The sequence below is a fragment of the Soonwooa purpurea genome (assembly GCF_053891095.1).
In genome coordinates this window covers 1-57,671 of the sequence record NZ_JBSSMA010000003.1, presented here as the reverse complement: position 1 = coordinate 57,671, position 57,671 = coordinate 1, and the positions used below count along the sequence as shown (strand labels likewise).

At 32.9% G+C, this 57,671-nt stretch carries 62 protein-coding genes (1 of these 62 running past the window's edge); 27 read left to right on the top strand and 35 right to left on the bottom strand.

Annotation, left to right across the window (positions count from 1 at the left end; translation table 11 throughout):
- Positions 1-689: the final stretch of a cation-translocating P-type ATPase gene (locus ACVFVN_RS03770; protein ID WP_456234247.1), read on the top strand. The gene continues 1,819 nt to the left of window position 1, outside the view; 689 of the gene's 2,508 nt are visible here — the last part of the coding sequence; the start codon falls outside the window, past its left edge; it ends in the stop codon at positions 687-689.
- Positions 690-762: 73 nt separating this feature from the next.
- On the opposite strand, the gene ACVFVN_RS03765 is transcribed toward ACVFVN_RS03770, so the two are convergent.
- From ACVFVN_RS03765 to ACVFVN_RS03755, 3 genes are all read right to left on the bottom strand, one after another.
- Positions 763-1,263, bottom strand: a complete 501-nt coding sequence (locus tag ACVFVN_RS03765) for an FKBP-type peptidyl-prolyl cis-trans isomerase (protein ID WP_456234246.1) — start codon at positions 1,261-1,263, stop codon at positions 763-765.
- 630 nt (positions 1,264-1,893) lie between these two features.
- A complete protein-coding gene (locus ACVFVN_RS03760) occupies positions 1,894-2,520 on the bottom strand; it encodes a hypothetical protein (protein ID WP_456234245.1) in 627 nt (208 codons plus the stop codon).
- A 116-nt stretch (positions 2,521-2,636) separates the two neighbouring features.
- A complete protein-coding gene (locus ACVFVN_RS03755; RefSeq protein WP_456234244.1) occupies positions 2,637-3,848 on the bottom strand; it encodes an outer membrane beta-barrel protein in 1,212 nt (403 codons plus the stop codon).
- Between the two features lie 122 nt (positions 3,849-3,970).
- Here ACVFVN_RS03755 and ACVFVN_RS03750 point away from each other — a divergent pair, with 122 nt between their 5' ends.
- From ACVFVN_RS03750 to ACVFVN_RS03720, 7 genes are read left to right on the top strand one after another with little or no spacing between them, the layout of a single operon-like run.
- Positions 3,971-5,440: an ATP-binding protein gene (locus ACVFVN_RS03750; RefSeq protein ID WP_456234243.1), complete on the top strand. Its 1,470-nt coding sequence runs from the start codon at positions 3,971-3,973 to the stop codon at positions 5,438-5,440.
- A gap of 3 nt (positions 5,441-5,443) precedes the next feature.
- The gene (locus ACVFVN_RS03745) at positions 5,444-9,052 is read left to right on the top strand and encodes a response regulator (RefSeq protein WP_456234242.1); all 3,609 of its coding nucleotides are present in this window, start codon (positions 5,444-5,446) and stop codon (positions 9,050-9,052) included.
- A 16-nt stretch (positions 9,053-9,068) separates the two neighbouring features.
- On the top strand, positions 9,069-9,434 hold the full coding sequence (locus ACVFVN_RS03740) for a response regulator (protein WP_456234241.1): 366 nt from the start codon (positions 9,069-9,071) through the stop codon (positions 9,432-9,434).
- Positions 9,434-10,264 carry a CheR family methyltransferase gene (locus tag ACVFVN_RS03735; RefSeq protein WP_456234240.1) on the top strand — a complete coding sequence of 277 codons (831 nt, stop codon included), beginning with the start codon at positions 9,434-9,436 and terminating at the stop codon, positions 10,262-10,264. Before ACVFVN_RS03740 ends, ACVFVN_RS03735 begins: the two co-directional genes overlap by 1 nt.
- Positions 10,265-10,271: 7 nt before the next feature.
- On the top strand, positions 10,272-10,850 hold the full coding sequence (locus tag ACVFVN_RS03730; RefSeq protein WP_456234239.1) for a chemotaxis protein CheB: 579 nt from the start codon (positions 10,272-10,274) through the stop codon (positions 10,848-10,850).
- Positions 10,851-10,906: 56 nt separating this feature from the next.
- Positions 10,907-11,269 carry a response regulator gene (locus ACVFVN_RS03725; protein ID WP_165131573.1) on the top strand — a complete coding sequence of 121 codons (363 nt, stop codon included), beginning with the start codon at positions 10,907-10,909 and terminating at the stop codon, positions 11,267-11,269.
- 11 nt (positions 11,270-11,280) lie between these two features.
- On the top strand, positions 11,281-11,778 hold the full coding sequence (locus ACVFVN_RS03720) for a GNAT family N-acetyltransferase (protein ID WP_456234238.1): 498 nt from the start codon (positions 11,281-11,283) through the stop codon (positions 11,776-11,778).
- A 67-nt stretch (positions 11,779-11,845) separates the two neighbouring features.
- On the opposite strand, the gene ACVFVN_RS03715 is transcribed toward ACVFVN_RS03720, so the two are convergent.
- The 6 genes from ACVFVN_RS03715 to ACVFVN_RS03690 form a co-directional block, all read right to left on the bottom strand.
- Positions 11,846-12,574 carry a DsbA family oxidoreductase gene (locus tag ACVFVN_RS03715; RefSeq protein ID WP_456234237.1) on the bottom strand — a complete coding sequence of 243 codons (729 nt, stop codon included), beginning with the start codon at positions 12,572-12,574 and terminating at the stop codon, positions 11,846-11,848.
- Between the two features lie 60 nt (positions 12,575-12,634).
- Positions 12,635-13,243 carry an HAD family hydrolase gene (locus ACVFVN_RS03710; protein ID WP_456234236.1) on the bottom strand — a complete coding sequence of 203 codons (609 nt, stop codon included), beginning with the start codon at positions 13,241-13,243 and terminating at the stop codon, positions 12,635-12,637.
- Positions 13,244-13,303: 60 nt separating this feature from the next.
- On the bottom strand, positions 13,304-13,552 hold the full coding sequence (locus ACVFVN_RS03705; protein ID WP_165131561.1) for a DUF6952 family protein: 249 nt from the start codon (positions 13,550-13,552) through the stop codon (positions 13,304-13,306).
- Between the two features lie 29 nt (positions 13,553-13,581).
- A complete protein-coding gene (locus ACVFVN_RS03700; protein WP_165131558.1) occupies positions 13,582-13,893 on the bottom strand; it encodes a thioredoxin family protein in 312 nt (103 codons plus the stop codon).
- Positions 13,894-13,994: 101 nt separating this feature from the next.
- Positions 13,995-14,627: a peroxiredoxin gene (locus ACVFVN_RS03695; RefSeq protein WP_165131555.1), complete on the bottom strand. Its 633-nt coding sequence runs from the start codon at positions 14,625-14,627 to the stop codon at positions 13,995-13,997.
- Between the two features lie 351 nt (positions 14,628-14,978).
- Positions 14,979-16,169, bottom strand: coding sequence for a pyridoxal phosphate-dependent aminotransferase (locus tag ACVFVN_RS03690; RefSeq protein WP_456234235.1), 1,191 nt, complete (start codon positions 16,167-16,169; stop codon positions 14,979-14,981).
- Positions 16,170-16,537: 368 nt separating this feature from the next.
- Between ACVFVN_RS03690 and ACVFVN_RS03685 the strand changes: the two genes are divergently transcribed.
- Genes ACVFVN_RS03685 through ACVFVN_RS03670 form a run of 4 tightly spaced genes read left to right on the top strand, consistent with a single transcriptional unit; the run spans position 16,538 to position 23,433 of the window.
- On the top strand, positions 16,538-19,588 hold the full coding sequence (locus tag ACVFVN_RS03685; protein ID WP_456234234.1) for a T9SS type A sorting domain-containing protein: 3,051 nt from the start codon (positions 16,538-16,540) through the stop codon (positions 19,586-19,588).
- A gap of 42 nt (positions 19,589-19,630) precedes the next feature.
- Positions 19,631-20,263: a 16S rRNA (guanine(527)-N(7))-methyltransferase RsmG gene (gene rsmG, locus ACVFVN_RS03680; RefSeq protein ID WP_456234233.1), complete on the top strand. Its 633-nt coding sequence runs from the start codon at positions 19,631-19,633 to the stop codon at positions 20,261-20,263.
- Between the two features lie 12 nt (positions 20,264-20,275).
- A complete protein-coding gene (locus ACVFVN_RS03675; protein ID WP_165131543.1) occupies positions 20,276-20,686 on the top strand; it encodes a hypothetical protein in 411 nt (136 codons plus the stop codon).
- Between the two features lie 53 nt (positions 20,687-20,739).
- Entirely contained in the window at positions 20,740-23,433 is a 2,694-nt protein-coding gene (locus tag ACVFVN_RS03670) for a PD-(D/E)XK nuclease family protein (RefSeq protein WP_456234232.1), read from the top strand.
- A gap of 35 nt (positions 23,434-23,468) precedes the next feature.
- On the opposite strand, the gene ACVFVN_RS03665 is transcribed toward ACVFVN_RS03670, so the two are convergent.
- From ACVFVN_RS03665 to ACVFVN_RS03650, 4 genes are all read right to left on the bottom strand, one after another.
- Positions 23,469-24,551, bottom strand: coding sequence for a T9SS type A sorting domain-containing protein (locus ACVFVN_RS03665; RefSeq protein ID WP_456234231.1), 1,083 nt, complete (start codon positions 24,549-24,551; stop codon positions 23,469-23,471).
- 327 nt (positions 24,552-24,878) lie between these two features.
- A complete protein-coding gene (locus ACVFVN_RS03660) occupies positions 24,879-26,057 on the bottom strand; it encodes an acyl-CoA dehydrogenase family protein (RefSeq protein WP_456234230.1) in 1,179 nt (392 codons plus the stop codon).
- A gap of 595 nt (positions 26,058-26,652) precedes the next feature.
- The gene (locus tag ACVFVN_RS03655; RefSeq protein ID WP_456234229.1) at positions 26,653-26,877 is read right to left on the bottom strand and encodes a hypothetical protein; all 225 of its coding nucleotides are present in this window, start codon (positions 26,875-26,877) and stop codon (positions 26,653-26,655) included.
- Positions 26,878-27,020: 143 nt separating this feature from the next.
- Entirely contained in the window at positions 27,021-27,698 is a 678-nt protein-coding gene (locus tag ACVFVN_RS03650; protein WP_456234228.1) for a hypothetical protein, read from the bottom strand.
- Between the two features lie 106 nt (positions 27,699-27,804).
- On the opposite strand from ACVFVN_RS03650, the gene ACVFVN_RS03645 reads away from it, so the two are divergent.
- Positions 27,805-28,188, top strand: a complete 384-nt coding sequence (locus ACVFVN_RS03645) for a hypothetical protein (protein WP_456234227.1) — start codon at positions 27,805-27,807, stop codon at positions 28,186-28,188.
- A gap of 12 nt (positions 28,189-28,200) precedes the next feature.
- Here ACVFVN_RS03645 and ACVFVN_RS03640 read toward each other — a convergent pair whose 3' ends face one another.
- From ACVFVN_RS03640 to ACVFVN_RS03595, 10 genes are all read right to left on the bottom strand, one after another.
- Complete coding sequence (locus ACVFVN_RS03640; RefSeq protein WP_456234226.1) at positions 28,201-28,944, bottom strand: hypothetical protein; 744 nt, start codon at positions 28,942-28,944, stop codon at positions 28,201-28,203.
- A gap of 69 nt (positions 28,945-29,013) precedes the next feature.
- Positions 29,014-29,172: a hypothetical protein gene (locus tag ACVFVN_RS03635; RefSeq protein WP_456234225.1), complete on the bottom strand. Its 159-nt coding sequence runs from the start codon at positions 29,170-29,172 to the stop codon at positions 29,014-29,016.
- Positions 29,173-29,186: 14 nt separating this feature from the next.
- Positions 29,187-29,654 (bottom strand): hypothetical protein, encoded by a 468-nt coding sequence (locus tag ACVFVN_RS03630; RefSeq protein WP_456234224.1) that lies wholly within the window; start codon positions 29,652-29,654, stop codon positions 29,187-29,189.
- A gap of 1 nt (position 29,655) precedes the next feature.
- The gene (locus tag ACVFVN_RS03625; protein WP_456234223.1) at positions 29,656-29,952 is read right to left on the bottom strand and encodes a hypothetical protein; all 297 of its coding nucleotides are present in this window, start codon (positions 29,950-29,952) and stop codon (positions 29,656-29,658) included.
- A 53-nt stretch (positions 29,953-30,005) separates the two neighbouring features.
- Positions 30,006-30,143 carry a hypothetical protein gene (locus ACVFVN_RS03620; protein ID WP_456234222.1) on the bottom strand — a complete coding sequence of 46 codons (138 nt, stop codon included), beginning with the start codon at positions 30,141-30,143 and terminating at the stop codon, positions 30,006-30,008.
- The gene (locus ACVFVN_RS03615; protein WP_456234221.1) at positions 30,143-31,114 is read right to left on the bottom strand and encodes a hypothetical protein; all 972 of its coding nucleotides are present in this window, start codon (positions 31,112-31,114) and stop codon (positions 30,143-30,145) included. Before ACVFVN_RS03615 ends, ACVFVN_RS03620 begins: the two co-directional genes overlap by 1 nt.
- Before the next feature lie 24 nt (positions 31,115-31,138).
- Positions 31,139-31,816: a hypothetical protein gene (locus ACVFVN_RS03610; RefSeq protein ID WP_456234220.1), complete on the bottom strand. Its 678-nt coding sequence runs from the start codon at positions 31,814-31,816 to the stop codon at positions 31,139-31,141.
- Between the two features lie 274 nt (positions 31,817-32,090).
- Positions 32,091-33,215, bottom strand: a complete 1,125-nt coding sequence (locus ACVFVN_RS03605; protein ID WP_456234219.1) for a rolling circle replication-associated protein — start codon at positions 33,213-33,215, stop codon at positions 32,091-32,093.
- A gap of 183 nt (positions 33,216-33,398) precedes the next feature.
- The gene (locus ACVFVN_RS03600; RefSeq protein WP_456234218.1) at positions 33,399-33,617 is read right to left on the bottom strand and encodes a hypothetical protein; all 219 of its coding nucleotides are present in this window, start codon (positions 33,615-33,617) and stop codon (positions 33,399-33,401) included.
- Positions 33,618-34,005: 388 nt separating this feature from the next.
- Positions 34,006-34,566, bottom strand: coding sequence for a hypothetical protein (locus ACVFVN_RS03595; protein WP_456234217.1), 561 nt, complete (start codon positions 34,564-34,566; stop codon positions 34,006-34,008).
- 749 nt (positions 34,567-35,315) lie between these two features.
- Between ACVFVN_RS03595 and ACVFVN_RS03590 the strand changes: the two genes are divergently transcribed.
- From ACVFVN_RS03590 to ACVFVN_RS03575, 4 genes are all read left to right on the top strand, one after another.
- Positions 35,316-35,765, top strand: coding sequence for a hypothetical protein (locus tag ACVFVN_RS03590; protein ID WP_456234216.1), 450 nt, complete (start codon positions 35,316-35,318; stop codon positions 35,763-35,765).
- Positions 35,766-35,776: 11 nt separating this feature from the next.
- Positions 35,777-36,067 carry a cupin domain-containing protein gene (locus ACVFVN_RS03585; RefSeq protein WP_456234215.1) on the top strand — a complete coding sequence of 97 codons (291 nt, stop codon included), beginning with the start codon at positions 35,777-35,779 and terminating at the stop codon, positions 36,065-36,067.
- Positions 36,068-36,069: 2 nt separating this feature from the next.
- A complete protein-coding gene (locus ACVFVN_RS03580) occupies positions 36,070-36,309 on the top strand; it encodes a hypothetical protein (protein ID WP_456234214.1) in 240 nt (79 codons plus the stop codon).
- 234 nt (positions 36,310-36,543) lie between these two features.
- Entirely contained in the window at positions 36,544-37,185 is a 642-nt protein-coding gene (locus ACVFVN_RS03575; RefSeq protein ID WP_456234213.1) for a T9SS type A sorting domain-containing protein, read from the top strand.
- A 148-nt stretch (positions 37,186-37,333) separates the two neighbouring features.
- On the opposite strand, the gene ACVFVN_RS03570 is transcribed toward ACVFVN_RS03575, so the two are convergent.
- From ACVFVN_RS03570 to ACVFVN_RS03520, 11 genes are all read right to left on the bottom strand, one after another.
- A complete protein-coding gene (locus ACVFVN_RS03570; protein ID WP_456234212.1) occupies positions 37,334-38,365 on the bottom strand; it encodes a hypothetical protein in 1,032 nt (343 codons plus the stop codon).
- A gap of 47 nt (positions 38,366-38,412) precedes the next feature.
- Complete coding sequence (locus ACVFVN_RS03565; RefSeq protein ID WP_456234211.1) at positions 38,413-39,258, bottom strand: hypothetical protein; 846 nt, start codon at positions 39,256-39,258, stop codon at positions 38,413-38,415.
- A gap of 3 nt (positions 39,259-39,261) precedes the next feature.
- The gene (locus tag ACVFVN_RS03560) at positions 39,262-39,801 is read right to left on the bottom strand and encodes a hypothetical protein (protein ID WP_456234210.1); all 540 of its coding nucleotides are present in this window, start codon (positions 39,799-39,801) and stop codon (positions 39,262-39,264) included.
- Positions 39,802-39,820: 19 nt separating this feature from the next.
- The gene (locus ACVFVN_RS03555; protein WP_456234209.1) at positions 39,821-41,224 is read right to left on the bottom strand and encodes a hypothetical protein; all 1,404 of its coding nucleotides are present in this window, start codon (positions 41,222-41,224) and stop codon (positions 39,821-39,823) included.
- Entirely contained in the window at positions 41,221-41,598 is a 378-nt protein-coding gene (locus ACVFVN_RS03550; protein ID WP_456234208.1) for a hypothetical protein, read from the bottom strand. The genes ACVFVN_RS03555 and ACVFVN_RS03550 overlap by 4 nt, the downstream gene beginning before the upstream one ends.
- 22 nt (positions 41,599-41,620) lie before the next feature.
- Positions 41,621-42,550, bottom strand: coding sequence for a hypothetical protein (locus ACVFVN_RS03545; RefSeq protein ID WP_456234207.1), 930 nt, complete (start codon positions 42,548-42,550; stop codon positions 41,621-41,623).
- A gap of 14 nt (positions 42,551-42,564) precedes the next feature.
- Positions 42,565-43,671 carry a hypothetical protein gene (locus ACVFVN_RS03540; RefSeq protein WP_456234206.1) on the bottom strand — a complete coding sequence of 369 codons (1,107 nt, stop codon included), beginning with the start codon at positions 43,669-43,671 and terminating at the stop codon, positions 42,565-42,567.
- Positions 43,672-43,704: 33 nt separating this feature from the next.
- Positions 43,705-43,995 carry a hypothetical protein gene (locus ACVFVN_RS03535; RefSeq protein WP_456234205.1) on the bottom strand — a complete coding sequence of 97 codons (291 nt, stop codon included), beginning with the start codon at positions 43,993-43,995 and terminating at the stop codon, positions 43,705-43,707.
- A 12-nt stretch (positions 43,996-44,007) separates the two neighbouring features.
- The gene (locus ACVFVN_RS03530; RefSeq protein WP_456234204.1) at positions 44,008-44,451 is read right to left on the bottom strand and encodes a hypothetical protein; all 444 of its coding nucleotides are present in this window, start codon (positions 44,449-44,451) and stop codon (positions 44,008-44,010) included.
- 156 nt (positions 44,452-44,607) lie between these two features.
- Positions 44,608-45,156, bottom strand: a complete 549-nt coding sequence (locus ACVFVN_RS03525) for a hypothetical protein (RefSeq protein ID WP_456234203.1) — start codon at positions 45,154-45,156, stop codon at positions 44,608-44,610.
- 111 nt (positions 45,157-45,267) lie between these two features.
- Complete coding sequence (locus ACVFVN_RS03520; protein ID WP_456234202.1) at positions 45,268-46,089, bottom strand: helix-turn-helix domain-containing protein; 822 nt, start codon at positions 46,087-46,089, stop codon at positions 45,268-45,270.
- A gap of 748 nt (positions 46,090-46,837) precedes the next feature.
- Here ACVFVN_RS03520 and ACVFVN_RS03515 point away from each other — a divergent pair.
- The 8 genes from ACVFVN_RS03515 to ACVFVN_RS03480 all read left to right on the top strand — a co-directional run bounded on the left by ACVFVN_RS03515 (position 46,838) and on the right by ACVFVN_RS03480 (position 53,675).
- A complete protein-coding gene (locus ACVFVN_RS03515) occupies positions 46,838-48,109 on the top strand; it encodes a site-specific integrase (RefSeq protein ID WP_456234201.1) in 1,272 nt (423 codons plus the stop codon).
- Positions 48,106-49,005 (top strand): hypothetical protein, encoded by a 900-nt coding sequence (locus tag ACVFVN_RS03510; RefSeq protein WP_456234200.1) that lies wholly within the window; start codon positions 48,106-48,108, stop codon positions 49,003-49,005. The genes ACVFVN_RS03515 and ACVFVN_RS03510 overlap by 4 nt, the downstream gene beginning before the upstream one ends.
- 176 nt (positions 49,006-49,181) lie before the next feature.
- Entirely contained in the window at positions 49,182-49,481 is a 300-nt protein-coding gene (locus ACVFVN_RS03505; RefSeq protein ID WP_456234199.1) for a DUF3853 family protein, read from the top strand.
- Between the two features lie 94 nt (positions 49,482-49,575).
- Positions 49,576-50,811, top strand: coding sequence for a DUF5906 domain-containing protein (locus tag ACVFVN_RS03500; protein WP_456234198.1), 1,236 nt, complete (start codon positions 49,576-49,578; stop codon positions 50,809-50,811).
- 218 nt (positions 50,812-51,029) lie between these two features.
- A complete protein-coding gene (locus ACVFVN_RS03495) occupies positions 51,030-51,908 on the top strand; it encodes a toprim domain-containing protein (protein WP_456234197.1) in 879 nt (292 codons plus the stop codon).
- Positions 51,909-52,026: 118 nt separating this feature from the next.
- On the top strand, positions 52,027-52,326 hold the full coding sequence (locus ACVFVN_RS03490) for a plasmid mobilization protein (RefSeq protein ID WP_456234196.1): 300 nt from the start codon (positions 52,027-52,029) through the stop codon (positions 52,324-52,326).
- A gap of 5 nt (positions 52,327-52,331) precedes the next feature.
- Entirely contained in the window at positions 52,332-53,177 is an 846-nt protein-coding gene (locus ACVFVN_RS03485) for a relaxase/mobilization nuclease domain-containing protein (RefSeq protein WP_456234195.1), read from the top strand.
- A 3-nt stretch (positions 53,178-53,180) separates the two neighbouring features.
- A complete protein-coding gene (locus ACVFVN_RS03480) occupies positions 53,181-53,675 on the top strand; it encodes a hypothetical protein (protein ID WP_456234194.1) in 495 nt (164 codons plus the stop codon).
- Between the two features lie 250 nt (positions 53,676-53,925).
- Here ACVFVN_RS03480 and ACVFVN_RS03475 read toward each other — a convergent pair whose 3' ends face one another.
- Positions 53,926-54,225 carry a primase C-terminal domain-containing protein gene (locus ACVFVN_RS03475; protein WP_456234193.1) on the bottom strand — a complete coding sequence of 100 codons (300 nt, stop codon included), beginning with the start codon at positions 54,223-54,225 and terminating at the stop codon, positions 53,926-53,928.
- 711 nt (positions 54,226-54,936) lie between these two features.
- On the opposite strand from ACVFVN_RS03475, the gene ACVFVN_RS03470 reads away from it, so the two are divergent.
- Together ACVFVN_RS03470 and ACVFVN_RS03465 are read left to right on the top strand one after the other, a co-directional pair.
- Positions 54,937-55,509 (top strand): hypothetical protein, encoded by a 573-nt coding sequence (locus tag ACVFVN_RS03470; RefSeq protein ID WP_456234192.1) that lies wholly within the window; start codon positions 54,937-54,939, stop codon positions 55,507-55,509.
- 215 nt (positions 55,510-55,724) lie between these two features.
- Entirely contained in the window at positions 55,725-57,377 is a 1,653-nt protein-coding gene (locus ACVFVN_RS03465; RefSeq protein WP_456234191.1) for a S41 family peptidase, read from the top strand.
- Positions 57,378-57,671 lie beyond the last annotated feature (294 nt).

Genomic DNA, 57,671 nt, shown 5'->3' with positions numbered 1-57,671 from the left:
ATGACGATCTTTCAAAATTAATTATTGGTATTGCCGCTGGAAGACGTATTTATTCGAACATCAAAAAAGCCATTCAGTATATTATTTCTATCCATATTCCTATTATTTTAACGGTGTCGTTGCCATTATTTTTAGGTTGGGCTTTTCCTCAAATTTTCACGCCTGTACATGTTATTTTCTTAGAGTTGGTGATGGGACCAACTTGTTCCATTGTTTATGAAAATGAACCGATGGAGAAAAATGCCATGCAAAAACCACCAAGGAAAATGACGGAAACCTTCCTGAATTGGAAAGAATTGAGCATTAGCATTGTTCAAGGTTTGGTGATTACTTTAGGAATTTTGTTTGTTTATCAATGGACTTTTCAGAATGGCGGAACCGAAGAGAAAACTAGAGCAATGGTCTTTAGTACCCTTATTTTTGCGAATGTCTTTTTAAGCTTCGTCAATAGATCTTTTTACTACAGTGTTTTCCAAAGCTTTAGAAATAGAAATCCTCTGCTAGTGGGAATTTCAATGGCGGTTTTAGCTTTGCTGATGCTTATTTTATATGTACAACCCATTTCAAACTTCTTTCAACTCACGTCACTTTCTTTTAATGATTTGTTATTGGCGTTTGGAGTTGCTATAATTTCTGTCCTATGGTTTGAAATTTACAAATACTTCTTACGATTGAAATCTAAACGATAATTTTTTGGAAATTTAATGAAAAAATAGGCTGTTTCAAAAGTGAGACAGCCTATTTTTATATATTTTAAAAGGATTAGTGACCTTCTGTACCGTCGATACCGTGTGCATGACCGTGAGAAAGTTCTTCCTCAGTTGCAGGACGCGCTTGTAAAACTTCAACTTCGAAGTTAAGTGTTTTCCCCGCCATTGGGTGGTTAAGATCAGCAACCACAACGTCAGACGTTACTTCTTTAACAATCGCATTGAAGTGATTACCTTGGTTATCTTGCAAAGGAAGAATTGCGTCAACTGGCGGCACACCAGACTCTTTGAACATATCGATAGGAAGTTGCGCAATGGCATCTTCTGTACGTTGTCCATAAGCATCTTCAGGAGTTAAGATAAAAGATTTTGTATCACCAGCATTAAGACCTTCTACTTCTGATTCGAATTTTGGAAGCATCATTCCCACACCATGCAAATAGGTAAGTGGTTGCTCTGCAGTGGTAGATTCTACTAATAATTTTTCGCCGTTTTCTTCAACTGAATAAAGCGTGTAAGTCAAGGCTACGACGTTGTTTTTTTCTACTGCCATGTTGTTTGTTTTAAGGAATCAAATAGACTCCGTTGATTATTTTAAAAAGATGAAACTAAGCGTTTTTTGCTTAATTTTTATTAAAGGCAAAGTTAAGTTTTTTCAGATAATAAGCGAAAGATTTTTAGGAATTAAATTAAAAATCGATTGATAAAATATATTAAAGACTCAGAAATTCGATGGTGAGAATAGGACAAAGTTTTGAAATATTTCTTATTGAATTTACAATTAACATCCTCTTATTTATATAATTGATTATTAATTTTTTAAAAGGATTATTTAAAGTTTTTATTTTGCAGTTTGGTTTTGTAATTGCTTTAAATGCTTTATGAAATTTGATAGACATTTCTTATAAAAATCGCTGTTTTTTAAAGTGATCTAAAAACAAAAAAGTGTATAACTTTAATAAAAAATCCTTTTCAAAAATAAAATAAAAAAGGCTTTTACTATCAATTGGTAGAAGCCTTTTTACAATACAATATAAAGTTTGGTTATAAGTTTCAAAAACTTATTTTTCAAAACTAAAAAAAAATTGTTATTCTAAAATACGGTAAACCGTAAAATGGAATTTGTTTTACAATTAAGGAAAATATGATTTTGATTCTTGTAAAGATATTTTATTGCGAAATTTTAATTTGTTTTTAGATCTAATGAAACGGGATTAATTGTTTTCAATTTATAATTGCAGAGGAGTTTACCATTTTTAACAATCGCCTTTTCTACAATCGCCTTATCGTTTATGTCAATATTGGTTGCTTGCTCATAGGGATGGAGTGCTATGAAACGAAATGCGAAAAATAAGTTTTTATCATAAGTTAGTGTAGAAAAAGTTACTTCTCTGTCAATTCTTTTTTTGTGTTTTGAAGTATAAATAACAATTTTTTTATTATTCTCATTAGACAAATCTTCAATAGAATTTTTTTCTTTTTTTATTGTAGAACTAGCAGATAAGTTAGTGGTCTTGTTAAAATGAAAATCATAATAATTTTCTCCTTTTTTTGGATTTTTGCTAAGATTAAAAATATGAATTTGTTTATTTTTCCAATCGAAAATTTTTGCTGTGGAACCTGCTATTCCTGAATAAACTCTTAAGAAATAAGAATCGTCATCCGAATTTATGAAAATAGAAGTATCTGTTTTTTTGGCTAAAGCCTCAAAAGTGTAAATAATTTCTTTGTCAAACGTGTAGAATTTTGTCTTCTGAGCAGAGAAAAACGATAGCATTAAAAGCAATGTTATAGAGATTGTTTTTTTCATTATTTTGTGTTAATATTTTTATTAAAAGTATAATAATTATTAATAAATAACCAATTTTTGAAAATTAATTTAAAGTTACCTTAAAAGAAACATTGCATTTAACAAGGTTTTTTATTTTAAAAAATATTATAACCTAAGATAATTGAGAAAAGGTCATAGGTGCCAGTCCAAGAGTTGGTATCTGTTTTTATTTTTTTTGTGCTATATCTTGCCTCAGCTGTATATTTATTTTTGAAAGTATAGCCAGCTCCAAATCCAAAGGCTGGGTTGACTTCTAATTTTATATCGTAATAATGTTGTCCATCTCTACCGTAATTTGCTTTAGAATCCATAGGAATATTAAAAGAATAGTTAACGTTTAAAAATAATTTCGAATCAGAATTCAAAAATATGTAATGTCTCACACCTATCGGAATTTCGATGGATTTGAAATCTGCTTTTGTATGTTTCGTACGATTTTCCTGATATGGCACAGTCAACGTAGCATCACCTTTGTATTGTTGATAATTTGGCTCAAGAGTTAGTGCCCATTTTCCACGATTGAACGGCATTATAAATTCAAACTCAACACCTCCGCTAATAGACATTGCATTTCCAAGGCTATAAGACTCAGAGTCAAATGCATTGGAAAGCTTCATAGAAGCCGAATTAATTCTTGGTCTTATAGATAAATTAAAATCAAATTTTGTTTGTTCTTTTATTTCTTGTTTAAAATTAGGATTGATACAAGTATTATAGTTGGTGAAAATTCTTTTCAAATCAAACAACCTATACTTTGCATTTTCTATATTTGAGGAACTGATGCTGGCACAATTCAGATCTTTTTTTAATTGGATTTTGTAGTCGTTGTTATAACCAACTTGATCATTCGCATAATCGAAAGCTTTATGTGTTAACTGTACAGGCTTGTTATCGTCTAATCTGTAGAAATAACGTTCTAGCGTACCATCTACATATTGATAAAGATCCGCTTTGCCATCAACAATTTCTTTCAAAAACAATTCTTCCTCAATATATACTGGCTCGCGCTGAGGGCTTAGCGAATTGAGGTTTGATGAAGATTGGTCTATTTGGACTTTTTCCGAAACAAATTTTGCTTTGTTATAAATCTCAAACATGCTTACATCCGATATTTTTCCGTATTTCACAGGATCATTTTCAGATAATTTGTATTCAAAACTCGTAGGGTTGGATCGCCAGTCATAATCTTTAATCAAACATTCTACACGTTTTCCAGATTTATTAATAAAATAAGCTTTTTCAAATGTTATTTGTGCAGACATCATTATTGTTACAAGAAATGATGCTAAAACAGTAATTTTTTTCATATAAATTTATAGTTTAGTAAAAAAGCAAATATAATATCTCCAAATCACTCATCTTAATAATTTTCTAATTATTTTTGAATATTAATATCGGTAAAAACCGAAAAATCACTAAGCTTATTTTTATGATTTTAATTGTAGACGATAATCAGTCCAATATATTTTCCTTAAAAAAATTACTACAATCTCAGAATTTCCCCGTAGATACAGCAAATTCTGGTGAACAAGCCTTGTCAAAAGCTTTGAGAAATAATTATGCTTTGATTATTCTTGATGTGCAAATGCCAGATATGGACGGTTTCGAAGTGGCCGAAACGCTTGCAGATTACAGTAAAACCAAAGATATTCCCATCATCTTTTTATCGGCTGTTAATACTGAGAAACGCTTTATTACAAAGGGTTACGCGTCTGGCGGAATCGACTATGTTACCAAACCTATCGATCCAGATATTTTGTTGTTGAAAGTGGAAACCTATTACAATATTCAGGAACAAAACCGCAAACTGAAAAAATCGCAACAAAATTTAGAACTAGAAGTTAAAGGTCGCCGCGAAACACAAGTAGTCATGAAGTCGCAGTTGGATCATTTTCAACAAATGCTGGAAGCGCTGCCGCAAATCGCTTTTACACTTAATAAAGTAGGCGAAATAGAATTCGTAAATGGCCGTTGGTTTCAATATTCTAAGTCCGAAAAACATTTCCCAGACATTCATCCAGATGATAGTGTTTTGGTAGAAGAATACCGCAAACAAAAAGATAATCTTGAAATTATCGCCTTAGAAGTTAGAATTAAAAATGTTGAAACAGGCGAATTTCGTTACCATCTTTTGAGAATGTCACCAATTTTATTAAATAAGAAAATCAAAAATTGGGTAGGGACTTTTACAGATATCAACGATCAGAAAAGAGTAGAACAGGAAAAAGACGAATTTCTTAGTATTGCCAGCCACGAGTTGAAAACACCACTCACAAGTATCAAAGCTTATGTTCAGCTTTTAGAACGGAAACTGAAACTCGATAAATCTAGTCCAGAAGCAGGCTATGTTGCAAAAGTTCAACATCAAATCGATAAGTTGAATAATCTCATCACCGATTTGTTAGATATTTCAAAAATTGAACATGGAAAGCTAAAAATGAACCTACAAACCAACAATTTGGAAGAAGTCATCCAAAATGCTTTGGAAACCATTCTGCATACCCATGATGAAAATAGTATTAAAATAGAAAGACACGGACAAAAACCTGATTTTCTCATGCAATTCGATAGCATAAGAGTAGAGCAGGTTTTAATTAATTTTCTTACAAATGCGATAAAATATTCCCCAGAAAACAACAAGGTTATTGTGACCACTTCTGTTGATGAGCAAGATGTTAAAGTAAGCGTTACTGACTTCGGAATCGGAATTCCAGAATACAAACAAGCTTCTGTTTTTGATAAGTTTTATCGTGTTGAAGAATCATCATTACAGTTTCAAGGCATGGGAATTGGACTTTACATCTGTGCAGAAATTATTGTTCAGCATGGCGGAAGCATAGGTTTATCTAGCGTTATTAATGAAGGATCTACATTTTATTTCACCTTACCAAGAGTATAATATATGGCAAAAAAAATTATAAGAAATCTACAATTTGGAATCGGTATGTCATTATTCGTGCTGTTTGCGAGCTTAATAATTTCGTATTTCAGCATTCAAAAACAAGTCGAATTCCGCGAAAACAGATCCCAATCTCGACGGTCTATTACTGCGGCAAAAGATGTTTTGTTTGCACTTTTGGATGCTGAAACAGGGAACAGAGGCTTCCAACTTTCGGGACAAGAAGCTTATCTGGAGCCTTTTGAGAGAGGGATGGCAGAATATCCAAAAGCTATTGCCAATCTTAAAAATTTAAGTTTTGAAAATAAAATTCAAAAAGAGAGAGCTAACGAGCTTGAAAAATTGGTTAACGAGAGAAGCGCAGTTTTAGAATATTTGATCGATAAAAAAAGAAAAGGCGAAGATATCTCCCAATCCGAAATGCTGAAAAGCAAAACTTCGATGGATAAAACCAGAAAATTGGTTGATGATTTTGTGAATTTTGAGGAAAATCAACTGGATTTAAAAAACGCAGAGCTCAAAAAATCGTCAGAAATTACAAACTTTTTTCTTTTATTTTCCGGGCTTGCCGCTATTGTCATCACCTCATATTTATATTTTAGATTGCGGAACGACATTCGTAGGAGAGATATTTTGGAAAGAAAACTTTTGGCTAAAGATAAGATGATGACCAATCGTGTTAATGCCATTCAGCAAGTTGCAAACCGCGTAGCAAAAGGTGATTACAGCCAACGTGCCATTGCGGAGGAAGAGGATGATTTGGGCGTTTTGGTAGAATCGCTGAATCATATGACAGAATCTTTACAAAAGTCTTTTAATAAAATCAACAAAAGCGATTGGAATCAAAAAGGCTTGGCGAGTTTGAATGAATTTTTAGTTGGAAACAAATCCATCAAGGAGCTTTCTCATTCCGCTTTAAATCATCTTGTAGAATATGGAAACTGCGCGAGTGGCGCTCTTTATTTATTAGACGACAATGCTTTGAAATTGTTTAGCTCTTATGGACTTGAAAATAATGTGAAAACTGTTTTTGAGCCTGGACAAGGTATTTTAGGCCAGTCATTTTTACAAAAAAGAATCAAAGCATACAATAATATTAAAGAAGAAGATGTTGTGGCAAGTTTTGTAAGCGCACAACTAAGAATTAATGGAATTTTGCACGTTCCGATTATGTTGGGAAACCAGGCGATTGGAATTATTGAACTAAATTCTGGTGAAAATTTTAATGACGATTTGGTGAATTTTTATGTTGAGTCTTGCCGAATTATTGGTATAGCGATCAATGCCGCCCAAGGTCGCGAAAAAGAGCAGCGACTTTTGGAAGAAACGCAAGCACAGTCGGAAGAATTGCAAGTACAGCATTCCGAACTGGAAAATTTGAATACCGAACTTGAAGCGCAAACGCAAAAGCTTCAAGCTTCTGAAGAAGAATTGCGCGTACAACAAGAAGAATTGATGCAAACCAATGCCGAACTGGAAGAACGCTCAAAACTGCTTGAAGAAAAAAATCATTTGATTGCCGATCGCAATATCGAAATTCAAAAAAAGGCCGAAGAATTGGCTTTGAGCACCAAGTATAAATCGGAATTCCTGGCGAATATGTCGCACGAATTGCGTACACCGCTTAATTCTATATTGTTGCTTTCGCGACTGATGGCGGAAAATCCTGACGAAAATCTTAACGAAGATCAAATAGAATCTGCAAAAGTAATTTTAAGTTCTGGGAGCAGTTTGCTGACGCTTATTGATGAGATTTTGGATTTGGCTAAAATTGAATCTGGAAAAATGAGTTTGGATTACCAAAAAGTTTTTATACAAGATGTTGTAAGAGATTTGCAAAAGCTTTTCAATCCTTTGATGCAGGAAAAAAACATTGATTTCATTATCAATATCGATCCAGAACTTCAGACAAGCATCGAAACGGATCGTTTGAGATTGGACCAAGTGTTGAGAAATCTAATGTCTAATGCACTCAAATTCACTGCGCAAGGAAATATTAGGCTTAATATTAGAAAAGATCCAGCTCAACAAGATTTTGTAATTTTCTCGGTAAAAGATACAGGAATCGGAATTCCAGAAGATAAACAACGTATTATTTTTGAGGCTTTTCAACAAGCTGATGGATCAACAAGACGAAAATTTGGAGGCACTGGTTTGGGACTTTCTATCAGTCGAGAAATTGCAAAATTGTTGGGTGGCGAATTGCTACTTCAGTCCAAAGTTAATGAAGGTTCAGAGTTTAGTTTAGTTATTCCCATTTCATCAAATTTAAAAACAGAATACGTTAATAGAGATCAAGATTTAATAGAAACCATTCAGGAGGATATTCAGGAGATTAAAGAAATCATCGCTTATGACGATGTTGAGCTGCCTGTGCCCGTTGATATTTTACGAATTCCAGAGGATATTCCCGATGATAGAGATCGCATTCTTAAAGATGATAAAGTAATTCTTATTGTTGAAGATGACGTTAATTTTGCGAAAGCTTTGGTGAAATATGCGCATACCCAAAATTATAAAGCCGTTGCGATCGTGCGTGGGGACTATGCACTTCCAGCAGCGCTTAACTATCATCCTTTGGCGATTTTGTTAGATGTGCAACTTCCTGTAAAAGATGGTTGGCAAGTCATGGACGAACTGAAAGCAAACCTCCAGACCAAGCATATTCCTGTGCATATGATGTCATCTCTGCACGTAAAACAAGAAAGTTTGATGAAAGGCGCTATTGATTTTATTAATAAACCAATAGCTCTTGAGCAAATGGCTGATGTTTTCAAAAAGATTGAAGATGCTTTGAGTAAGTCTTTGCAAAAAGTTTTAATTGTTGAAGAAAATGCCAGACATGCTACTGCATTATCTTATTTTCTGAGCAATTTTAATATCTCTTCTTCGGTGGAAGATACAGCGGAGAATTGCGTGAAGGCTTTCACTCAACAAAATCTTGACTGCGTTATCCTGAATGTTGAACATTCACGGGGCGAAGAATATGCAATTATAGAATCCATCAAAAGTCATGAAGGTTTGGAAAATCTTCCGATTATCATTTTTATCGATAGAAATTTATCAAAATCTGAAGAATTGAAAATTAAACAATATGCAGATTCTATTGTTGTAAAAACGGCACATTCTTATCAAAGAATTTTGGATGAAGTTGGTTTGTTCTTACATTTGGTGGAAGAAAAAAACAATCATGAGGAAACCAGAAGTACAACTTTGGGTTCTTTAACAGAGGTTTTGAGTGGTAAAAAAATATTGATTACCGATGACGATGTTCGCAATATTTTCTCTTTGACCAAAGTTTTAGAAAAATACAAAGTGGAAGTGGTTTTGGCGATGGACGGAAAGCAAGCTTTGCATCAAATTAAAGAACATCCAGATATCGATGTTATTTTGATGGATATGATGATGCCCGAAATGGACGGCTACGAAACGATTCGAGAAATTCGCAAACAACCCACGTTGGCGCGACTTCCTATTATTGCCATTACTGCAAAGTCTATGATTGGCGAACGCGAAAAATGCATCGAAGCAGGCGCTTCAGATTACATTTCAAAACCTGTAGATACCGATCAGTTGTTGTCTTTGCTTCGTGTTTGGATGTACGAAAGTTAATTTACATCACAAGATTATGAATAAAAAAATTCTCATCGTAGACGATGATACACGCAATATATTTGCTTTAAAATTGACATTGAAAGCACGAGGTTATCAATTAGAAAGTGCAAGCTCAGCGCGGGAAGCTATTGAAATTTTAAAATCTCAAAACGATTTCAATCTTGTGCTTATGGATATGATGATGCCAGAAATGGACGGTTACCAAGCAACCAAATTGATAAGAAATATTGAAGAAATAAAACACCTTCCGATAATCGCAGTTACCGCGCAAGCCATGTCCGAAGATCGACAGAAATGTTTGGAAGCAGGTGCTCAGGACTATGTGTCAAAGCCGATAGATGTGGATGTTTTGATAAAAGCAATGGAAAAATTATTATAATGTTGGAACCAAGTATTGTAAAGGACGAGGATGTAGAATTTCTTATAAAAGATATTCATGAGTTGTATGGTTACGACTTTTCACAATACAGCAGAGCTTCCTTCAAACGCCGTATTAACCGCATTTGTTTAATCGATAAATTCACAAGTTATGCAGAATTGCGCTATACAATTGTTAACGATCCAGAGTATTTCAAACGTTTCGTAGAGGAAATTACAGTTAATGTCACAGAGATGTTTCGTGATTCATCATTTTTCAAAACTTTGCGGGAGCATATTTTACCACAATTGGATACCTATCCATTGATTCGGATTTGGGTCGCGGGGTGTTCCACAGGTGAAGAAGCTTATTCTATCGCTATTTTATTGAAAGAGGCTAATTTGTATCATAAATCTTTGATATACGGAACAGACATTAATCCATCGGTCTTGGAAAAGGCTAGGGCAGGTATTTTTCCGCTTCAACAAATGAAATTATACACCGAAAATTATATTCAATCTGGAGGGCAAAAAGATTTTTCAGATTATTATACTGCCAATTATGACAGTGTGAAATTTGATAAAAGCCTACAAGAAAAACTCATTTTATCCACTCATAATTTAGTTTCAGACAGTTCATTTAACAGTTTTCAATTGATAATTTGTAGAAATGTTCTCATTTATTTTGAAAAAATATTACAGGAAAGGGTTTTTCAATTGTTTGACGAGAGTCTGGAAAATTTAGGATATTTGGCTTTGGGTTCTAAAGAAACCTTGAGATTTTCAAAACTTAATAATAATTTTCATCAAATTGATAATCAGAAGATTTGGAAAAAATTAGAACATCATTAAATAATTTATGAACGAAGCAAATACAGAATTGGTAATTATTGGAGGTTCCGCGGGAAGTTTACAAGTCATCTTGGAAATGATTAAAAAACTGGATATTGATTTGGATTTTCCAATGGTATTAGTAGTTCACAGAAAAGCCCAATCTACAAGTCTTTTGCCTATTTTGATGACACAAATTTCAGCATTAAAAGTGAAAGAAGTTGAGGACAAAACAGAACTCGATAAAAAATGTATTTACATTGCACCAGCGGATTATCACTTGCTTTTTGAATCGAAAAATAAAGTATCTTTAGATGCTTCGGAAAAAGTAAATTACTCAAGACCTTCGATTGATGTAAGTTTCAAATCCGCGGCAGAAACCTTCGGGAAAAATGTGGTGGCAATTTTATTATCTGGCGCCAATGCCGATGGTACCGAAGGATTAGAATATATTAAAAAAAATAAAGGAAAAGTCTGGATACAAAATCCTGACACTGCAGAAGTCGATTATATGCCAAAACAGGCGATACGAAATGTAGAATTTGATTGTATTTTTGAGGCCGAAGATTTGGCTCAGAAAATTAATCGTTTGAAATATATTCATTAAAATACTATTCCAAAAAACAAGAAATTTTAAATTAAAGGAATTAAAAAAAGATAAAAATGAGTAAGAAAAGAGTTTTAATTTTTGATGACGACGCAGTAATTTTGGAAGTTGTGGGAATTATTTTTGAAGATGCAGGTTATGAAGTGGAAATTTCTGAAACTTCTCATGATATTATAGAAAAAGTTGCAGACTTCCAACCGAATGTGATTTTGATGGATAATTGGATCCCAAATATTGGTGGCGTAGAAGCTACAAAACTTTTGAAATCGCATGACGAATTCAAAAATATTCCAGTGATTTATACCACAGCAAATAACGATATTGTTGCTCTGGCCAAAGAAGCACAGGCAGATGATTTTATTGAAAAACCATTTGATTTGGAAGATTTGGAAAAAAAAGTAGAAAATTTTTTACAATAAATTTTTAGAAAATGATTTTTAGGAAAGCCCATTTTGAAGAAGTGGATGAGATATGGAGTATTTTGCAATTTGCAATTAAGAGTCGAAAAAATGATGGCAGCAATCAATGGCAAGATGGTTATCCTAACCGGAATTCAATACTTCAAGATTTAGAAAATGATTGTGCTTATGTTTTAGCTGACGAACGCGGTGTTTTAGCTTACGGCGCTGTGATTTTTGATGAAGAACCTGCCTATAACGACATCGTTGGGAAATGGCTTTCCGATGGCGATTATGTTGTGGTGCATCGTGTAGCGGCAGCAGAGCGCTCGAAAGGAATGGGCATTGCAACTCGGTTTTTTAATGAAGTTGAAAATTTTGCAACGTCCAAAAATGTCCATAGTGTGAAAGTGGATACCAATTTTGATAATCTTGCAATGTTGAGAATTTTAGACAAACTGAATTATCAATATTGCGGAGAAGTATATTTCCGAGGCAGCGCCCGAAAAGCCTTTGAAAAGTTGGTTTAAAATATAAATGCCAAAACCGAGCTTTGTGAACCCGGTTTTTATGTTTAATGGATTTTTAAATTTAATTTCAATCACATTTTCCGTCAACATCGCAACTTGAAGCATTATTAGAATCCAATGTTTTAAAACCAGATTCTTTACTATAATCCGCATAAGATTGTTTCAAAGCATCTAAGAAATGATGTGCTGGCTGTGCGCCTTTAACAGCAAATTTTCTATTGAATACAAAAAACGGAACCGAATCAATGCCTAAATCTTGTGCTTCGGCAATGTCGTCTTTGGCGTATTTCAAAAATTCATCTTGCGATAAGGCATTGTTGATGTCGTCTTGTGAAAGCCCAATATTAGAACTTAATTCTAACAAAGTTGTATCATCCGCCAAATCTTTTCCTTCGGTAAAATATGCTTTGAAGAAAACTTCCTCGGCCTGATCTCCCAAGTTTTTTTCTTTAGCAAACTGAATAATTCTGTGCGCTTTAATAGAATTCGCCAATAACTGAATATCAAAATCGAAATCCAATCCCGCATCTTTTGCCATAGAAACGACATTCTCGAACATGGCTTGGACATCGTCAACGTTCATGCCTTTTCGGTTGGCCATATAGTCGGTCATTGTTGTTCGGATTTTCACTTCTTCGGGAATTGTGGGATCCAGTTGGAAAGATTTCCATTCGATTTCCACATCCTTTTTGTAATCAAAATGTTCTAGAGCCGCTTCGAAGTGGCGTTTTCCAATATAGCAGAAAGGACACATGATGTCGCTCCAGATTTCTACTTTCATTTTATTTTGATTCATATTTTTTATAGGTTGTTAAATTGCTTTAATGTAAGTTGTAAAATCGTAAAGATTTTATATTTAAAACTCGAAGCCTAAGTTACGAAGTTCTTGCCCGAGATCTGTCTCTTGTTTCACATGAATTGTTGCGAATCCCAAATCTTTTGCTGTTTCAATATTTTGGATATTATCGTCAATAAAAACAGATTCTTCAGCTTTCAGATTGTAACGTTTTAATAAAACTTGATAAATTTTAGGATCAGGTTTAATGAGTTTTTCGTCCCCTGACACTACAATTTTGCCATTAAAAATTTTAAAAAAATCATAGTTTTCTAAAGCATAAGGAAAAGTTTCCGAAGACCAATTGGTCAAACCATACAATGGATATTTGCCGTCTAATTGTCTAAGAACTGCAACATTTTGAGGAATGTCACCACGCAACATTGTTGTCCAGTTATCGTAATAAGCACGGATATCTTTTTCGAAAAGAGGATGCTCTCTCACAAGTTTTTCTGTGCCACGATCCAGACTTCTTCCGCGATCTTGCTCCATGTTCCAGGTATTGGTTGCGATATTATTAAGAAAAAAATCCATCTCGCTTTGGGTTTCAAAATGGTTTTTAAAATAATATCTAGGGTCCCAATCCATTAAAACGCCTCCAAAATCAAATATAATATTTTTAAGTTTCATGTATGCAAAATATAAAAAAGACCGCTAAAAAACGGTCTTTTCAACTAAAAAAATAAACAACTATTTATCAATAGAACCCATTACTTTTTGTGCAAAAGCATTCAGGGCATCTTTTTCTGACAAACCGTTTTTAACTTCGTTGTGTACTTCTAGCGCGCCACAGATATTGGTAATCATTTCGCCAACAACATCTAGTTCTTCTTCTTTCACGCTACGAAATTCACAGTAATTTTCTAAAACCTCCAAAGCGGTGTTAAGTTGCTCTGGTGTTTGGTTTTGATAAAATTGTCTTATAATTGGTAATTTCATATTTCGTATAATTTAAAATTGAAAAAAACTTAGGCTTTCAATTCGTTGAACAAATTGTTCAAACTTTCTGCTTGATTGGTTTGCACTTGATTTTTCAAAGCACCATTTTCAAAAGCTGCAAAAGTTGGAAGGTTGTCCACGTTCGCCATTTTTCTACTTTCTGGAAGTTTTTCTGCATCTACATAATAGAACGGAATATCTTCGTTTTCTGAAGCTAATTTTTTGAATTTTGGCTTCATAATTCTACAATTGCCACACCAAGATGCACCATATTGCACCATAACTTTTGGGTTGTCAGCAAGGATTTGTTGTAGGTTATCTTCTGTTAATTCTAAAAACATTTTTGTTGATTTTTGGGTATTAAAAATGTGATAATTTGTAAATAATCATCTTCAGTCTCCATCAGCATTACAAATTATCACATTAGATTATTTCACAATAATTAGTGTTTTGCTAAGTATTCTGCTGTAGAGTTTCTGTCTGCTTTCATAGCGTCTTTACCTTCTTCCCAGTTAGCTGGACAAACTTCACCATGCTTTTGTACGTGCGTATAGGCATCGATAAGTCTCAGGAATTCTGCAACATTTCTACCAAGTGGCATATCGTTAACCGCTTCGTGGAAGATTTTTCCAGTCTCGTCGATTAGATAAGTTGCTCTGTAAGTTACGTTAGATCCTGTAAAGATTTCGTTTCCTTCATCATCAAAATCGATATCTTGATCAACAATTCCTAAAAGGTTAGCAAGATGTCTGTGTGTGTCCGCTAGGATAGGGTAAGTTACCCCTTCGATACCACCATTATCTTTTGGCGTGTTCAACCATGCAAAGTGTACTTCGTTGGTATCGCAAGACGCACCGATTACGATAGTGTTTCTTTTTTTGAATTCCTCCAAAGCTTCTTGGAAAGCGTGCAATTCTGTAGGACATACAAAAGTGAAATCTTTTGGATACCAGAACAACAAAACTTTTTGTTGGTTGTTAACCGCTTCTTCTAGGATGTTAATTCTTAAGTTATCACCCATTTCGCTCATCGCGTCAATTGCTACATTTGGAAATTGTCTTCCTACTAATGACATAATTTTTATATTTTTTAGTTAAACTTGTTATTAACAATTTGATGTTGCAAAGATAATAAGATTTTGTGTATTGAAAAACAATAATCAATTTATAAAATCTATCGCTACGAATTTCTTTTAATTTTAAATATTTGGGCGCTTTTTCCGGCTGTCACTAGTCGCTTTTTTGTTCCGTCGCTTTTTCCTTTGCTTACAAAAAGAGCTCCAACAGGCCGTTCCATCCGGAGCGCACTCATTTTATTTTGTATATAAATATAAGGCTTAAAACAAAGAAAACCAAACTCCTGAAGCTTGGTTTTATATGATATTTGTTAGTAAATATTTTAATTTAAAACAACAAATTAGCATTTATTAGATATCTTTCGTGAATTCTTTTATTCTTCTCATGGCTTCAATCAGATCTTCTTCTGATGCGGCGTACGAGAATCTAATACAATTGGGATTCCCGAATGATGTTCCGCCAACACACCCAACATGAGCGTTTACTAATAAGGACATTGCAAAATCATCTGCATCTTTTATCAAAGTACCGTTGATGGTTTTTCCTATGAAATAAGAGATGTCTGGAAAGAAATAAAATGCACTTTTGGGAAGATTACATTTGAATCCTTTGATGTCTTTCATGAGTTCGTAGACTAGGTTTCTTCGTTTTTCGAAAGCATCAATCATATAAGACAAATCGTTTTTTGTTAAACCAAGAGCGACAATCGAAGCGCGTTGCGCAATGGTATTTGGTCCACTCGTAACTTGTCCTTGTACTTTATCGCAAGCTTTTGCTAGCCATTCTGGACAAGCCGAATAGCCGATTCGCCATCCTGTCATGGCAAAGGCTTTGCTCATACCATTGATAACTGCGGTTTGTTCATATATTTCTGGAAATTCTGCGATAGAAATATGCTTTCCTGTATAGTTGATGTACTCGTAGATTTCGTCAGAAATAATAGTAATCTGTGGATATTTTGCAACAACTGTAGCAATTGCTTTAAGTTCTTCATAAGTATAAAAACTTCCAGATGGGTTACAGGGCGAGCTATAAAGGATAGCTTTTGTTTTTGGTGTAATCGCTTTTTCTAGTTGTTCGGCAGTCATTTTGAAATCTGTTTCTAAACTCGTTTCAATAAAAACTGACGTTCCGCCCATCATTTTTACCATTTCGTCATAACTTACCCAATATGGTGCAGGAAGAATAACCTCGTCACCATCATTGATGAGTGCAGAAAGGACATTCATGATAGATTGTTTGGCACCGTTGGAAACACAAATTTGTGTTGGTTTATAAGTAAGATTGTTATCACGCTTTAATTTATGAGCGATGGCTTGTCTTAGATCTAAAAAACCAGGGACAGGCGAGTAGTGGCTGTAATTGTCGTTGATGGCTTGTATCGCTGCTTGTTTCACAATTGTAGGAACATTGAAGTCGGGTTCTCCCAAAGTGAGGCTGATAACATCAATGCCTTCCGCCTTCATCTCTCTAACTTTATTACTCATTACAAACGTCTGCGAATAGCTAAGTCGGTTGACGCGATCCGAATATCTTTCCATTTTAAGCTTCTATTTTTTGCAAAGATATAGATAATTGTAATCAGTCAACAAGTGTTGATAATATACTCTAAAATTTCTAGAAAACGCCCTGTTTAGGAGGTGAGTTTTAGCAATTCTGATTTTAATCATGTGTTTTACAGAGTTTTAAAAATGAGGTTTGTTTACAAAAACCCTGTTATTATTATGATAAATCTTATTTATTGTGATAAATATTTGTTTTAATAAAATTTTTAAATGCTTTTGTTTAAAATTTAATTTTAAGCTTATTTTAATGCGTATTTGATAATCCTATAAATTTAATATTCTATTTTTGCAGTCCCAATTTTTATAAAACACTACTAACCTTATTATTTGATTATTAAATACAAATGAAAAAAATATCTTTTTTTATATCTACGCTTGCTGTTAACTTTTTTTTAGCACAAACATCAATAGCGGTATGGAATAAACAAAATTTTGCCCCAACTGTTAAAGATAATTTAGTTTCCGCCGAAAATATATTTTCTACAGTAGGAATATCTGCTGATAAAGACAATCAGACTTTTTTTAATACTTACAATTGGCCAACGCCGAATTATAATGATTTAACTGAAAAAACTTTAGATACCAATAAGTATGTACAATTTACAGTTAAACCTAAGATTGGAAACCAAATTAATTTGAACAGTTTCAATTTTGATTACCGTATGCAAGGCGGTTCTGCAAAATTAGAAATTAGATATTCTGTGGATCCTAATTTTTCGAATTATAAAGTGCTTGTCGAAGATTTGTTAATTGAGAATAAGTCTTGGGCAAAACTTTCATGTTCTGATTTTTCTGGATTACCTCGTCAAATAATTGTTTCCGGAAAAGCACTTTATGTGCGAGTTTATGTCTATCAGACCAATAATAGATTTCAAATAAAATACACACAGGATTCTGACGGTCCCACAATTCTAGGAACAGCAAAAGCCCAACAAGCTAGTGTGCCAATTCCTGAAAACGATACGGCTACAACAACTAAGAATAATGATGTTAATATCAAAATTCTAGATAACGATTTTTTTCAAACCACGACTAATGTTGTTATAGATACGGCACCAACTCATGGCGCAGTAAGTATAAATACTGACAATAGCATTACATATACACCAGAAGCATCGTTTCTAGGAAAGGATTTTTTCTTTTACAGACTTGTAGATGCAAATGGCACTTCTAGCTTGGCTAGAGTAGATGTTGATGTTACAGCAGAGAAAACTATTTCAATTATACAGTGGGATAATTTGTCATTTTCTGCCCATCCACTTATCCCAGGCGTAATTGGAAAATCTGTAAAAGGCAATAATTTAGATATCAGTGGTGATACGTGGAGCGAACCTATTTTTAAGATTTCTGGTTTGTCCAAACCTACTGAAGCTATAGATCTTAATAAGTATATTGAATTTACTTTTGAACCAAACGGAAAACAATTGGATCTTAAAAGCTTTGATATAGAATACCGTGCAAATGGAGGAACTGGTTATTTTAAAATAGAGTATTCTAAAGACCCAAATTTTGCAACTGGAGTACAAGTTTTGACATCAGAAATTGCTTATGATAACAAATGGAAAGCTTCTAGTTTTGACTTTGGCGCAGAAGCTATTCTAAAACCTGGAGAAAAGGTATTTGTAAGACTTTATCCTTATAAAAGTTATAACGACTTATTAATAAGATTATCAGCAAAACCCTTGTCTGGACCTTTAGTTAAAGCTATCGTATCAAATTATAATGTAACAAGTTGGGTAAATCCAGCGCAACCTTATTGGGACAATGGAACGCCGAATCTGTTAAAAAATGCTGTAATTGTTGCCAATTATGACACTTCACTTTATGGATCGATAGAAGCTTCCAATATTACAGTTAATAGCGAAACGAAAGTTACTGTTAATAACAACGATTATATTAAACTTAGTAATGCATTAACCAATTTGGGAACTGGTGACAATATTGTTTTTGCTCCAGATGCTAATTTTTTACAAACCAACAACACACCTAATATTGGAAAAGTTACTGTAAAAAGAACAACCAAACTTCCAAAAAAAGGTTATAACTATTGGTCTTCGCCTGTTACAGGACAGAATCTTTATCAGTTTTCTGACGGTTATAACCAAGCTAGTAATCCTCCGAATCCACAAGGAACACCTTGGAATCAATTTTTTATCTATAATGAAAAAAATGATTATTTTGTTACATCAATTCCAAATGAGCTGAAATTAGACGCCAATTCAGAGTTTTTAAAATCTCGTGGTTACGCTATTCGTGGAAAAAACAGCTTTCCTACAGAAATTAATGCAACATCGCCAGAAGCCGAATTCAAATTTGTTGGTGTACCAAACAACGGAACGATAGAGTCCTATATTTTAAAATATACAAACGAAGATCATGGCTATAATTTGGTAGGAAATCCTTATCCATCAAATATTGATCTTGACATATTCTTTATCGAAAACGCAGATCTTATTCAGCCAATCGCATATTTCTGGACCAATAATGATATGAGTATCTCTACTCAGCAAGGTTCTCAATATAATGGTAATAACTATGCAATCTACAACAGAATGGGCGGTATCCCAGCCACTTATAAAGGTCTAAACAAAAATATCCCTAACATTTCTGTAAAAACATCACAAGGCTTTATCATAAAAGCTAAAGCTACAGGCCAAAATAAAGCACTTCGCTTTACCAATGCTATGCGAACAAAAGAGCAAGGTGTATTCTTTAATTATAAAGCAGCTGAAAAAAATAGATTTTGGTTAAATCTTAAATCAGAAGCGGATATCAATAACGAAATTCTTATAGGTTATTTGGAGGATGCAAGCAATGCTTTTGATGCAGACTTGGATACAGAGCTATTAGCAGTTGGTGAAGATGCAATTTGGAGCAATCTGGATAATAAGCAATTAGGCATCCAGGCTAGAAGTTGGAATGATAACCAAGAAGATGTTGTTAAACTAGGTGTACAACTTTCTGCAGCTGGTAACTACAGCATTTCTTTGGGTGATGTGGAAGGAATTTTTAACCAAAATCAAAACATCTATTTAAAAGACAATTCGACTTCTCAAATCATAGATTTATCTAACGGTTCTTACAATTTTTATGGTGAAAAAGGAATTTATAATGAACGCTTCGAAATTGTTTATAAAAAGAAAGAAACAACTTTAGCGGTAACAGAAACTCAAAAAGATGTTTTAGTTTACAAAAACAATGATGCTTTTGTCATCACATCAAAAACGGACAATATCGAAGAAGTTGAAGTGTATGATGCATTAGGAAGATTGGTTTATCAAACTAAACCTAATAATAAAGCAGCTCAAATTTCTTTGAATCAATTTGCAAAAGGCATGTTTATTTTGAAAATTAGTACCAAAACTAATACGTTAACAAAAAAGATAATCAACTAGTTTGGTTATCTTTTTAACGAAGTTTTTCCTTAATTTCGCAACATGTCTTTAGAACTTATTTTAAAATATTTCCCCGATATTTCGGAAACCCAGAAAGAGCAATTTTCAAAACTTGAAAATTTGTATAACGAATGGAACGAAAAGATAAATGTTATCTCCCGAAAAGATATGGAAAGTCTTTATGAAAAGCACATTTTACACTCTTTAGGAATTGCAAAAGTTATGACTTTCGCGCCAGGATCCAAAGTTTTGGATATCGGTACAGGCGGCGGTTTTCCAGGAATTCCTTTAGCGATTTTGTTTCCAGAAACACAGTTTACATTAATAGATAGCATTGGCAAAAAAATCACCGTAGTACAAGCGGTTGCCGAAGGTGTAGGATTGTCCAATGTCACAGCGATACACGGACGAGCAGAAAAACTAAAAGATAAATTTCATTTTGTGGTAAGTCGTGCTGTAACGCAGATGCCCGTATTTTTGCGTTGGTTGCATGGCAAGTTTGAGAAAGACCAATTCAATCCAAAACACAACGGCGTACTTTATCTTAAGGGCGGCGATTTGGGTGAAGAGTTAGCAGGCATCAAATCGGAAATTTTTCAACTGAAAAACTATTTCGAAGAAGATTTTTTTGAAACAAAAAAAGTAGTTTATATCTCTAAAGGAAATATTTTTTAGTAATTTTAAACTATGAAAGGATTTATTAAAATAAGTTTTGCAGTGTTAGGCCTCGTTTTTCTACAATCTTGTAACAACGACGCTTACGAAATTACTGGAGTACAGGCTAGAAAAATTGACAGCGTTATTATAGATCAAGACACTATGACGATTTTTAATATGCAGCCAATTAAAGTGTTTTCGACTTATAATAAAGAATGCGAAGGCTTTTATGGTGTAGATTATATCCCTCAGGATTCTACAAGAACAGTTGTTAATTACGCCTACAAAAATAACCAAACTTGTCAAGAAGGCACTTACCGCGCTTTTAATTTAATCAGATTTGAACCTCAGAAAAAAGGAACTTATTATTTCAAATTTTGGCAAGGCAAAAATGCTTCTGGAGAGAATATTTGGCTAGAAAAACAAATTGTAGTGGAGTAGTTTTTCCACAAAAAAAATAACTAAATTGAGACCTTTTAAAAAGGTCTTTTTTTATGAAATTTCTTGAGAAAATTGTCGAAGATTTGTTGTCTAAATTTTCAGATTTATCACAACTTAATATCGTTTTGCCGGGTAAACGGCCCTTGGTTTTTATCAATCGGATTCTGAAAGAAAAATCTTACAACGGGATGTTGCCACAATTCTCAACCATAGAAGATCTTATCCAAGAATTGGCGGCAAAACAGCATTTACAAGGCATTGCGCTTCATTTGTTTGCGTATAAAATTTATCAAAATATTGATACTTCAGAGGATTTTGGAAGTTTTCTAAAATGGTTTCCGACTTTGCAAAAAGATTGGGATGATATGCTGAAATTTACCGATGATGATGATAAAGTGCTGCAATGGATGCTGGATGAAGAACGTATCAAAAATTGGGGCGAAGACTTGGGCGAAGAAGATAATGCACGCCGTAGAAATCTCAATTTCTGGAAAAAGATGAATGCGTTTTTACCATTATTAAAAACCGAACTCGATGCTAAAAATTGGGCGACTTCTGGCATGATACACGTCGCAGCAAAAGAAAAAATCCAGGATTTCGCAAAAAATACGCCGGCACAGTTTATATTTTGTGGGTTTAACGCCTTTACGCCTATTGAAGAAAGTGTGGTGAAAAATCTGTTGCATTGGGACAAAGCCATTTGTTACTTTCAGGCAGATTCTTATTATATTGAGGACGAAAGGCAAGAGGCCGGAAAATTTTTGCGAGAACATCTAAAATGGAAAGAATTTAATGATTCGCGGGTATTCAATTGGATTGAAAATGATTTCCAAAAGTCTAAAAATATTAATGTCTATGAAGTCTCAGGGAATATTGTTCAGACTAAGGTTTTACCCAAGATTTTTGAAAATATAGCGCTTGAAGATATTTCTAAAACAGCAGTTATTTTACTCGATGAAAACCTTCTGCCAGCAAGTCTGGATGCTATGTCGCAAGTACAAAATCTCAATATTACAATGGGATTTCCGTTGAAGAATTTGTCTTTTAGCAATGCGATAAAAAAGCTATTTTATCTTCAAAAACAATTAGAAAAAAAAGCGAGTTCTTATTATTATGCAGATATTTTTCCGATTTTGCAAGAGTTACCAAATTCGGATGAAGATCAAAAAATCATCAACGATTTTATTGCGACCATAGAAAGCCGAAATATTGTTTACATTTCTTCCAAAATGATAATCGAGCTTTTAGGTGAGCTTAGCTATTTTTCTTTATTAAAGCAGCCTAACGATGTTATTAAATTCTTAGACGATCTCATTAAGTTTTGTACTGAACTGAAATTCAGAATTAATGATGACGATATTTTGTATGAAAATATTAGCCATTTTGAACAATCATTTAGAGTTTTAAAAAACCAGATAGAGCCTTACAAAATCCCTTTAAAAATGGAAACTTTGGAGGTTCTTATCAATCAATTGGTGAATACCGAATCGATAGATTTTCAAGGTGAACCTTTGGCAGGCTTGCAAGTTATGGGACTTTTGGAAAGCCGACTTCTTAATTTCGAAAACCTCATTTTGCTTTCTGTCAACGAAGGAAAATTACCGCTAGGAAATACCCAAAATACCTATTTGCCTTTTGATGTTCGTAAGAATTTTGGACTGAATACTTTTTTAGAAAATGACAGCATTTATGCGTATCACTTTTACCGATTAATTCAAGATTCTAAAAATGTTCATTTGTTATTTAATGCTTTAAGTTCGGGTGTTAACACTGGAGAAAAAAGTCGCTTTATTACTCAAATTGAAATGGAAAGTGCGCATAAAATTAATCATATTGTGGTTGATAATGCGTCCGAGCCTATTGTTCAGGAACTAATGAAAATCGAAAAAACAGAATCTGTCCTTAAAAAACTTTATGAATGGAAGCAATCTGTGTCGGCATCACATCTTACAAGTTATTTGTATAATCCAGTTGATTTCTATCTAAAATATGTTCTAAAAGTCAAAGATACAGACGAAATCGAAGAAGAACTTTCTGTGAGAAATTATGGTAATCTCGTGCATTTTGCTGTGCAATATTTATATGAAGATTTCAAAAATAAAATTTTGACTTTGGATGATTTTAAAGTTTTAAAAGATAGAGTAGAAGCTTCTATTTTGCATGCCATTAAAACCTTAAAGCATGAAAAAGAATTTTATGAGCGCGGGATGAATTATGTCCATCGTCAAATAGCAGAACGCGTTATCCGAAGCATTTTGCAGTATGACGAAAACCTGGTAAAAAACGGTTCTTCTTTAGAAATTATCGAACTTGAAAAAAATGTAAAAGCTGAATTTTTTATTAATGCTGAAAAAACAGATTCGGTGATGTTTAACGGTTTTATTGATAGGATAGACCGTCTGGATGGCGTTGTAAGAATTATTGACTATAAAACTGCAAAGATTAAAAAACTGAACCTGAAAGTTAAAGATAAAACCGAACAATTGGAAACTTTGTTTTATAACGAAGATTATAAACAAGCCTTGCAATTGTCCATTTATAAATATGTTTTGCAACAAGATGAAGATTATAACAAAAACATTTTAGAACCTGGCATTTGGTCTTTCGCGGAGGTTAATAAAGGCGTTGCTTCTTTAACCGCAGACGATTTGGATGACTCCGAAATTGAATTTTCCATAGCTTCGCTCATTAATTTAATTCTGAATCCAGAAATTCCTTTTGAGGAAAAAAAACATACAAGTTGGTAATAACCTCGGCTTTTCAATTGAAAAGCCGAGGTTGTTTAGTTCTTAATAATTTTTTGACTTATACTTTCCTTAGCAGTATTAATCTTTACAATATATTGACCGTTGTTAAGCTGCGACAAGTTTAATGATTTTGAAACCAATTGTCCTGCTAGATTATAAACTTCTATGCTTTTAATCTCATTTTCGGGAATATTGGTTTTGAAAATACCTTTGGAAGGATTGGGGTAAATAAAATGTTTACCTAATTTTTCATTTGATGAATTTGCAAGAGTTGACGAGTTTTCCAAATAACGAATCTCAATTGGGATGGTTATATTATTTTGTTCAATAGCAACAACATCCAAAACTGGGAATTTGTAATCCTGATGAAACCATTGGTAATTAATTGTTTTAATACTTCTTTGTTGTGTTCCACTGTTTTGAACGATTGTAATTTGTTGATCAGAAATTGTTTTTAGTCGCAAAACATTTGAAAATGTTTGATTATTAATTACAAGATTACCATAACCATCGACAACATTGGTACGCGTTCCGGTTCCGTTGATTTTAAATAAAAAACTCTGTTCCATAGATTCGCCATCATAAGAAAAAGCTTCTGTATAGGAGTCATTATAATTCATTGGGAATTTGTACATGACATCTGGCTGTTGATAATTGAGCGTCAATACAATTTCGTTACCAGAAGAATTCATTTTTAAACCCAACATTTTGGTGGAAAAATCAGAATAAGATTTATAGTAATGAGCAAAAAGATCCTCTAAAGTACTATTTGTTCCTGCTGGTTCTGGATTGTTAATTAATTTTTGAGCGACATTAAAATTATTACTAAATTCTACATCGCAATCCGATGTATAACCCAAAGATTGGCACCAAAGATTTTTAAAAACACTTGTAGATGGGTCTGCATAAGCGATTTGCTTGCTCGATTGATTTTGAACCGCCCCAAAATTCCACTGAAAATTAGCACCTGTTGCGGCAAAATTAAGGCTGGTAGAGGTGTTTCCTAAATGGTAATTGGCTTGGTCGCTTACATTAGCATAATTAGCGGCAGTATAGGTCATCTGCGCTTTTACCAATGACAATATCGCCATCAGTAAAACTGAATAAAATTTTTTCATGATAAATAGTTTTTAGTTTGTTATAAAGATAATAAAAATCTACTTTTTTATATCTCTTTAAAATGAAAAAAAACTATTAAATACATCAATTAAACCTAAAATATCTGAAAATCATGCAAAATTATAAAATGATAATTTTTGTCATTGTCTAATTTTAGAGCGGTTCAATAGAATTTTAAAAATAAAATATTGAATAGAATTTATAAAAACCAAATTGAAATAATATTAAAAAAATAGTTTAAAAATCACTGAATTCAGTTATAAAAAAACTGCAGAATTAATAAAAATTCTACAGTTTAAATGATGTTTTAGAAATTATTTTCTCCTTTAAAAAGCATTAATCCCCGTAATATCCATACCTGTGATTAATAAATGTACGTCGTGTGTACCTTCGTAAGTAATTACAGATTCTAAATTTGCTGCGTGACGCATCATCGGGAATTCTCCCATGATTCCCATTCCGCCTAAAATTTGACGAGATTCGCGTGCAATATCAATCGCCATTTTAACATTGTTTCTTTTTGCCATAGAAATCTGTGCAGGAGAAGCTTTGTGCTCATTTTTAAGATTTCCTAATTGCAAACAAAGCAATTGTGCTTTAGTAATTTCTGTTAAAAATTCGGCTAATTTTTTCTGCTGCAATTGATAAGAAGCAATTGGTTTCCCAAATTGTTTGCGCTCCAAAGCATATTGTACGGCTGTGCAATAGCAGTCGATTGCCGCTCCAATGACGCCCCAAGAAATACCATATCTTGCCGAGTTAAGGCAGGATAGAGGGCCTTTAAGACCTTCCACATTTGGAAGTAGATTTTCTTTTGGAATTTTCACATTATCAAAAACTAATTCTCCAGTTTTGGAAGCGCGAAGCGACCATTTGTCTGTCGTTTCGGGGCTTGTAAAACCGCCCATACCGCGTTCTACAATTACGCCACGTACTTTGCCAGCTTCATTTTTTGCCCATACCACAGCAATATCACAAAGCGGCGCATTGGTAATCCACATTTTGGCGCCATTAAGAAGGTAATGATCGCCATTGTTTTTAATCGTTGTTTCCATGGATCCGGGATCTGAACCGTGATTAGGCTCTGTAAGGCCGAAACTTCCGATCATATCACCAGTTGCCAATTTTGGAAGATATTTCTTTTTTTGATCTTCGGAACCGAATTCGTTAATAGGAAACATGACCAAAGAAGATTGTACCGAAGCAGCGGAACGAACTGCTGAATCGCCACGTTCTAGCTCTTGCATAATGATTCCATACGAAATTTGGTCGAGTCCAGCGCCGCCATATTCCTCAGGAATATATGGGCCCAAGGCGCCAATTTTTCCTAATTCTTTCATTAGATTTGGAATATCGCGATGTTCTTGAGCTGCTTTGTCAATTTGAGGCATTACAAAACTTTCAACCCAATCTCTAACAGATTGTCTAATGAGTTTGTGTTCTTCGGTTAAAAGATCATCCATCAGATAATAATCTGGAATGTTTGAAAGTGGATAATAAGACATATATTTTGATGTTTTGGTTAATAAAAAATTGTTTGTCGAAAATAAGCTTTTCTTGACAATTTCAAAAATTAATTTCTAAAGAGGTTTAAAGTCAATTTTAAACGGCATACATCTCACTATTTTAAAATAGCCTATAATTTATATTTAATTAAATACCAAAACAGTCATTTCCAATAGATTACAAAAATGTTAACAGATTTTTAAAAATTCACTTCTGTAAACAAACATTTACGCAATTCGAAATATAAAAGAACTTGAATTGGCAATATTAACATTTTTTTTAACATTTCCAAAATATTTATTAAAAAGATCAATAATCAAAGCGAAAAGAGTAGGAGCAAAGCAAAGAGAACCAATCACAATTATAAAGCAAAAAACCACGATTTAACGTGGTTTATTTTCAATGTAATTTCCTTTATAATTCCTGCGAAGATATCGACCTGTTCGCCTAGCATATACATTAAAGTATTTCCAGTCTGAATGTTTGTCGGAATTATCAAGCCATTGAGAAAAGGCAAAGCAACTGGACACAAATTCCATTTTAAAAGGCTGTTTTGTTGAATCCTTAAAAAATACTATGCAAGTATAATCTGAATTATTTTTGAACTCCATTTTCTTTGTCTTTTTCCTTTTCGGAAAGCTTTTCTTTGACTCGCGTTTTATTCAACTTTTCAACAACAAATAGGACAATTTGTGTTCCCAAAGTTAATATTAATTGTGCAAAAACGCTGTGATATTCATTCGGAATCATAAGAGGTGAAGCAAAAGCATAGCCAGTACTTAGGGGGTGATCCGTTAAATAGTTTAGTACTTTATCCATACACTACACACAATTACAAGGCGTTTGTTTTCCCGAAATATTAAACTTAATTCCGTTCAGCTTATAAAAGATGAACAACACACACGCACCAATTAAGATGTCTTTTTTACTGATATTTTTCATTTTATTTTTTGATTTTTTATTTAGTTAATTATATAGCGAATTATCCATTCCGAATCTTTTGGATTTTCAACAATTGAAATTTTAACCAAATCGCCACTTAATATTGTACCAGCGTTTGCAAGTTTTTTAACCTTGTCAAATAAAGCTACAGTTTTCCCGTTTTGGGCTTCAAATTGAATTGCACGACATTCGTCATAAGCAGGAAGTTTGTCCGAGTTATCGCATTCAAAACCACCTACAACAAGTATTTCAGAACCCCATTCCGAGCGTATTCTATCCATTTGTTTTATAAGTCGGTTGTAATTTCCGACCCTTTTTTGATCAGTAGGTTTGCAATTAGGGAAGTATTCAGACTCTTTAAAGTATTGACTTTTAATCAGTCCATTTGTTCCATTTTCGGAATTTCCGTTATTTCCTTGCGTATCATTGGAAGAACCCGAAGAACCCGAAGAATTTTGAGAACCAAGACCGCTTATTTTATCATCAAGGATTGACCCCATATTTTTGAGCCAATCGAAAAAGCTGGATTTATTATCAGTTCCCAATGTTACAGAGCGTAACATCATATAAATGAGATATGCACCCGAACCAATAAGCAAGAAGTAAATGAGATTGAACCAATCAAAGCCACCATCATTACTTTTACTTACCGTTGTATTTCTTTTTGGTCTGTTAGACCTTTTATAATATTTTGGCATGTTTTTTATTTTACTATTTTTAACAAAATTTTAAGGCTTTAATTTTTCGTACAATATCGTAGCAAGAAGCGAAGCCGTAACACTTAATACAAATACTTTTAAACTCATGAAAAAAATTTTTACTATTGGATTATTATCATTGTCTTGTTTAGCTTTTGCACAGACAAATAAAGATGTTATTTTAAAATCAAAAATTAAAAACTCCATTGCATTTGAAAAAGGAATGCTTTATGAAATTAACGATAATAAAACTATTAACAGCGTTTATGAATCTTACAAATGTTTAATAAAAAATTATAAATATGATATTAAACAAGACTCTCATTTCTTAAACCGCAAAGAATTTCAAAAAAAATATAAAGAAGCTTCTATTGAATTAGTTGAAAAAAAAGCTTTCACTTATATTTTAATGATGGACTTTAGAAATAGAGAGAACGCAGTTGAGAAATATCCAAAATGTTATAAAAAAGAATTTATTAATCTAGAATAATACATGAACTCGCTACAAGCGAGTTTTTATATTTTTATCGTACCAAGATTTAGGTCTATAAACTCCCTGTATAGCATCGACACAAGCCATAACCCTACGAGTCCAGCCAAGACCATAACAATGATACAATTTACCTGTAGGAGAGTTTGAACATGAATTTTTTGTACTCTTATAACTTTTCAACTCATTTATATAAAGAGTTTTAAATTTTTCCGCAACAGTTAAATAATTTGTGTTTTTATCTGCAAATATTAAACAATTTTTAAACCAAGTTTGTTTAAAAAGACCAACACCACCCATATAACAAGCATTTAACAAAGAAACTAGTAAACCCTTTGGAACAGCTATATTTGAGGTCTTTAGATAGATATTAAAATTATCTATAAAATTTGATTGTTTAAAATAATACAAAATTTGATTATAGGCTTCTTCTCTAGAAAATTTATCTCCATTTTTAACAGCTCTTAGCCTAACACCTTGAGGACTCCATATACTTATGGAACCATATCCACCTGTAGCAAATGACTCACCTTTAACCTGTCTAGCAATTGGCTCATAACCCTCATAAACCATCAAAAAATTGACTAATTCGTCAATAACATCTTTATTTATTTCTGTATATAAAGTCATATTTCCTGTATTTGAATTTCCATATTTTAAAGGTTGCAAAGCAGTATCTTCTGTGTAACCGAGTTTTACCATAGCTTCCTCGGTCAATTTAAACCCTAGTAAAATTGTTAATGTTATAGGATCCATATTTTTTTTAATTTTTAATTGTTATTAAAAAACCTACCTAATTGTAGGTAGGTTTTAGTTTACGCATCTTTATTCAGCTTTATTTTCCTCGTTTTTGTCTAGTGGTGACAAGTCCCAATTTTTAACATTGTCAATCGCATCTATGACAGCTATAGCTACTTGTGCGTAATATTTTACCGTAGGCATGGCTTTAAACGCAACACCCAAGAAATTAATGATTTTTTGCATTTTAAATTTTTAATTTATTTGTCTGAATTATCTATAAAGGTCCCTGCATAACCTCCATTTTTAGCGCGTGGGTTCATTACAAAAGCCATATCATTAACAACAACTTTACCTGTCTTTTTTTCCATTGTACCCCAATGAAAATTTGTTTGACCTGTTATAGTATTTGTAAAAACAACAGCAACAGAACCGAACCAACCTTTATCACTTTCTTTTGAATCTTTTGTTATAGTCGCTTTAATAGATATCAATTCTCTAGAACGGTTCAATCTCCAACCTGTTGTTAGATACATTTCAACACCGTCTTTATTAACGTATCTAGTAAATTTTGCACCGCTCTTTTTTGATTTTTTACCGCTACTTTTTTTATAATTCGTACCGCCTGAATAATCTTTTGAACTTGAATTAGATAGACCTTCTAAGGCTTTTTTCCTCCAGTAAGCTGCCTTTTCGGCATCACTATATTTATCACCACGTCTTGACATATTACCAAAATTTAAGTTTAGACTTTTGTTTTCTTTCGGCTACTAATTCAACATAGCCGACATACGCTACAGCTACTAGAAGAACATGCAACCATTTTATTTTTGTCCCTGGGATAACTTCCTTTTGAAGATACAGGTTAATTTGACCCATAAAATTAACATTAGGAATAGGGTCAGCGGTTGAAGTAAATATACTTTGACCGTTAGAAGTACTACCACCTTGCGCAGGTGTATCTGCAGAAGCACGACCAGAAGTTTGAACAAATTTTTCCTGCTCTGTTTTTGTCATTAACTGCATAGTCCTAGTATTCGGGACTACATTTGTATTTTGTGGATAATTTGTATTAGCCATTATTTTTTATTTTTAAAGATTATTAATAGTGCAATTAGACCAGCACCGATATAAATTAGTGTATTGTCTTTTTGACCTCCGTTAACGCTTACAGAACCGTTACCCCAATCAAAAAAACCGCCCCAAGAATCTGCCATTATTTTCGTTTTTTAGGTTGTGAATTAAAATAAATTAAAAGACCAGCTAGAGCACCACCGAGATACAGCATTGTATTGTCTTTCGTGGTACTACCTGCGTTTACCTGCCAATCTACTAGGCTATTTGTACCACCATTATTTTGCTGTACTCTACAAAAGTTATAAGCTTGCGCTTGACTATAAGCTTGTATTTGTCCACATTCGGTATCAAACCAACGCAAACCGTTTGACGAGTTAGAACCTCCATTAGTTCCTCCATTTGTTCCTCCATCTGTAGGGTTGTTTGTACCTCCATTTGTACCTCCTGTTCCAGTACCACCACCTGGATTAACTACAATAATATCACCCTCTAGAGGTTCTTGTATCATTATTACAGTTTTTGGCGCATGAAAATAAACATCATGCTTATGAGAATAAATAAAGTCATTTGCTTTTATATATTCTGTTTCTGTTACTTTATAATATTTTGACAGAGTTAAAAGGAACTGCTCAAACATTTTTATGCAAGCGTCACAAGCTTCTTTAGAACATTTATTAACAAGGTGAACCTCCCTAGCTTCCTTATCCATCGCCAACATTCCACTTGACCAAAAGATAGCACGCTTGACAGCTTCAAGGTCGTAGTAATTACTTTTTATTTCATCAACATAATTTTCTAAATGTTGACCTCTATCTCTTATGGATTGCTCGTCATAGGCTTGACCTCCCCAGCAACCAATATCTCCGAAAAAGTTTTTCGCTACATTAACTACTGTATTAGCTATTGCCATCATGGTTGCGGGGTCGATGTTATTAACAGTTCCGTCTTTGCCAAAAACATCAATATCAATATTTCTATTTGCAGATGTTCCTTTCAATCTGTTATCCACTACAGCACCTACAGGAGCGTAGTCTGGACCAGAATAACCACTATCATATCCGCCCTCTTCAAATTGGTCATTATTGCCCCAATCATTAGGATTAATTGACATAATTTTTAATTTTAATAGTTAATACTAGAACTCAATTAACATCACGTCAACCGCATCTTTGAAATCATAAGTCAAATTTCTAATTGGCTTAAAGTTGATTGATTGACGATTTAATGCAGCAGTTGTTTGTAAAAATCCTACAGGCAAGAATACCTTTTGCCCATTTTTAAAATAAGTAATAGCGGTAGCTTTACTTAATACAACTTTGTCGAAGTTTTCAGAATCGAAACCTAGTACAGATGTTTGTTTTTTGACAAAAATTGGATTTTTTGCATCATAGCCTAACAAAATTCTATCGTAAGTAATTCCACTGATTTGAACATCAAAAGATGATACGAATTGAATATCCAAACGTAAATAATCATTATCATCGAGTTGCAAATCACCTACAGCAAAAGGAACGACAAAAAACAGAATTGAATCTGATGTTTGTCCCAAATCACCAAGTTGATCGGATGAACCAGCTCTAGAACTATTAACATAGTTTTCGAAAAGTTCAAGCATCTCTGAACCTGATAAGTTAAGCAAAACTTTGTCAGCAACACTTTCTGAAATTAATGTTAATGTTACATTTTCTACAAATTGACTATTAACACCGTTAAAAACATAGCCAGCAGTACGCTCTTTAATGTAAATAGTACCTTTTTTTTGAGCATCTACTACAAATCTTCGAGTGAATCTAATATCCGAGTTGTCATTCATAATTTTAAAATTTATTTATTAATTATGATACAAATTTATAGGCAGTTTTTAACGCATTGAAACCATTTGACACCCTTTGACCCGTTTTGACACCTTTTAACCCCTGAAACAAGCTAAAAGCAATAGTATTGACGATAGTGGATAAATAATAGTTGATTATTTTTTATATTCAATTCTGCTATAATTTTTTTCTTTAACCGCTTTGCACTAGATAAACTTATCTCTGATAAATTAGCGAGGTCTTTTATAGTAAGTATTTTATAGTCGTTTACAATCATAGAGGAAAGGGTATTGGTTCAATGACATATTTTATTTCTTTTTCAACAATTTCTAATATTGGGTTTATTTTCTCAATAGGCTTATAAAGTATTTCAAACTGTCTTTTGTACCATTGTTTAAACATACTTTGTAATTTTATAGAACATTTTTTCAATGTACTTTTTACATCACCAACAAAGACTTTTACAAAGTCTGGAAGTTCAGGCGATATATATTCTTTCATTTGATTGCTTAGTTCCTCAACATGTACCATATCATTTTCAACAAAATCAATATATTTTAGCTTCATAATACTTTTGGAGGACCCCCATTGTTTAGCCAATACGGGACGCCTATATTTTTGATAGTCTTTTAATTTTGCTAATTGCTCTTTTGTCATATTTTTAACAGAGGTTTTTAACGGCGGTTTGGTCATATATTTTGTAATGTATGCGCCAACATCATTTATTTTTTTAAGACTTTCAATTCTAGTACTAGCAAAACTTTTTTCATAGCCAAGTTTAGCGAGATGATTATTCCAAACCCGATTAAGAACGGACTTATTAATAAAAGAATCAAAGAGAATATGAAAATGTATATCACCATTTTCAGTAGTTTCAGCACGCCATATATAATTCTTAATAGGAAGAGCCAAATCATTTGTTTGCTTTTTTGTTATTGGACAGATTATATAATTTTTTACGCTTTTAATGTCATCGATGAATTTTGCCAATGCTCTAACAATTTCCTTGTCTTGATGTTTTTGCTTTTCTGACAATGTAAGCGTACAGAATGTAATTGACCGTTGTTTAAAACCACGCCCATGCTGATAGCTTGATAATATTGATGATATAAAAACATTCGTGATTTCAGATATTTTTGATGCTTGGTTTTTCGAGAAACAATATTTGACAGTCTTATTTGTCGCATTTTCATAAGCCATGCGGAACGTTTCCGCAAAAGCATTAATGCAATCAATAGATTTCGTTTTTTTGAGAATTTGTAAGGTTCGATTTTCATTAAGTTTTTTTGACTGATTTTGGTTTAGATTTTCTTTTGACTTTTCGTTATACTTTTTAAAGGCGAAGCGTTTGTAATAGACAACACTTCGCTTTTTTACCTTAGCAACACTTTCAACCATTTTGACCGCTTTTTAACTCGCTAGGCTCGTTTAACTTTTCCGACACCACCGATTCTTTTGACAAGCCCATACTTAGGGAATTAACCGTTTTGAAATAGATTGTAAGAATCAAGAACAGAACGCAAGCAATAAAATAAAATAGGGAAACAAGGCGAAACCATTTATCAAAATAATTTTTCATTGTTACGACATTAAATAATTTAAGTAATCGACACCAATTCTTAACTTGACATAAACACATATATCGTTTTCGATTGACAATATCTCAAACTGAGTTGTTGAGAGATCAACAGACTCATATTTAGGCACTTTTATTGTAAAATAGTAATAGTCACCATCTTTATAAAAATCACCGACATATACCACATTTAGCGGTAATATTTTTTTAATTGCTTCTACCATTATTTTTTGTATTTATCGTTAAGAAATTTACAATGCGCGCAGGCCATGCGATAAGATTGATTTTCCGTTATTAATCGTTTGTCTGTTGTATCGACAACAAGAAATCCCGAACGTGAACCTTTAACTACAAATCTTTTAGAATCTAGGGGTAGAAGGTCCACTGGAGTGGACTTACCTTTATTATCTTTCATATTTAAATTTGTTTTCTTTTGGACTTATAAGAACTGTTAAAATCGAGGCTTTTCTATCACCAAGATATTGGTATTCTGGAAACATAATTTTTGCGCATTCACGACATAGAATCTTTTGACCACCAAAAAAGTATGGAAGTTCAACAACTATCATATTTGTATGAATCTTCTTTTTCATACAACGGACACAATAATGTCTAGACATTCTCAAGAATTTTTAAAAAGTTAGAAGCTTGATTTAATGTATATTGCTGATTTTCAATACCTTTTTGATAATAGGATAGGAGGGTGTCAAAATTTAACCTAAGATTTAAAAGGGATTGATACAATTGATTAAGGTCATTTATAAATCTTTTATCTATTGAAGTACAAATATTTAAGAGCAGGTCAATGGCTTGAAAAACAAACATATTGACACGCCAAAACTTGCAACTATGAACTTTTGTAAGTTTTAATTGCTGTATATAATACTGAACCTCATAAATTGACTCTATGAAGATATTTTCTTTTGAAAACTTTGTCTTTAATATTGGAGAAAGAAATGGCGCAATAGAATTAAGTTTTAGTGTATATAATTCCAAATTGAAAATTACTTCGTCAATTAAGCTTGTGTAAGCCGTTGCGAATTTTTGGACTTCATTTCCATTTTTAAAATAATAAAAGCCATAACTCGAAAAAATAAGTACTTCATAAACTTTAGTTTTTTCGTTTAGAATTACAGATTGTTCGAACTTGATACAATTTTTGTAAAATAACATTTGTAAATTAATTAAGTTAAACCTTAATCCCTTTACATTTCAAATATTGAAAACAGCCTATAATTTATATTATGTTAAATAGAGTATTTAATGAATTGGTTTTCAATAACTTGTAATTGTTTGCTATATTATTGAATTAGATATTATTAAAATTTCCCAAGTATAATTTCTCATTTGATTATATTTTAAAAATAATGTTGACTAATACAATGAATTGTATTTGTAAAAGAAAAAATATTTTTTTTCGGCAATGGCAGCCTTGGTATTTTACATAAAGGATAAAATTCTTAATTCGTTATTAAACGTTATTCCGTTTTTTTTTAATTAATAATAAACAATTATGAGTAATCTATTCATAAATATTCATGAAGTTGAGATTAAATAACATATTGTAAGTTTATTTTCGAGCAATTAGCAAAATTAAATTGTAGTTGTAGCTTTTGTAGAAAGGTTCTAGCCTATTTGAAAAGTGAAAATTTGAGCAAAAAACGATTTTGAAAATATTTGTAAAAATTATTAAGAAATACTCCTTTCCAAACTAAAGCAAAACGACTTATATTACTAACTAGATTCATTTTAAATTGTTAACGGAATTGGTTAATCTTTACGATCTGTCTTTAATTTTTCGTAAATTACAGGTGTTAAAGAAACTTAACTTCATAGCAATTAAAGTTTTTGTCAATATCTTTATTTTTAATCAAGTTTATTGTCAAATACGCAAATATTAACCAATTTAAAAATTTGAAAATATGAAAAAAGTAATGTTATTGGGAATGGGTGTTATGCTTTTATGGAGCTGTAATAATGCTTCTGAAAAATCAACTCCTCAGCAGGAAACAAAAACAGAACACCGTCATGATGAAAAAACAGACGCCGTGGAACTGAACAATGGAGAAAAATGGATCGTGAACGAAGAAATGAAACCTTATGTTTCAAAAGGCGAAGAATTGGTAAATGCTTATATTCAAAACCATGAAACCGATTATAAAACGCTTGCCAAACAACTTAATGAACAAAATGAACAACTCGTAAAAAGCTGTACTATGGATGGAAAAAGTCACGACGAACTTCACAAATGGCTACATCCGCACCTTGAAACAGTAAAAGCTTTGGAAAATGAAACCGATGCAACAAAAGCCAAAGAAATGCTTTTACAATTACAAAATTCTTATCAACAATATCACCAATATTTTAATTAATATTTTCAGTAATGAATTCAATAGAATACACTAACGGTGGTGTTATTAGCAAGCAGGTTACAAAATCACTTGGTGGAAATTTAACCTTGTTTTCGTTTGACAAAGAGCAAGGTTTATCGGAACATAAAACACCTTTCGACGCAATTGTGCAGATTTTGGATGGCGAAGCGGAAATAACAATTGGTGGAAAACCTCATCATCTAAAAAAAGGCGATTGCATCATTATGCCAGCTAATATTCCGCATACACTGAAAGCTTTTGAACGTTTTAAAATGCTGTTGACGATGGCACGACAAGAGTAAAAATGGAAAAAGATAAATTCTGGTATACACGATTTTATAAGGGAGAAAAGGAAAATCCGTTTGATTCAGATTTAAAATACTGGGCGTATAAATATTGGTTTTATGAACAAGATTATTTTGTAAATAATCCAAACCCCAACGAAGAAGAATTTAAGGATTTTATGATTCGTGTAATTTCACATATTGCTGATTACTTTCATGCTCCCTTTTCAAAATCATTAAAAGATTATTTTGAGGATTAAAAAACTGCCAATAATAGTGTATGGGCAAAATGCAGGTTTCTGGGAAAAGTTGAACTACTCCACTTCTTTATTTGCCAATATTTTCAAATTCCACTTTTTTGAGTAACTTAGTTTCATTGAAAATATCGGCTATGTTTGCCAATTCATGAACTTTCGGTTCTCCGAATTCTGGCACTTCGCTAATATTTTTTTTAGTTATAATTTCAAAAAAGAAATGACCCAAAAACTACTGATATGAAAACAAAATTACTTTTTCTTTTTTTTCTTTTTTTGACAACTAAATTATCTTTTGCACAATTAAATTGCTATCAACAAAGTAATAATTTGCATCAATATTATGCAAAACTGGAACATATTTCTAATTTGAATATAGGCTTCGATAAAACTGATTTTATAAATTATGTTACCACCTATTCAAATCTGACCATTGAAAATCTCTCAATATTAGATACAGATGTAATATCCGTTTCAAAATCCTTCCCTTCCTCGCAAACAGCTTTTTTACAAAATGTTGTAAGTATAGATTCAAATTCTGACATTTATTCAATATTATTAAACTCTAATAATTCAATTTCAACAATTGAATGTAGAAATAATCCAATCCTTTTAAATACTTCGGATTTTGAATTAAATAATCTAAAATTTGCCGTTACAAAAAATCCAATTGATGAGAATTCAAAAATTATTGTTCACTCAAAAATTAAAAATTTCATACTTTTAATCACCAATTCTGTAGGACAAACTATTCACAAAAAACAATATACAAATGGTGAAAATATTCTTCTTAATTCACTGGTAAAAGAAAAAGGTTTGTATATATTAACTATAATTGATGCGGAAAAAAAACACGCTCAATCTTTGAAAGTTGTTAAATAAAAGATTAAAGCTAAGCTTGACAAAATATGCAAAGTGAAGATAAGATCCGTCTTTTAGATTTCTGTTTCTAGTTATATCAGCAATATCATATTCCCTCTTGTTCCACCCTACGATGATGTGATGGAGATTTTTCACAGCAAAAATTCTCTTAACAAGGGACAAACAGGATCGCTTTAATCAACTTGCCCTTCTTATCAAATTGAAAACGCCATTGGTTATCCGATTCGGCGCCGTCGGGAATGGAAAAAACTTTTAACCCGTTTTCTCCATCATACATCCACCAACTTTCTTTTTTATAGAAACAATTTTTTAAATCTTCGAGCTTGGTATTTTCGTCAATGGTTCCTTTATCGGTTTGCATACGGAATCCATTTTTAAACTGAATTTCTACTAATGCTGCATCATTTTGGTCGCTCAATTCAAATTGCAAATCAGCATAATCCAAATAGCGAATGAGTCCTTCATCGAAATACGTCCCACATTCAGGTTGTTCTTGTGGTGTGCTAATTTTTCCTTTTCCCAACAGCTTTTCATATTCCTTTGCGGTTGCGGTTGTGCGGACTGAAATATTTTCAGGGGTAAGAATTTCAGCAACATACAGATATTCTCTTTCTACATTTTCTGTTTTGTGCAATGCCGTAAAAGTATTGATGAACTCTCCGTTTTTTAGAAGATATGCTGCTGCATAAGGTGCTAAACTTTCATTTTTATTGCCCACCCAATTTCCTTTGATATTGCCGTTTTCAATTTTATCGATTTCAAAAAATCGATCTTCTGCAAAAATGCTCGCATCCAATTGTCCGCCGTACTTCCACTCTTTATTTTTGTTTAAAAAAGCCGCATAATGCGCATCGAAATTGTTTCCGCCCCCTCGCCCTTCTATTGAAAAAGCAAGCAGAGCATCTTCTATTCCTTCGCCATCCAAATCGCCCCGAAACAGTTGATGCAGGTTATTCCAGGCGAAATGTTTTTCGGTTTCCAAACCGAGGTCTTTCAGAAAGGTTTTATCGGATTTCAATTGTTCAAAAGCTTGGGAAATAGCGACGCTATCATTGGCTACAACTTCGGTTTCTGCCTTTTGGGGTTCAAGGCTTTCTGTTTTAGACGAAGATTGTCCGCAGCTCGTCATCCATCCCAAAATTCCAAAAATTAATACGGCTAAAAAATGATACTTTTTCATTTGATTTTTTGTTTTTAATAAAAATTTAGATTTTGTAATTCATCCTTTTAACAATCGTTTACTACCAATAAATCCGCGACTTTTTTCAAGGATTTTTCTGGGTCATTTTTATCGGAAAGAAAAAAGAAAAGATGCTGACTTTCATAGAAATCAGGTATATTGAGAATCAAATCAGGCAAACCATCATTGTTCAGATCACCTGCCCAAACCAGTCGGGGTGTGGCATATTCCATGTTTTCGATGGTGGTGAGTTCCATTGAATTTTCATCCGTTCCAAAAGACAAACGATAACCCGAAATTTTGGTATTATTGTCCAGTTCTTCGTTGGTTTTTGATTTTAATTCATCTCTGGTCATTATCTGTCCTTTTTCATCCAGACAAGAACCCATCGGTGATAAAAGATATTTTTTTCCATTGAAATTAAACGAAACATTATGCTCGGGAAACAGCATTTTATTTTCCAAAACCGTTACCGGATTTTCAGATAAACCTTCAAACGGCGTAAAGAATAAGACCTCATCATCGTGCTGGGATTTAATAATCATCACCTCTTCGCCCACGCATTCGTCACGTCCATAAGTGATTTTCAATTCCGCTTTTCCGATGTGCCATTTTCCTGTATTCGCATCTTTATAGATTTCGTACCATTCTTTTTCTTTTACGCCTTTCGGATAGCCGTGGCTTTCTTTGCGATATTGCGTAGGCAAAAGGATGTCTACATTTTGGGGAAACGGAAATGTGGTTTCCTCTGTTTGAACAATTGCCAAAGTATCATTTGAACCGGCTTGTTTTTCGCTATTTTCTGCGGTTTTCTTTGTTTCGTTTTGACAAGAAAGAAGACTCAAAATGCAAATGCACAACGAAATCTTGACTAAATAATTAGGTATCTTCATTTTTTAATTTTTAACTTTAAAACGATAACTGCCCGTGATATACTGATCAGCGTTTTTGTTCCACACTTTAAAATCGGTTTGATACACTTCATAAACCGCAGAAGCAGCCGGAATGCCCATCTTCAGTGAGATAACTTTTGCAGTTTCTTCAGGAAGTGCATCATTTCCACCAAAAAGATCGACTCCTTCCAAAGGAACTGGACGATTGCCGTCGTGCACTTGTTCTATGGCGCCTATGGCAACTTTCCCATTTTCTTCTTTCCAACCCGATATTTTTAAAACCAATTTAAAGCGTTCATCAGGTTTTACGGTGTTTTCATCGGAAATCATCTCGCCGCTTTCCAGCATCAGAAAGGCGCTTTCCACCTTTACATCACCGGTTTCTTCCCATTGAATTCCGTTGCGAATTTTCTGTTCGCTATTGCTTACTGTTTCCATGTTATCTATTTTATCATTATTTGTTTTTGTACTGAAATTACATGCTGCAAGGCTGCAAATCCCCAAGAATAATGCAGCTTTTGAAAAGATGTTTTTTGTTTTCATTGTTTTATTTTTAAAAAGTTTATTTTAAATTTTTTTTCACTTCAAATATCACTTTGGTAAATTGATTCCCTGTTCGTGCGGATTGAAATACACCTTGCAATTTTATTTTTTTGTTCTCCCACGCATCAAAATCTATTTTCTTATCGGAACTGTACACCTGAATTTCTGTGATGTTGACAACCGTTTTATCCGCCGTTTCGGGATCTTGCGGATCTGCATCACCGTACACATTGAAAGGATAATCAGTTTTTAAAATATACACCCAAACTTTTTCGTCTTTTTCGGGCGTTTTGCCATAGTTCGGGCGATCGTAAAACATCTTTTTAATAAGCGTTCCGCTGATGACGGATGTTTGAGGTTCAAACTGATAAACGCCGGGCAGATTTTGAATTTCGGTAAAACTAATTTTCCCAAATTCTTTGGTGGTCAAATGCGTAACATCTTTGGACGGTTTGGTATCGAAACCTGAATAATGTTCCACATCAAAACGGTGCAAGAACCAGTTTTTCTGCGCCACATCGTATTTGAACGTGATGTAGCGTTGGTCAAAATGATTATCGCCCACCGGCACTTTTTGTTCGATGGTAAAATAGCCGTTTTTAACGACCAGTTTCAGGTTGTTGGGATTGAAGGTTGCATCAACATCCATCAGCTTAGTGTTGGTTTGGGCGGTATTGTAGGTGCCATTTTTTTGCTGAAGCAACAACTGAATGTTGCATTGGTTTTTGTTGAAGGATAGCAGTACCGCATCTTTTTTCCATTCGTCTGCATTCAAATCGCCTTCGGCAAAAGCGGCCAATTGAAAGTCATCGGGAATGTATTTTCCAAATTGCGGTTGGTCTTTATCAAAGAATATTTCATTGTTTTCCACGGAATGAATGCCCGCTTTTTTCAGAATTAATTCTTCCGTGGCGTCTGAAAAATTTATTTTTCCCGTTTGTGCCGCTGTGATTTTCTGTCGTGCTTTTAAGTCTTCTACCCCGTGATTTTTAGTGATGGAAGTGTATTGTTTAAACAGGTAGGATCCATCTTTTGTCTTTTCAAATCTGATGGAAATATCGGACAATGAACTTGAGCTACCAATGGAATAATCAATGGACAAAACCGTTCCCGATAAGGACGGATAGTTTCCTCCCGAAACACCGTACAGTTCTTTGCTCATCATCAAACCGCTGTTTTCGGCAATTTGGGTGAGTTTTCCTTTTTCGTTGTGCAATAGAATCAAGGTTTCAAAATCATTGAATTCATTGGAAATCAATTCCAATAAAATATCACCGGATGGTTTTTTCAAACCATTACCCGAAGTATCGGCAAGCGTGTATCCTTTGGGAATAAAAGGTTGCAGTTGCTTTTCGCTGATTTGAGCATTGGAGGTAACGATGCCCAAACACAATAATTGAAGTATAAATAAAGTTGTTCTCATTGATTTAATAATTCTTTAGCTCTTTCTGGACTTCGGTCAAAACAGATATTGGTGCTGTCTTTTGGGTCGTATTTTACCGCAACATTTTGTCCGGGTTGGATTTTTGGAATGTCTATCATCTGCGCCATTTCTTTGAAAGTAACGGGCCAAGTTTTTCCGTCTTTGGTTACGATATCGGCATCGATAATTACTTGATAATATTCGGTTACGCCGTAAGTAATTTTCTTGTTTCCTTGTCGCAATTGTTTGATTTGCGCAACGGCAGGAATGCCATCTTTAATGTCTTTATCCACCTCGCAAGAGCCGAACAGCGCGATCGCAAACACCAGAATGAATGCCTTTATTGTTTTTTGTGCCTTTAATTTTATACTCATAGCGATTTTGATTATTAAAAACTTAAATTTCTATTGCACTATTCGCCTTATCGGTTCCGCTGATACAAACTCTTCTTGGATTTTTCTTATCATACAGAATATGAACGATATCATTCGTTTCAAATTTGTGCATAGAAGTAGCAGGCGTGATCAAATAAATATCGCTTTCAAATTTGTCGATGATAGTGTCGGTCACGGTAATCCTAACTTTCAGGATATGGATGTCCGGCATAAAATCTTTGAGTGCCGTTTCACTTTTTACCACTTTAGCGGTAGTAGCGGCGCCAATGTTCATTAGCTCTTTCAACAAATCGGAATGTTGCTGTACTTTTTGCATTAATTCAGCGGGTGCTACGTGTCTGGCATTCAGCACATCCTGATTGGTATAGTTCGCACCAGAGTTATTCATCGCTTTGTTGATATTACTCGCCTGATCGGCTTGCGTCCGCGTTTGCACGGATTGATCAATGACCACTTTGCTTTTGTTGTTCGGATCATATTTTACGGCAAACTGCACTCCGGGCTGAAAAATTCCGACCTGTGTAATGGGAAGCATTTGTTCTATTTTTGCCAGCCAAGTTTCACCCTGCGGATTGGTAACATTCACTTCAATGATAATCGAATAAAACTGATTGGCTCCCGCACGCATGGACATTCCTGCTTGGTAGCTTTTAATTACGGTAGCCGTTGCTGGCAAGCCGTTCGGAATATCTTTGGGTTTTAAGCTGCCCAGAATCCAGCGTTGCAAGACATAAATCATCAGAATGATGAAAAGGACGAATCCGATAACCATAAACCAGAAACTTCCACCAAAAATTTGGTTAATGGTATCGCCAAACCCCGTTTTTTTCATGGTGAAATAAATAGAACCCAGCGCAACAGCTCCAATTCCCAAGCCCATTAGCAAGGAGGTATTGGTGAATTTTTTTGAGAAGTTATTATTTTCCATCATTTTGTTTTTTAGGGTTAATCATACAAATTTTCCTGTTTCACAATTTTTCCGTTTTCGAGGTTGATTGTCATCAAATAATCGTTGTTGCTGACGAAGAGTTGGTCGCCTTTGATAAAAAAGCGCTCCATTTCATAATTTGGAATAAAGGTTTTCAACTCTTTTTGCGGGAGCTGTATTTTCCAAATGGTTTTTAGTGTAGTTTTATCCAGCATTGCCAATTCCAAATCCTTTTCTTTGTCGGAGGTGAGCGGCGAGAGCACGAAGAAATTGTTTTTGTAATACGTAATGGGCGCATCTGCATAATTTGGAGAATTTTTGTTTTTGCTTAGCGTAAGAAATTTTACGTCAATAAAATCATCCTGAGAAACGGTTTTTCCGTTGTTGGCAGTAATACTTTGTCTGCTGCCGTTGAGTTGTTTTTTGCTGTATTGTCTGTCCGAATTTCTATTGGAAACCTGAAAGTTTTTGGCAAAATTATAATTCACCATTTCAAATTTTCCCTGCACGGTTTCTGCTTTTCCTGTATTCGGGTCGATGCGGTAATAGCGTTTGTCATTGGCTTCTAAAATCAAGCCTTTTTCTTGGGTATTATTGATATAAAAGGAACGGGTATTTTTCCAATCTACATTCGGATTCAATTTTTCCAACTCACCAAAATCAAACTGGAATTTTTGGGCTCTCAAATCATACAAAGCAATTTTATTTCCTTTATTAGAAAGTGATTTCATCAGCCAAACCCAATTGTCTCCTGTCCACACCACATACATTTGGTCGTGTTTATTGGCTTCATAAGGTTTGCCCACAATTTTCCCCGTAGCGGTTTCCATCATGCGGAAATAAGCGGGATAAGCAAAACCGCGCATCGTTACATTTGCATCCAGATCGGGTTTTTCCACTTCGGTTTGATAGGTGTAAGCGAAATAATTACCGTCATCGCTGAAAATCCCGGATTTAAAAACCGGTGCATTGCTCACGCCCATCATACTTCCTATCCCTTCCATTTTCCCTGAAGTGAAATTCGAAATGGCATTGCTCATGAATTTGCGACCGAAAAAGGTGAGTGCAAAAGTCAAGGCAAAGCCTCCAATCAAAATGATGTAAAATTTTTTTCTAATGTTCATACGATTCTTTTTTTGAATTTTATTTGTATTAAATCATATCATATTGTTTACAGCAGCTTTTGCCTCCAACAGTCCAACACCTGTTATTTGCACATACCGTTTTGCCGCACCAATGACATCTCTGTTGCGAATGAGTTCCTGCAGTTTTGCATCCACATCGATGGGATTAGCGCCAGATAGAACTTCCGGGTTATCCAAGGAAGGTTTATGAATGCCTAAGTGTGTATAACTGTAAATTCTATCCACTAACATCGTTAGGCGTTTTACTTCGTTTTCGAGTGCTGTGATACGTGCAACTGTATTTTGGTTTTCTGTTTCGTTCATTGTTATTTGTTTTTATTTTTTCACTTCATAATGCCAGTCTTCGTGCTCTGGATCAAATACGGCCCAAGCTCCTGTTTTATTAACCCAAACAGCTACCGGGGTATTGATGCTGAATGAACCGATGTGCGAAATAGGAATGATATGTCCGCTAATAAAAGCTTTATCAGTTCTTAATACATTCGCATCACGCTCTGTTTGGATATAGAATGAAAAAAGCTGCGCCGACACCTCACCGTTTTCTACGATTTTACTGTCGGGAATAAAGCGTGTAATGATTCCTTTCGTTTTTGTCCAGTCCGAAATGTTTTCATGCTGTTTTATTTTCTTTTTGGCTTCTTCCATAGAAATTTCTTTGGGAGCGGTTCCTGTCAATGCACTGCCGCGGAATAACAATCCCATCAAATAAAACATGACATAAATGATGGCAAAACTTACTGCCAATAGGCTAAAAACCATTTTCCCAGTGCTGTGATAAAAATACCAGCAGAGCAAAATGGACAGTATAAAAAAGGAATGCGTTTTCATCCTTTTTGTAAGTTTCTTTTTATCCATAGTTTTTATTTTTTCATTTCAAAATGCCAGTCATCGTTTTCAAAAGTGATGTATTTGTATTTATTTTCGGGATTGTACAAAACCTGTACTTCTGTCTGTCGACCAAAAGAATTCAAATGATTTGCAGGAATGATTTTGCTTTTGTTGAATGTCTGAAAGCTGAGAAACTTGTTGGTTTTCGTTGATGCTTCGCAAAACAATAGCTCTGATAATGAAGGATAAAAACAAATAAAAGGTAGCCCAACTGTTGTTGTTGTTGTTTGCCTTTTCGGCTTTTATACGGGCTTTTTGTAAAAAATACTCCACGCTATCGGTTTCTCCAAGAGTATTATAAAAATTTGCAATCTGGCTATAGACTGTAGATGTGCTGGTGTTTTCTTCTATTCTTTCCCCAATTTCAATGGCTTTTTTATAATAATATTTTGCCAATTCGGGAGACGTTCTGGAATAATTGAAACCTATGAACGTTAATGTTTTAATTTTTTCACTTCCATCCGACAGTGTTTTTTCATGCGTGAGCAGACTGTCCAATTGTATGGGAGATTGGGCCAATAGATTTTTAGGATAGCCTAATAGAACCAGTAACGAAACCAATAAAAATCGTATCATAACTGATGAATTTGATCGGATGAAGCATTCCACATGTTAACCGTATTTCAGAATCATACAAAGTTATTTTCTAAAAATGTAATGATATAGGATAAAAGGGACAAAATGGATCTAAACGAGCTCCCGAGTAAATTCAGTAGAACTATTTTTCAGATAGGTGTGAGGCGTTAAGCCGGAGAAATTTTTGAATTCTGAAATAAAATGGGAACAGTCGTAAAACCCGAAATCCATAGCAAGCGAAGTGAGATTGCAATCCATAGACGTACGATCTAAAACATTTTTTATCGCATTAAAACGAATAATGCGGGAATACAATTTTGGATGGATTCCTAAATAATTTCTAAATGCCCTTTCCAAAGTTTTGCGGGTGATATTGGTCTTTTTCTGAAGCGTTTTCACATCGATATTCCCCTGCGCATGGGCGATAAGAGCTAAGGCATTCTGTACACTGTCCACTCGGTAATGCAGCTTGGTATGTAGGTATTTATTAATCAAAAAAGATTCGAGAACGCTTATAGTACTTTCAAGGTTGGGTGCCGATTGCATCTCATCGCTTAGCAGCTCCAACTCGTTGCCCCAAATAGCATCTACAGCGATTATTTTATCGGCCATATTTTCCATGTTGATTCCGGTAATCTTGGCAATTCCTAAAGGTTTAAACTTTACCCCCAAAATATCGATCCCTTTTTCATTTGTAGTTATAACACGCGGACAAGTAGGTTGCCCAAAAATATAAGCCGATTTATCTAAGGTATATTTATGATTGGCAAATTCATGTCTTTCTGTTTTCAAATTGAAATTGAAAGCCAATCCTTGTAAAAGTGGTGTTGCATAATGTTGTACGACAGATTCCGAAAGGTCAATCTTCGAATACCAATAATGTTCTACAACATCGGCTAAAATAGGAACGGGATGAAAAATTCTGTAAATCATACCTACACAATGGATTAAACATTATGTAAATATAATAAAAAAATAACCTGGCTTTTTTGGATATAGAGGAAATTGGTCTAAAAACAATTTCAAAAAATTAAAACGCCTCTCCTATCGAACCAAAATATGTTCTGTTATTTCCTAAATAATTTCACCATTTCATTTAAAAGCATCGGAATTAAACCTAAACCTAAAACCCTAATCTGAACAAAAAAGAATTCCACCTCTTATCCCGCAATTACCCCCTCTGAGGTACCATAAACACAGCGTGTATAGAAAATGGGCAACGCGTGCGCATCGGTAACATGACCGATGCGCACGCGTGCTTTGTCCAATGCGCATCGGGCATCTCACGGATGCGCATCCATTGCTAACGCGATTATCTCACTTGTCCACGTGAGAAAATAAAAAATAAGGAAATGAAAATTGCATGGTGCAAAGAAGAGTCATTTAATACGTTGTTGGGAAGAAGGAAAAGTCGTCGAAACTGATTCAGGATTTCTAAGTTTGATCCAACTAAATTTGTTCAGTTTTGAAATAAAAAAAACCTATAAATTATTCATTTATAGGTTTTATATTTCTTTCGCGGAGAGAGAGGTATTCGAACCTACCCAATAACAGAGTGTTATAAAATACTATTTATTTGATTTATTGAACATTACAATTATTACAATTCATTAAAATTCTTTTAAATAGTATATGATAGTATTTAAATTGGGTGTATATTTGGGTGTTACATCAAATACCTATGACGATAAAAAGAAAAATAACTATTGCTATTGAAAAAAGAAAAAAGGATGGTATTTTAATCACAGAGAACGTTCCTATACGTGCAAGAGTCGTGTATAATGGTGGTCGTGTGGAACTCTTTACAGGTTATCGTATTAATGCTGCTAAATGGGATGAAACTAAGGAAAGAGTTCGCAATGGATGTACCAATAAACTAAAACAAAGCTCTTCTGAAATTAATACTGCAATACAAGAGCTATCTACTACAATAGACCGAATCTTTAAAGAATATGAATTAAGAAATGAAATACCTTCTTTTACACTTTTAAAAGAGGAAATAAGACGTTGTTCAGATAAACAAACTATATCTGCAAAAGAAAAGAATCTGTTTATTGCTTTTGACGAGTTTGTAAAAAAAAGTGGAAAACGTAATGATTGGACAACGGCTACTTATACCAAATTTAATACTGTTCGTTCACATCTTTTTTCTTTCAAAAGCAACTTTCAGTTTTTAGATATTAACGAGCAGACTATGTTAGACTATGTTTCTTTTTTACGCATTGAAAGAAAAATGCGTAATAGCACAATTGAAAAGCAAATTAGTTTTGTAAAATGGTTTTTTAAATGGTGTAAAAACAACAATTATACAATTGCTTATAATTTTGAAGATTTCAAACCAAAGCTGAAAGAGAGTTCTAAAAAGATTATCTTCTTAACTCAAGAAGAAATTGAACAGATTAAATCAATAGATTTAGGTGCAAAATCATACTTAGAACGTGTACGTGATGTATTACTTTTTTGTTGTTATACAGGACTTCGCTATTCCGATGCCTTTAACCTAACAAGACACGATATTAAAAATAATGCTATTGAATTTGTTACTAAAAAGACAAACGATTTTCTTAAGGTAGAATTAAACAAACACAGCCGAGCGATATTAGAAAAATACAAAGATGTTCCTTTTGAGAAAGGAAAAGTATTACCTGTCATTTCAAATCAAAAAATGAATAACTATATCAAAGAACTTGGAGAGTTAGCAGAAATAAATGAACCAATTAGGGAAACCTACTATATTGGAAATGAAAGAATAGATGAAGTAAAACCAAAATACGAGTATTTAAGTACTCACGTGGGACGAAGAACATTTATCTGCACCGCTTTATCATTAGGAATACCTGTACAAGTTGTAATGAAATGGACAGGACATTCAGATTACAAATCAATGAAACCTTATATTGATGTAGCTGATACAATTAAAGCGAATGCAATGACTAAATTCGATATGATATGAACACAGTAGATGCCCAATTAGAATTGACAAGGTTTATGACTGATTACACAATAATGATGTGGGAAAAAGAATTAATTACATCAGGAAACTCTTTTGATTTTGACTCTCAAGATATTTATAGACAACACATTAAAAATATGTTAATGCATGATTTTAAAAATAAAGTTGATACTGTAAAAGATACAGAAGAAAAAAAAGAGATTTTATCTATCGTTAGAAAAAACTTAGAGTTAATGATTAAAATGTATGAAAAAAACTCTGATTTCTTCACTAACCTAGACAGAGATGAGCTTCGTTTAAAGATATATCGAGAAAATACTAAAAGCAGTTTATCGGATAATGACTTAACGTTGCAATTGTATAGAGAAACGGAATTACCTGAACGTAAAGCTTATTTTGAATCTGATTTTTATAAAGAAATAGGTTTTTTAAACCATGATTACCATCAAGAAATATACAACCATAGCAAAATGCTTTTAAAAGATCTAAAATCTAATTTCGAGGACTACGAAATATATGATAAGGATTATTTATTCATAAATGACAAACAGATTTTCTCAATGGAGTTAATTTCTAAATTACATAATATAGTAAACAAGCAATTCATTGAAGATATATCAGAATATGATTTCTATAGAGAGATAAATATCTTACATACAGTGAATAAAATAAAAATTAAGAAGGATTTTCTGTACACCTTCTTTTATATAATTCATTGCTTACATACTAAAATAGTAGACAATAATTTAAAGAAAAAATGGTTCAATCAAATATTAAAAGAATTTAAGATTAAGCAAACAACATATCAGTCTAAATATAAGCATATAGTTAGTAACGATTCAAATGATACATTAAAAGGGTATGCTATTCTAATTGATTCCGCTTTTAAACAATAAAATACTATAAAAGCTTTTAAAATTTACAAACCCACCTTTAAACCACTTTAAAATTTTGCTATAGTGGTTTTTTTGTGCAATAAAGTGTGCATTTCCACCTCCTATCCACCTTATAACCAACGTAATTTTGAATTGTTCGAACACCACAAAATTGTATAATTTTAAAAACTAATACTATGTATATAAACGAATTAAAAGAAAAGCCAGTTTGGCAAATGACAGGAGAGGAACTTTTACAATTATTACAAACAGTATCTCTAAAAGAGTTTCACCAGCTTAATACTTCACAAGAAACACTGCAATCTTCAAAGCATTATGTTTACGGAATACGTGGCATAGCAGAGTTATTTGGATGCAGCATTACCACTGCTAATAAAATAAAAAAAGAGGGGCATATCCAAAAAGCGATTATCCAAAGAGGTAGAAAAATTATAGTCGATGCTGACTTGGCATTGGAACTATTCGCTAAAAAATAAAAGGGGCGACTTCAGCAAATTCCCCTTAAAAATCCTATTAAAGTATAACTCAATTCTTATTCTTCAAAGATAAGGATTATAAAAACAAGTAAATATGAGCTTAGATATACCCTATATCCGAGTAGGAACTGCTTACTTTAAAATTATCGAAAAACCGTTGATTTCGGGTGATAAAGTTAAAGTCATGGTACGTTGGACTCGTGAAACAATTATATCAGATCACGGAAAGTCCTACTTAGAAAACATCTTAAAATTAGATGGCTTTTGTTGTATTCCAGACCATCTAAACTATGAACCAATCGTAGAAAACTTTTTTAACACTTATAATGAATTAAATATTAAACCAATCGTAGAAAATTTTAACCTAAATGTGTTAGAACAATTGATTCCAAATTCCCTACACTTTGTAAAACATATTTTTGGAAAAGAACAGTATGAATATGGCTTAGATTATCTAAAGTTATTGTATGAGAAGCCAACACAAAGCTTACCAATATTATGTCTAGTTAGTAAAGAAAGAGCAACAGGGAAAAGTTCATTTATAAAATGGCTTAAGAACATCTTTGGACTCAACATGACTTACATCAAAGGAGATTCCTTTGGTTCTCAATTTAATGCAGATTGGGCAAATATGTTATTAGTTGCTATAGATGAAGTATTTTTTGATAAAAAGGAAATTACAGAACGTTTAAAATATCTTTCTACTACTGACAAAGATAAGGTTGAAGCAAAGGGAAAAGACAGGCAAGAGATTGAGTTTTTCGCTAAGTTTATTCTTTGCTCTAATAATGAAGACGATTTCATTCAAATAGACGAAGAAGAAATCCGTTTTTGGATTCGAAAGATTAAACCTATTGAGACAGAAGACGTTCATTTTATTAAGAAGCTTACAAACGAAATCCCATATTTTATTAAGTATTTACTTGTTCGTTCTTATTACACTACACAACAAACCCGAATGTGGTTTACTCCCAAACAAATACTTACAGCTTCGCTTCTAAAGCTAATCAGTAAAAACAAAGTTGATATACCACTTTTAGAACTTTTAAACTTATGTTTTGAAAAGATTGATGAAGATCAAATTTGTGTCGCTCCTAATGATTTACTCTTGTTATTTCGTAAGACAAACCCAAAGCTAATTGTATCTGCTAGTGAAATAAGAAAAACTTTAAAGAAATGGGATTTTGAACCTCAAAACAACACAAAATCATATCAAGGAATAGAACTTTTATCTCATGGAGAATTCGTTAAAATAGAACGTAGAGGACGCTATTACATCATTAAAAAAGAATCGTTTTATAAAATATTTGATGCAGTGACGCAAGAATAGATTAAGTACCTATTTACTAATAAATTACACTGCATCAAAGTTTGCATCAATCAAATAATACATCAATTTTGATGCAAGCGTGATGCAAGAAATAATTACAGTTTGATGCAATGATGCAAAAGCGATGCAGAATATAGCATTGACTTACAGCTCATTAACACCTACTTGCATCACTGCATCATTAAAAACAGATTTCTAACTCGATAACTACATAACGAATGAATTGTGAATTAGCTAAAAAAATTAATCTTACAGACTTGCTTAAAAAGTTAGGTTACAGCCCAACAAAAACAACAAAAAATGATTGGTGGTATTTGAGTCCATTCAGAACAGAAAATACAGCATCATTTAAAGTAAATATTGATAAAAATATTTTTTATGACCACGCAGAAGGTTTTGGAGGAACACCTCTTGATTTTGTAATGAAGTATAATCATTGTGATATTAAATCCGCTTTAAAATTGCTTAAAGACAATACTTTTTCTTTTCATCAGCCAATTATCGTGAGTTCTAACAGGATGAAAGCCCCATCATATACAATCCGAGCAATTAAACGATTAAAGCACCCGAATTTAATACAATACATCAAAGAACGTAATCTTAGCCTTCAAATGGTTCAAACTTATTGTAAAGAGGTGCATTATACCTTAAATGATAAATCTTATTACGCTGTTGGTTTTCAAAATGACTTTGGTGGTTTTGAACTTAGAAACAAGTATATAAAAATGTGTCTTGGTAAAAAAGCTTCAACCTATTTTAATAATAGAAGTAGAAACATTGCCTTGTTTGAATCTTGGAGTGATTACATCAGCTTTTTGACCCTTTTTCCAAATGCTGAAAAACAATATGATTTCTTGATTTTTAATTCTGTATCCATCATCAAGAATACAATAATTAAGACATCAAATAATGAATTGTTCAGAAAATTACAATACGATAAAATTATTTGCTGTTTTGATAATGATAAAGCTGGAGAGAATGCAATTCTGATAATAAAGAAGGCATATACAAATGTTATTGATGGACGTAAGTTATACGAAAAACATAAAGACTTAAATGATTATTTGTTAACCATTCATTATAATGAATTGACCTAAGAAATCGAGATGTGTATTTGTATCTACAAATCTGCGATTCTTGCTACCAAATACACTCTCGCTTTTTCTCCTATACAGTCGCAAAAGACTTTAAAAAACTATCTAAAATTTTAAATTTATGAAATCAAAAACAATAAACATAAGAGTATCAAATTCTGAGTTTTATATCATCAAAAATACTGCAAAAAAAGCAGGAATTACGATGTCAGAATATATAAGAGCAACTGCTCTAAACTATAATTTATCTTATAAATTAACGGAAGATGAAATAGAAATTTATAAAGAATTAAATAAATATGCCGATAATTTTAGACGAATTGGAAATTTATTTAAGCTTGGAGATTCTACAAAAGTGAAAGAAATTTCAGTTGAAACTGCACAGTTAATTCGGGATCATTTAAACCGCTTAAAATTATGATTGGAATGGCAAAATCAGTAACAGGAGGTGGAACGCTTTTTAATTATGTATGCAATCCGCAAAAAGGGTACGAAGTTGATCGAAACTTAATATCTGGCACAAACGCTAAAGAAATATTTGATGATTTTAAACTTTATCTTAATCAGAATCAAAGAGCTTCTAACAAACTATTTTCTATGGTATTAAGCCCTACAATTAAAGATGGTAAAAAATTAAATGCAAAAGAATTCAAAACTTTGACAAGAGATTTTCTAAACGAACTTGAACTTGACTACAAAAAACAACCTTACATAGCTTTTTTACATACAGAAAAAGAACATCAACATATTCATATTTTATATTCTCGAGTAAACGAAAATGGACGTTTGATTAGAGATAATCATATCGGTAAAAAAGCACAATGGGCAGCTCATCGTGTTGCAGAAAAAAGAGGGTTGATTTCAGCGAAAAAATTAATGATTGAAAAAATTAAATCATTAGATGCAGAAAGAAATAAAGTAAGTTCTGCTCAAAAACAAATCCTGAATATTCATAAATCAATTATAAAAAATCTTGTAAAAAATTATGATGACTACAAATCGAAAATGTTTAAAAATGGCTTGATTGTAAAACCTTATATCAACAAGCAAAACCAATTACAAGGACATAAAATCATTGATTTACATACAGGAGTTGAATATAAAGCAAGTGATATTCATCGTTCTCTTAGCTTATCAAATATTATTAAATCAGGGATATTGCCTGATAAAAATGTAAAGCTACACAAGACCTTAGAAAAGCCTTATGAAGAAGGATTGAAGAAATTGTTTCAATCCGAAAAACAATCTACATCGTATAATCTTAAACGTTAATTCATGAGTTACAAAAAGCAACAACCAAAAATAGCAGACACTTTAGATATTTTTATTGATCGTGTTGAAGCTATCGAAAATTCAATTCTAAAACTCAAAAAATTAAATGAAAATATTGAAAGTAAAAACCTTCAATTTAATACTGAATTCGAACAAAAATTCACTCAATTAAAACAGTTAACACTTAAAATAGATGTGTCCAATTTAGAAGCTGAATTAAAGAAAATTGATCAGAACTTAATAGATACTTCAAAAGAAGCATCTTTAATACTGAACAAAGAAATTTTAAATTTTGAGAAATTAATCCAAAAAATATCGAAATACAAACTCAATTATATACTTATCATTGCTATAATTTTTTACATCCTTTCGATTTCTTCAATGTTTATTGCAGGAAAACAATATGCTGAAAAAATTGAGGAAAAAGAACAAAAAGAACATTATATGAATTTTATTAGATCGAATAAAGAAGTATTAAAGTTATATAATAACCGATAAAATTAAGGGCAAGTTTATTACCTTTTGCAGTAAAAAAGAAGTACAATACTATTTACAATCCGTTACAGAGGAACTGCCAAGAACCTTAATCCCATACGCCATTTATAAACATGTGCGTGAGCCTATCTCTGATTGATTGTCAAATGAAGGTCGCAATTTCTGAGACACTATCCTATAAAGTGTGTAAGTTAAAAAGTTGGGCTTAGATTTTATAATCTGAGCCTTTTTTCAAAAATAAGCATAAATTGGTTTAAAACAATCCCCCAATTATGAATAGGCATTGTCCACTTTTTGCTGACGATTTACAGTTTGTTGTACTACTTTTCGGTTTTGTAGTTTCCTTTGTTTTAGGGCTTTTATACTCTCTATCTGTACCAAATTCGTGTGTATTGTTGTACGCACTTTTGACAGCGTTCATTACTTCGATTTCGTTGTAATTGTAGTCGGATAAAATGAAAACTAACGCTTCTGCATAACTAATTCCTTTTCTATTTAAGTTACACGCTAATTGATGTACAAAGTTATTTCTGTTTCCTTCGATGTAATCCATTTTCTGTTTTGTGAATCTGACGCAATGATCGTATAATAGATCTGGAGTATTGAGATTTGAGATATTAGATTCTGCACTTCGACTTTGCTCAGTGACCAGATCGTTTTGATTAGATTTCTCGACAAGCTCGAAATGACAAGACGAATGAGGTTCTGCACTTCGGCTTCGCTCAGTGACCAGAAATATATCTGCATTTGGGTTGAAAAAGATTTCTGGATCGTATTAAAAATTCAGAAATCACCGAACCTATTGAATTCGCAATAGAGCCACTAAATGACACAGTTTTAGAAAATGTTTTAGAAAATATTTTACCCTTTGCTAGTTTCATTGTAATTGCAACAATTCAAGGAAAAAACTATATCTCAGGAAAATCAACAATTACAGAAGCGTCTAAATCTTTCGTAGAAAAATCAGTAGAAAGTGGAATTGCTATCGGTTCTGGAGCCTTAGCATTAGCTATTTTTGACTCTATGGCTTCCTATTTTGAAAGTAAAGTTTTGAAGAATGGTATTCATGGCTTCGTATTTTAGGTTGTTTGGCAATTACGTATTTCTAATAAATTAGAATGATATTATCTAATTTACGAATTTTTTTTATTACACAAAGTAATGATAACTAAATGTTTATTATTTTATTTACTTTTTTTATTGAGAGATAATAAATTTCATATATTTGTGTGTTACACGACATTTTACCAAACAATCGTAATAAATGAAGAAAATAATATTTTTAGCGAGTCTATTTTTGAGTATAAACTTTGTATTTGCACAAACTGCAAAACAAAATGTAGAAAAAGATTTTAAAAAATACAGTCAATTAGTTTCAGAAAACAAAATCGATGCTGCATTAGAATATACAAATCCTAAACTTTTCGAAATAATTCCCAAAGAATCAATGAAAAGTTTACTTGAAGCTGTATTTAAAATGCCAAATATTGAATATAAAATTTCAAGTCCAATATTAAACGAAATTAGCGACGTAAAAAGGATTGAAAATACTGATTATATAAAAATTAAATACATTTCACCTATTGAAATGAAAATGAAAGATTTTGATCTAAGTGATGAAAGTAAAATTCAAACGTTACTACATTCATTTGAAACTAAGTTTGGTAAAGGAAATGTAGCTTTCGACAAAGAATCAGGATTTTTTAAAATAAATGCTGAAAAAGAGGTTGTAGCAACTTCAACCGACGACAAAAATAGTTGGAAATTTATAACTGTAGATAATCCAAGAATGAAAGCATTACTTGGAAAAATAATTCCATCTGAAATTTTGGAATAAAAACGTCGTGTAACAAGGGTTTGGCGCAATGGCGGGTTAAGGCTAAAATTGAAGTTTCGGCTTTCTATTACGCAAAAAGCCAATTATATTGACTTTTTTCTTAAATTTATTCAATTAATTGGCTTTTGCTTACCGTGTCGCTAAATTGAAACTTTTCGCTTCAATTTCCGCCACTGACGCCAAGCCCCGAAACGTTAGCAACAATATAATTAAACATGATTAAAAAAATAGCACTTCTTTTTCTAATTCTAATTTTAGGAAATATATTACACGCTCAAGAAAGATTAACTCAAACTGAAAAATTAGCAACAACAGCAAAAATTTGGGGATTTTTAAAATATTATCATCCCGAAGTTGCCAAAGGCAATTTTAATTGGGATGAAAAACTTTTTGAAATTTTACCAAAAGTTGAAACAGCAAATACAAAAGAAGAATTGTCCAAAACTTATATTGATTGGATTTTAAGTTTGGGAAACATTGAAGAATGTAAAAAATGTAATCAGAAAACTAAAAATGAATACTTTGATAAAAATTTCAATTTAAGTTGGATAAACAACACTAAAGTTTTCACTTCTGAACTTTCGAAAAAACTGAAATTCATTGAAGAGAACAGACATCAAGGAGAAAGTTATTATGTGGAATTTGAAAACAAAAGAGTTGGTAATCTAAATTTTATAAACGAAAAAAAGTACAATGACTTTGACTGGAATAATCAAAATTTAAGATTGTTAACCCTGTTCAGATATTGGAATATTATCGAATATTTTTTTCCGTACAAATACCAAACTGACAAAAATTGGAATGAAGTGCTTGATGATATGATTCCAAAATTTCTCAACCCTAAATCTGAAAATGATTTTCATATGGCAATACTCGAACTTGTTGTTAGCATTGATGATAGTCACGCAGGATTTGTTTCTGATGAAAAAAACAAATATTTTGGAAATTATTGGATTCCAGCTGATTTCAAACTTATTGATGGAAACGCAGTAATAACCAAATTCTATAACGATTCTTTCGCAAATGCTGATGATATTAGAATTGGTGATGTTATTACAAAAGTTAACAATCAAGAAGTTGAAGGCATTTTCAAACAAAACGAAAAATATATCAACGGTTCTAACTTGGCAAGAAAAAGGAGAAATGCCTATTTTACAATTTTTAATGGTTCAACAGATTCTGTTGATATAGAATTTATCCGAGGTAATCAAACTTTCAATAAAACCGTAAAAAGATATAAGTTCAAAGATTTCGGATATAAACGTGAAAAAGAAACAGAAAAATTTAAAATCCTTGACGGAAATATTGGTTACGTCAATATGGGAATTTTAGAAAAAAAAGATGTTTCTGAAATGATGAATAGTCTTAAAAATACAAAAGGGATTATTTTCGATATTAGAAATTACCCGAAAGGAACAGGATATGCGATTGCAGAATATATATCCTCAAAACAAAATGATTTTTATAAAGTAACAATGCCTGATTTAAATTATCCGGGAAAATTTATTTGGAGAGACGGTGCTAAATGTGGAAAAAATGGAGAACTGGAATACAAAGGAAAAGTTATCTTACTAGTAAACGAAAACTCACAAAGTCACGCAGAATTTACTGCAATGACTTTACAAACTGGAGATAATGTAACTACAATTGGAAGTCAAACTTCAGGTGCAGACGGAAATGTTAATAAATTTGAATTAGTTGGAGGATATGAAACAATGATTACAGGAATCGGAATTTTTTATCCAGACGGAACTGAAACTCAAAGAAAAGGAGTTAAAATTGATATTGAAGTTGAACCAACAATCCAAGGGATTATTGATGGAAAAGACGAAGTTCTTGAAAAAGCGGTTGAATATGCGAACCGATAAAAAATATACTGTTGCTAACATCGCATTGGCAAAATGGCGGGTTAAGTGCAAAACTCAACCTTTGTGCTTTTTTCCCGCCGAATGTGTTCCATATTCAGCTTTTTTTTAATAATTTAGCTTCTGTGGAAACACATCGGCTACGTTACTGCTAAATTGAACTTTCGGTTCAATTTATCCGCCACTTCGCCAATGCGTTTCCCGTTATGTGCCATTTTTGAATGACAATGCGAATAGATACAGACAAACAAATGAATTTACTTAGTGATAAGAACGTTGCAATAATTGGTGGTGGAC

Coding starts and splice junctions, on each gene's coding strand:
- ACVFVN_RS03765 (WP_456234246.1), bottom strand. CDS start 1,263: ATGGCAGTAGAAAAAAACAACGTCGTAGCCTTGACTTACACGCTTTAT.
- ACVFVN_RS03760 (WP_456234245.1), bottom strand. CDS start 2,520: ATGAAAAAAACAATCTCTATAACATTGCTTTTAATGCTATCGTTTTTC.
- ACVFVN_RS03755 (WP_456234244.1), bottom strand. CDS start 3,848: ATGAAAAAAATTACTGTTTTAGCATCATTTCTTGTAACAATAATGATG.
- ACVFVN_RS03750 (WP_456234243.1), top strand. CDS start 3,971: ATGATTTTAATTGTAGACGATAATCAGTCCAATATATTTTCCTTAAAA.
- ACVFVN_RS03745 (WP_456234242.1), top strand. CDS start 5,444: ATGGCAAAAAAAATTATAAGAAATCTACAATTTGGAATCGGTATGTCA.
- ACVFVN_RS03740 (WP_456234241.1), top strand. CDS start 9,069: ATGAATAAAAAAATTCTCATCGTAGACGATGATACACGCAATATATTT.
- ACVFVN_RS03735 (WP_456234240.1), top strand. CDS start 9,434: ATGTTGGAACCAAGTATTGTAAAGGACGAGGATGTAGAATTTCTTATA.
- ACVFVN_RS03730 (WP_456234239.1), top strand. CDS start 10,272: ATGAACGAAGCAAATACAGAATTGGTAATTATTGGAGGTTCCGCGGGA.
- ACVFVN_RS03725 (WP_165131573.1), top strand. CDS start 10,907: ATGAGTAAGAAAAGAGTTTTAATTTTTGATGACGACGCAGTAATTTTG.
- ACVFVN_RS03720 (WP_456234238.1), top strand. CDS start 11,281: ATGATTTTTAGGAAAGCCCATTTTGAAGAAGTGGATGAGATATGGAGT.
- ACVFVN_RS03715 (WP_456234237.1), bottom strand. CDS start 12,574: ATGAATCAAAATAAAATGAAAGTAGAAATCTGGAGCGACATCATGTGT.
- ACVFVN_RS03710 (WP_456234236.1), bottom strand. CDS start 13,243: ATGAAACTTAAAAATATTATATTTGATTTTGGAGGCGTTTTAATGGAT.
- ACVFVN_RS03705 (WP_165131561.1), bottom strand. CDS start 13,552: ATGAAATTACCAATTATAAGACAATTTTATCAAAACCAAACACCAGAG.
- ACVFVN_RS03700 (WP_165131558.1), bottom strand. CDS start 13,893: ATGTTTTTAGAATTAACAGAAGATAACCTACAACAAATCCTTGCTGAC.
- ACVFVN_RS03695 (WP_165131555.1), bottom strand. CDS start 14,627: ATGTCATTAGTAGGAAGACAATTTCCAAATGTAGCAATTGACGCGATG.
- ACVFVN_RS03690 (WP_456234235.1), bottom strand. CDS start 16,169: ATGGAAAGATATTCGGATCGCGTCAACCGACTTAGCTATTCGCAGACG.
- ACVFVN_RS03685 (WP_456234234.1), top strand. CDS start 16,538: ATGAAAAAAATATCTTTTTTTATATCTACGCTTGCTGTTAACTTTTTT.
- rsmG (WP_456234233.1), top strand. CDS start 19,631: ATGTCTTTAGAACTTATTTTAAAATATTTCCCCGATATTTCGGAAACC.
- ACVFVN_RS03675 (WP_165131543.1), top strand. CDS start 20,276: ATGAAAGGATTTATTAAAATAAGTTTTGCAGTGTTAGGCCTCGTTTTT.
- ACVFVN_RS03670 (WP_456234232.1), top strand. CDS start 20,740: ATGAAATTTCTTGAGAAAATTGTCGAAGATTTGTTGTCTAAATTTTCA.
- ACVFVN_RS03665 (WP_456234231.1), bottom strand. CDS start 24,551: ATGAAAAAATTTTATTCAGTTTTACTGATGGCGATATTGTCATTGGTA.
- ACVFVN_RS03660 (WP_456234230.1), bottom strand. CDS start 26,057: ATGTCTTATTATCCACTTTCAAACATTCCAGATTATTATCTGATGGAT.
- ACVFVN_RS03655 (WP_456234229.1), bottom strand. CDS start 26,877: ATGGATAAAGTACTAAACTATTTAACGGATCACCCCCTAAGTACTGGC.
- ACVFVN_RS03650 (WP_456234228.1), bottom strand. CDS start 27,698: ATGCCAAAATATTATAAAAGGTCTAACAGACCAAAAAGAAATACAACG.
- ACVFVN_RS03645 (WP_456234227.1), top strand. CDS start 27,805: ATGAAAAAAATTTTTACTATTGGATTATTATCATTGTCTTGTTTAGCT.
- ACVFVN_RS03640 (WP_456234226.1), bottom strand. CDS start 28,944: ATGGATCCTATAACATTAACAATTTTACTAGGGTTTAAATTGACCGAG.
- ACVFVN_RS03635 (WP_456234225.1), bottom strand. CDS start 29,172: ATGCAAAAAATCATTAATTTCTTGGGTGTTGCGTTTAAAGCCATGCCT.
- ACVFVN_RS03630 (WP_456234224.1), bottom strand. CDS start 29,654: ATGTCAAGACGTGGTGATAAATATAGTGATGCCGAAAAGGCAGCTTAC.
- ACVFVN_RS03625 (WP_456234223.1), bottom strand. CDS start 29,952: ATGCAGTTAATGACAAAAACAGAGCAGGAAAAATTTGTTCAAACTTCT.
- ACVFVN_RS03620 (WP_456234222.1), bottom strand. CDS start 30,143: ATGGCAGATTCTTGGGGCGGTTTTTTTGATTGGGGTAACGGTTCTGTA.
- ACVFVN_RS03615 (WP_456234221.1), bottom strand. CDS start 31,114: ATGTCAATTAATCCTAATGATTGGGGCAATAATGACCAATTTGAAGAG.
- ACVFVN_RS03610 (WP_456234220.1), bottom strand. CDS start 31,816: ATGAATGACAACTCGGATATTAGATTCACTCGAAGATTTGTAGTAGAT.
- ACVFVN_RS03605 (WP_456234219.1), bottom strand. CDS start 33,215: ATGGTTGAAAGTGTTGCTAAGGTAAAAAAGCGAAGTGTTGTCTATTAC.
- ACVFVN_RS03600 (WP_456234218.1), bottom strand. CDS start 33,617: ATGGTAGAAGCAATTAAAAAAATATTACCGCTAAATGTGGTATATGTC.
- ACVFVN_RS03595 (WP_456234217.1), bottom strand. CDS start 34,566: ATGTTATTTTACAAAAATTGTATCAAGTTCGAACAATCTGTAATTCTA.
- ACVFVN_RS03590 (WP_456234216.1), top strand. CDS start 35,316: ATGAAAAAAGTAATGTTATTGGGAATGGGTGTTATGCTTTTATGGAGC.
- ACVFVN_RS03585 (WP_456234215.1), top strand. CDS start 35,777: ATGAATTCAATAGAATACACTAACGGTGGTGTTATTAGCAAGCAGGTT.
- ACVFVN_RS03580 (WP_456234214.1), top strand. CDS start 36,070: ATGGAAAAAGATAAATTCTGGTATACACGATTTTATAAGGGAGAAAAG.
- ACVFVN_RS03575 (WP_456234213.1), top strand. CDS start 36,544: ATGAAAACAAAATTACTTTTTCTTTTTTTTCTTTTTTTGACAACTAAA.
- ACVFVN_RS03570 (WP_456234212.1), bottom strand. CDS start 38,365: ATGAAAAAGTATCATTTTTTAGCCGTATTAATTTTTGGAATTTTGGGA.
- ACVFVN_RS03565 (WP_456234211.1), bottom strand. CDS start 39,258: ATGAAGATACCTAATTATTTAGTCAAGATTTCGTTGTGCATTTGCATT.
- ACVFVN_RS03560 (WP_456234210.1), bottom strand. CDS start 39,801: ATGAAAACAAAAAACATCTTTTCAAAAGCTGCATTATTCTTGGGGATT.
- ACVFVN_RS03555 (WP_456234209.1), bottom strand. CDS start 41,224: ATGAGAACAACTTTATTTATACTTCAATTATTGTGTTTGGGCATCGTT.
- ACVFVN_RS03550 (WP_456234208.1), bottom strand. CDS start 41,598: ATGAGTATAAAATTAAAGGCACAAAAAACAATAAAGGCATTCATTCTG.
- ACVFVN_RS03545 (WP_456234207.1), bottom strand. CDS start 42,550: ATGATGGAAAATAATAACTTCTCAAAAAAATTCACCAATACCTCCTTG.
- ACVFVN_RS03540 (WP_456234206.1), bottom strand. CDS start 43,671: ATGAACATTAGAAAAAAATTTTACATCATTTTGATTGGAGGCTTTGCC.
- ACVFVN_RS03535 (WP_456234205.1), bottom strand. CDS start 43,995: ATGAACGAAACAGAAAACCAAAATACAGTTGCACGTATCACAGCACTC.
- ACVFVN_RS03530 (WP_456234204.1), bottom strand. CDS start 44,451: ATGGTTTTTAGCCTATTGGCAGTAAGTTTTGCCATCATTTATGTCATG.
- ACVFVN_RS03525 (WP_456234203.1), bottom strand. CDS start 45,156: ATGATACGATTTTTATTGGTTTCGTTACTGGTTCTATTAGGCTATCCT.
- ACVFVN_RS03520 (WP_456234202.1), bottom strand. CDS start 46,089: ATGATTTACAGAATTTTTCATCCCGTTCCTATTTTAGCCGATGTTGTA.
- ACVFVN_RS03515 (WP_456234201.1), top strand. CDS start 46,838: ATGACGATAAAAAGAAAAATAACTATTGCTATTGAAAAAAGAAAAAAG.
- ACVFVN_RS03510 (WP_456234200.1), top strand. CDS start 48,106: ATGAACACAGTAGATGCCCAATTAGAATTGACAAGGTTTATGACTGAT.
- ACVFVN_RS03505 (WP_456234199.1), top strand. CDS start 49,182: ATGTATATAAACGAATTAAAAGAAAAGCCAGTTTGGCAAATGACAGGA.
- ACVFVN_RS03500 (WP_456234198.1), top strand. CDS start 49,576: ATGAGCTTAGATATACCCTATATCCGAGTAGGAACTGCTTACTTTAAA.
- ACVFVN_RS03495 (WP_456234197.1), top strand. CDS start 51,030: ATGAATTGTGAATTAGCTAAAAAAATTAATCTTACAGACTTGCTTAAA.
- ACVFVN_RS03490 (WP_456234196.1), top strand. CDS start 52,027: ATGAAATCAAAAACAATAAACATAAGAGTATCAAATTCTGAGTTTTAT.
- ACVFVN_RS03485 (WP_456234195.1), top strand. CDS start 52,332: ATGGCAAAATCAGTAACAGGAGGTGGAACGCTTTTTAATTATGTATGC.
- ACVFVN_RS03480 (WP_456234194.1), top strand. CDS start 53,181: ATGAGTTACAAAAAGCAACAACCAAAAATAGCAGACACTTTAGATATT.
- ACVFVN_RS03475 (WP_456234193.1), bottom strand. CDS start 54,225: ATGGATTACATCGAAGGAAACAGAAATAACTTTGTACATCAATTAGCG.
- ACVFVN_RS03470 (WP_456234192.1), top strand. CDS start 54,937: ATGAAGAAAATAATATTTTTAGCGAGTCTATTTTTGAGTATAAACTTT.
- ACVFVN_RS03465 (WP_456234191.1), top strand. CDS start 55,725: ATGATTAAAAAAATAGCACTTCTTTTTCTAATTCTAATTTTAGGAAAT.